Source organism: Streptoalloteichus tenebrarius, assembly GCF_024171885.1.
Lineage (GTDB): Bacteria > Actinomycetota > Actinomycetes > Mycobacteriales > Pseudonocardiaceae > Streptoalloteichus > Streptoalloteichus tenebrarius.
In genome coordinates this window covers 164,259-221,929 of the sequence record NZ_JAMTCP010000005.1, presented here as the reverse complement: position 1 = coordinate 221,929, position 57,671 = coordinate 164,259, and the positions used below count along the sequence as shown (strand labels likewise).

49 protein-coding genes, 2 pseudogenes and 3 riboswitches (1 of these 54 only partly in view) are annotated in these 57,671 nt (G+C 73.6%); of the genes and pseudogenes, 28 read left to right on the top strand and 23 right to left on the bottom strand.

Annotated elements, in window-relative coordinates:
• Positions 1 to 873 carry the 5' portion of a peptide MFS transporter gene (locus LX15_RS07765; RefSeq protein ID WP_253668808.1) on the bottom strand. Its footprint begins 612 nt before the window's first position, so the window shows 873 of its 1,485 coding nt (coding positions 1–873); it begins with the start codon at positions 871 to 873; its stop codon lies off the left edge, out of view.
• Between the two features lie 194 nt (positions 874 to 1,067).
• Between LX15_RS07765 and LX15_RS07760 the strand changes: the two genes are divergently transcribed.
• Positions 1,068 to 1,631: a TIGR03086 family metal-binding protein gene (locus LX15_RS07760; protein WP_253668807.1), complete on the top strand. Its 564-nt coding sequence runs from the start codon at positions 1,068 to 1,070 to the stop codon at positions 1,629 to 1,631.
• Positions 1,632 to 1,768: 137 nt separating this feature from the next.
• Positions 1,769 to 2,845, top strand: a complete 1,077-nt coding sequence (locus LX15_RS07755; RefSeq protein ID WP_253668806.1) for a LacI family DNA-binding transcriptional regulator — start codon at positions 1,769 to 1,771, stop codon at positions 2,843 to 2,845.
• A gap of 129 nt (positions 2,846 to 2,974) precedes the next feature.
• On the opposite strand, the gene LX15_RS07750 is transcribed toward LX15_RS07755, so the two are convergent.
• Positions 2,975 to 3,202, bottom strand: a complete 228-nt coding sequence (locus tag LX15_RS07750; RefSeq protein WP_253668805.1) for a hypothetical protein — start codon at positions 3,200 to 3,202, stop codon at positions 2,975 to 2,977.
• A gap of 254 nt (positions 3,203 to 3,456) precedes the next feature.
• On the opposite strand from LX15_RS07750, the gene LX15_RS07745 reads away from it, so the two are divergent.
• The 5 genes from LX15_RS07745 (at position 3,457) to LX15_RS07720 (ending at position 10,045) form a co-directional block, all read left to right on the top strand.
• Positions 3,457 to 3,984, top strand: a complete 528-nt coding sequence (locus LX15_RS07745) for a DoxX family protein (protein ID WP_253668804.1) — start codon at positions 3,457 to 3,459, stop codon at positions 3,982 to 3,984.
• A 381-nt stretch (positions 3,985 to 4,365) separates the two neighbouring features.
• Entirely contained in the window at positions 4,366 to 5,757 is a 1,392-nt protein-coding gene (locus LX15_RS07740) for a hemolysin family protein (protein ID WP_253668803.1), read from the top strand.
• Positions 5,754 to 6,812, top strand: a complete 1,059-nt coding sequence (locus tag LX15_RS07735) for a hemolysin family protein (RefSeq protein ID WP_253668802.1) — start codon at positions 5,754 to 5,756, stop codon at positions 6,810 to 6,812. The genes LX15_RS07740 and LX15_RS07735 overlap by 4 nt, the downstream gene beginning before the upstream one ends.
• Before the next feature lie 383 nt (positions 6,813 to 7,195).
• Complete coding sequence (locus LX15_RS07725) at positions 7,196 to 8,146, top strand: 3-methyladenine DNA glycosylase (protein ID WP_253668861.1); 951 nt, start codon at positions 7,196 to 7,198, stop codon at positions 8,144 to 8,146.
• Between the two features lie 114 nt (positions 8,147 to 8,260).
• Complete coding sequence (locus LX15_RS07720) at positions 8,261 to 10,045, top strand: substrate-binding domain-containing protein (protein ID WP_253668801.1); 1,785 nt, start codon at positions 8,261 to 8,263, stop codon at positions 10,043 to 10,045.
• 187 nt (positions 10,046 to 10,232) lie between these two features.
• On the opposite strand, the gene LX15_RS07715 is transcribed toward LX15_RS07720, so the two are convergent.
• The gene (locus tag LX15_RS07715) at positions 10,233 to 10,823 is read right to left on the bottom strand and encodes a TetR/AcrR family transcriptional regulator (RefSeq protein WP_253668800.1); all 591 of its coding nucleotides are present in this window, start codon (positions 10,821 to 10,823) and stop codon (positions 10,233 to 10,235) included.
• 157 nt (positions 10,824 to 10,980) lie between these two features.
• On the opposite strand from LX15_RS07715, the gene LX15_RS07710 reads away from it, so the two are divergent.
• Positions 10,981 to 12,441, top strand: coding sequence for an MFS transporter (locus LX15_RS07710; protein WP_253668799.1), 1,461 nt, complete (start codon positions 10,981 to 10,983; stop codon positions 12,439 to 12,441).
• Between the two features lie 99 nt (positions 12,442 to 12,540).
• Here LX15_RS07710 and gcvP read toward each other — a convergent pair whose 3' ends face one another.
• From gcvP to LX15_RS07665, 9 genes are all read right to left on the bottom strand, one after another.
• Positions 12,541 to 15,465, bottom strand: a complete 2,925-nt coding sequence (gene gcvP, locus LX15_RS07705; protein WP_253668798.1) for an aminomethyl-transferring glycine dehydrogenase — start codon at positions 15,463 to 15,465, stop codon at positions 12,541 to 12,543.
• 180 nt (positions 15,466 to 15,645) lie between these two features.
• Positions 15,646 to 15,748, bottom strand: a riboswitch (glycine riboswitch).
• A 246-nt stretch (positions 15,749 to 15,994) separates the two neighbouring features.
• On the bottom strand, positions 15,995 to 16,558 hold the full coding sequence (locus LX15_RS07700) for a MerR family transcriptional regulator (protein WP_308213424.1): 564 nt from the start codon (positions 16,556 to 16,558) through the stop codon (positions 15,995 to 15,997).
• Between the two features lie 492 nt (positions 16,559 to 17,050).
• Positions 17,051 to 17,527 (bottom strand): bifunctional nuclease family protein, encoded by a 477-nt coding sequence (locus tag LX15_RS07695; protein ID WP_253668797.1) that lies wholly within the window; start codon positions 17,525 to 17,527, stop codon positions 17,051 to 17,053.
• A 214-nt stretch (positions 17,528 to 17,741) separates the two neighbouring features.
• Entirely contained in the window at positions 17,742 to 18,437 is a 696-nt protein-coding gene (gene ftsR / locus LX15_RS07690; RefSeq protein ID WP_253668859.1) for a transcriptional regulator FtsR, read from the bottom strand.
• A gap of 173 nt (positions 18,438 to 18,610) precedes the next feature.
• Entirely contained in the window at positions 18,611 to 19,078 is a 468-nt protein-coding gene (gene garA, locus LX15_RS07685) for a glycogen accumulation regulator GarA (RefSeq protein ID WP_253668796.1), read from the bottom strand.
• Positions 19,079 to 19,190: 112 nt separating this feature from the next.
• Entirely contained in the window at positions 19,191 to 19,577 is a 387-nt protein-coding gene (gene gcvH, locus LX15_RS07680) for a glycine cleavage system protein GcvH (RefSeq protein ID WP_253668858.1), read from the bottom strand.
• A gap of 17 nt (positions 19,578 to 19,594) precedes the next feature.
• The gene (locus LX15_RS07675; RefSeq protein WP_253668795.1) at positions 19,595 to 20,368 is read right to left on the bottom strand and encodes a DUF881 domain-containing protein; all 774 of its coding nucleotides are present in this window, start codon (positions 20,366 to 20,368) and stop codon (positions 19,595 to 19,597) included.
• Positions 20,369 to 20,373: 5 nt separating this feature from the next.
• Entirely contained in the window at positions 20,374 to 20,730 is a 357-nt protein-coding gene (locus tag LX15_RS07670) for a small basic family protein (protein ID WP_253668794.1), read from the bottom strand.
• Positions 20,727 to 22,004 carry a DUF881 domain-containing protein gene (locus tag LX15_RS07665; protein ID WP_253668793.1) on the bottom strand — a complete coding sequence of 426 codons (1,278 nt, stop codon included), beginning with the start codon at positions 22,002 to 22,004 and terminating at the stop codon, positions 20,727 to 20,729. Before LX15_RS07665 ends, LX15_RS07670 begins: the two co-directional genes overlap by 4 nt.
• 75 nt (positions 22,005 to 22,079) lie before the next feature.
• On the opposite strand from LX15_RS07665, the gene LX15_RS07660 reads away from it, so the two are divergent.
• Positions 22,080 to 22,949, top strand: coding sequence for a hypothetical protein (locus LX15_RS07660; protein ID WP_253668792.1), 870 nt, complete (start codon positions 22,080 to 22,082; stop codon positions 22,947 to 22,949).
• 535 nt (positions 22,950 to 23,484) lie between these two features.
• Here the strand turns inward: LX15_RS07660 and clsA are convergent.
• The 4 genes from clsA to LX15_RS07640 all read right to left on the bottom strand — a co-directional run bounded on the left by clsA (position 23,485) and on the right by LX15_RS07640 (position 26,226).
• Positions 23,485 to 24,087, bottom strand: a complete 603-nt coding sequence (clsA, locus tag LX15_RS07655; protein ID WP_253668857.1) for a cardiolipin synthase ClsA — start codon at positions 24,085 to 24,087, stop codon at positions 23,485 to 23,487.
• 513 nt (positions 24,088 to 24,600) lie between these two features.
• Positions 24,601 to 24,843 carry a hypothetical protein gene (locus LX15_RS07650; protein WP_253668791.1) on the bottom strand — a complete coding sequence of 81 codons (243 nt, stop codon included), beginning with the start codon at positions 24,841 to 24,843 and terminating at the stop codon, positions 24,601 to 24,603.
• Between the two features lie 215 nt (positions 24,844 to 25,058).
• A complete protein-coding gene (locus tag LX15_RS07645) occupies positions 25,059 to 25,820 on the bottom strand; it encodes a DUF6319 family protein (protein WP_253668790.1) in 762 nt (253 codons plus the stop codon).
• Between the two features lie 145 nt (positions 25,821 to 25,965).
• The gene (locus tag LX15_RS07640) at positions 25,966 to 26,226 is read right to left on the bottom strand and encodes a hypothetical protein (protein WP_253668789.1); all 261 of its coding nucleotides are present in this window, start codon (positions 26,224 to 26,226) and stop codon (positions 25,966 to 25,968) included.
• Between the two features lie 961 nt (positions 26,227 to 27,187).
• On the opposite strand from LX15_RS07640, the gene LX15_RS07635 reads away from it, so the two are divergent.
• The 10 genes from LX15_RS07635 (at position 27,188) to LX15_RS07590 (ending at position 38,163) form a co-directional block, all read left to right on the top strand.
• Positions 27,188 to 27,955 (top strand): hypothetical protein, encoded by a 768-nt coding sequence (locus tag LX15_RS07635; protein ID WP_253668788.1) that lies wholly within the window; start codon positions 27,188 to 27,190, stop codon positions 27,953 to 27,955.
• Positions 27,956 to 28,035: 80 nt separating this feature from the next.
• Positions 28,036 to 28,815: a class I SAM-dependent methyltransferase gene (locus LX15_RS07630; protein WP_253668787.1), complete on the top strand. Its 780-nt coding sequence runs from the start codon at positions 28,036 to 28,038 to the stop codon at positions 28,813 to 28,815.
• A 166-nt stretch (positions 28,816 to 28,981) separates the two neighbouring features.
• Positions 28,982 to 29,101, top strand: a riboswitch (cobalamin riboswitch).
• A gap of 144 nt (positions 29,102 to 29,245) precedes the next feature.
• A complete protein-coding gene (locus LX15_RS07625; RefSeq protein ID WP_253668786.1) occupies positions 29,246 to 30,361 on the top strand; it encodes a FecCD family ABC transporter permease in 1,116 nt (371 codons plus the stop codon).
• The gene (locus LX15_RS07620; protein WP_253668785.1) at positions 30,361 to 31,143 is read left to right on the top strand and encodes a heme ABC transporter ATP-binding protein; all 783 of its coding nucleotides are present in this window, start codon (positions 30,361 to 30,363) and stop codon (positions 31,141 to 31,143) included. The genes LX15_RS07625 and LX15_RS07620 overlap by 1 nt, the downstream gene beginning before the upstream one ends.
• Positions 31,144 to 31,154: 11 nt before the next feature.
• On the top strand, positions 31,155 to 32,174 hold the full coding sequence (locus LX15_RS07615; protein WP_253668784.1) for an ABC transporter substrate-binding protein: 1,020 nt from the start codon (positions 31,155 to 31,157) through the stop codon (positions 32,172 to 32,174).
• 308 nt (positions 32,175 to 32,482) lie between these two features.
• Positions 32,483 to 33,418, top strand: a complete 936-nt coding sequence (locus LX15_RS07610; protein WP_253668783.1) for a GHMP family kinase ATP-binding protein — start codon at positions 32,483 to 32,485, stop codon at positions 33,416 to 33,418.
• A complete protein-coding gene (locus tag LX15_RS07605) occupies positions 33,411 to 34,490 on the top strand; it encodes a pyridoxal-phosphate dependent enzyme (RefSeq protein WP_253668782.1) in 1,080 nt (359 codons plus the stop codon). Before LX15_RS07610 ends, LX15_RS07605 begins: the two co-directional genes overlap by 8 nt.
• Positions 34,487 to 35,725, top strand: coding sequence for an ATP-grasp domain-containing protein (locus LX15_RS07600; protein WP_253668781.1), 1,239 nt, complete (start codon positions 34,487 to 34,489; stop codon positions 35,723 to 35,725). The genes LX15_RS07605 and LX15_RS07600 overlap by 4 nt, the downstream gene beginning before the upstream one ends.
• Positions 35,718 to 36,956 carry an ATP-grasp domain-containing protein gene (locus LX15_RS07595; RefSeq protein ID WP_253668780.1) on the top strand — a complete coding sequence of 413 codons (1,239 nt, stop codon included), beginning with the start codon at positions 35,718 to 35,720 and terminating at the stop codon, positions 36,954 to 36,956. Before LX15_RS07600 ends, LX15_RS07595 begins: the two co-directional genes overlap by 8 nt.
• Positions 36,925 to 38,163 carry an MFS transporter gene (locus LX15_RS07590; RefSeq protein ID WP_253668779.1) on the top strand — a complete coding sequence of 413 codons (1,239 nt, stop codon included), beginning with the start codon at positions 36,925 to 36,927 and terminating at the stop codon, positions 38,161 to 38,163. Before LX15_RS07595 ends, LX15_RS07590 begins: the two co-directional genes overlap by 32 nt.
• Before the next feature lie 210 nt (positions 38,164 to 38,373).
• On the opposite strand, the gene LX15_RS07585 is transcribed toward LX15_RS07590, so the two are convergent.
• A complete protein-coding gene (locus tag LX15_RS07585) occupies positions 38,374 to 38,586 on the bottom strand; it encodes a DUF397 domain-containing protein (protein ID WP_253668778.1) in 213 nt (70 codons plus the stop codon).
• A 7-nt stretch (positions 38,587 to 38,593) separates the two neighbouring features.
• The gene (locus LX15_RS07580; RefSeq protein ID WP_253668777.1) at positions 38,594 to 39,442 is read right to left on the bottom strand and encodes a helix-turn-helix domain-containing protein; all 849 of its coding nucleotides are present in this window, start codon (positions 39,440 to 39,442) and stop codon (positions 38,594 to 38,596) included.
• 149 nt (positions 39,443 to 39,591) lie between these two features.
• On the opposite strand from LX15_RS07580, the gene LX15_RS07575 reads away from it, so the two are divergent.
• The 3 genes from LX15_RS07575 to LX15_RS07565 all read left to right on the top strand — a co-directional run bounded on the left by LX15_RS07575 (position 39,592) and on the right by LX15_RS07565 (position 41,763).
• Positions 39,592 to 39,939, top strand: coding sequence for a hypothetical protein (locus tag LX15_RS07575; protein ID WP_253668776.1), 348 nt, complete (start codon positions 39,592 to 39,594; stop codon positions 39,937 to 39,939).
• A 253-nt stretch (positions 39,940 to 40,192) separates the two neighbouring features.
• Positions 40,193 to 41,116 (top strand): ATP-binding cassette domain-containing protein, encoded by a 924-nt coding sequence (locus LX15_RS07570; RefSeq protein WP_253668775.1) that lies wholly within the window; start codon positions 40,193 to 40,195, stop codon positions 41,114 to 41,116.
• On the top strand, positions 41,113 to 41,763 hold the full coding sequence (locus tag LX15_RS07565) for a hypothetical protein (protein WP_253668774.1): 651 nt from the start codon (positions 41,113 to 41,115) through the stop codon (positions 41,761 to 41,763). Before LX15_RS07570 ends, LX15_RS07565 begins: the two co-directional genes overlap by 4 nt.
• Before the next feature lie 83 nt (positions 41,764 to 41,846).
• On the opposite strand, the gene metE is transcribed toward LX15_RS07565, so the two are convergent.
• The 4 genes from metE to LX15_RS07545 form a co-directional block, all read right to left on the bottom strand.
• Positions 41,847 to 44,141, bottom strand: a complete 2,295-nt coding sequence (gene metE / locus LX15_RS07560; protein WP_253668773.1) for a 5-methyltetrahydropteroyltriglutamate--homocysteine S-methyltransferase — start codon at positions 44,139 to 44,141, stop codon at positions 41,847 to 41,849.
• A 152-nt stretch (positions 44,142 to 44,293) separates the two neighbouring features.
• Positions 44,294 to 44,479, bottom strand: a riboswitch (cobalamin riboswitch).
• 128 nt (positions 44,480 to 44,607) lie between these two features.
• Entirely contained in the window at positions 44,608 to 47,124 is a 2,517-nt protein-coding gene (locus LX15_RS07555; RefSeq protein WP_253668772.1) for a hypothetical protein, read from the bottom strand.
• A 148-nt stretch (positions 47,125 to 47,272) separates the two neighbouring features.
• Complete coding sequence (locus tag LX15_RS07550) at positions 47,273 to 47,893, bottom strand: pyridoxamine 5'-phosphate oxidase family protein (RefSeq protein ID WP_308213423.1); 621 nt, start codon at positions 47,891 to 47,893, stop codon at positions 47,273 to 47,275.
• A 123-nt stretch (positions 47,894 to 48,016) separates the two neighbouring features.
• On the bottom strand, positions 48,017 to 49,519 hold the full coding sequence (locus LX15_RS07545; RefSeq protein WP_253668771.1) for an FAD-dependent monooxygenase: 1,503 nt from the start codon (positions 49,517 to 49,519) through the stop codon (positions 48,017 to 48,019).
• Positions 49,520 to 49,854: 335 nt separating this feature from the next.
• Between LX15_RS07545 and LX15_RS07540 the strand changes: the two are divergent.
• Positions 49,855 to 50,023: pseudogene (locus tag LX15_RS07540) on the top strand (molybdopterin-binding protein); the annotation flags it as partial.
• A 7-nt stretch (positions 50,024 to 50,030) separates the two neighbouring features.
• Here LX15_RS07540 and LX15_RS07535 read toward each other — a convergent pair.
• Entirely contained in the window at positions 50,031 to 50,321 is a 291-nt protein-coding gene (locus tag LX15_RS07535) for a hypothetical protein (RefSeq protein WP_253668770.1), read from the bottom strand.
• 1,064 nt (positions 50,322 to 51,385) lie between these two features.
• Here LX15_RS07535 and LX15_RS07525 point away from each other — a divergent pair.
• The 5 genes and pseudogenes from LX15_RS07525 to LX15_RS07505 all read left to right on the top strand — a co-directional run.
• A pseudogene (locus tag LX15_RS07525) lies at positions 51,386 to 51,580 on the top strand (molybdopterin molybdotransferase MoeA); the annotation flags it as partial.
• A 407-nt stretch (positions 51,581 to 51,987) separates the two neighbouring features.
• The gene (locus tag LX15_RS07520; RefSeq protein ID WP_253668769.1) at positions 51,988 to 52,584 is read left to right on the top strand and encodes a class I SAM-dependent methyltransferase; all 597 of its coding nucleotides are present in this window, start codon (positions 51,988 to 51,990) and stop codon (positions 52,582 to 52,584) included.
• Between the two features lie 78 nt (positions 52,585 to 52,662).
• A complete protein-coding gene (locus LX15_RS07515; protein ID WP_253668768.1) occupies positions 52,663 to 54,102 on the top strand; it encodes an FAD-binding oxidoreductase in 1,440 nt (479 codons plus the stop codon).
• A 680-nt stretch (positions 54,103 to 54,782) separates the two neighbouring features.
• Positions 54,783 to 55,571 carry a winged helix-turn-helix domain-containing protein gene (locus LX15_RS33030; RefSeq protein WP_253668767.1) on the top strand — a complete coding sequence of 263 codons (789 nt, stop codon included), beginning with the start codon at positions 54,783 to 54,785 and terminating at the stop codon, positions 55,569 to 55,571.
• An 838-nt stretch (positions 55,572 to 56,409) separates the two neighbouring features.
• A partial coding sequence (locus LX15_RS07505) for an AMP-binding protein (RefSeq protein WP_253668766.1) occupies positions 56,410 to 57,671 on the top strand: 1,262 nt, incomplete at its 3' end.

The following is a 57,671-nucleotide window of genomic DNA, read 5'->3' as shown; positions in this document are numbered from 1 at the left end:
CGCCTTGACCCGGTCGCGCTCGATCTTGGTGGTCTTGGGGCTGCGCAGCATCACCGCGAAGTAGATGACCGGGAGCACCATCGCGGCGATGGAGATCGCGTTGGTGATGCCGTGGGCGTCCAGCGTGCCGGTGAGCTGCATGATGACGAGGACGACCGCGACCCCCGCGACGGCCATGCCGATGCGGGTGAACGCCTTGCCGCGCTCCTCGGGAGTGAGCGGGTTGGACGGGGCGGCCGCCGCGTTGCCCAGGTGCCGCGCGCCCAACTTGTACTGGATCAGGCCGATGGCCATGCCGACCGCGGCGGCGCCGAAGCCGACGTGCCAGTTGACCTTCTCACCGAGGTAGCCCGTGACGAGCTGGCCGACGAACGAGCCGATGTTGATGCTGGTGTAGAAGACCGAGAAACCCGCGTCCCGCCGCGCGTCGGTCTTGGAGTAGAGGCTGCCGACGACGCTGGAGATGTTCGGCTTGAGCAGGCTGGTGCCCACGATGATCAGCGCCAGGCCGAGCCACACGGTGGAGGAGCCGAACGGCAGCGCCATGCACACGTGACCGAACATGATCACGAGGCCGCCGTAGAACACCGAGCGCTGCGACCCGAGCAGGCGGTCGGCGATCCAGCCACCGGCCAGCGCGGACATGTAGATGGCGGCCCCGTAGACGCTCACCACCGAGCTGGCGAGGGGCTTGTCCATCCCGAGGCCGCCGTTGGCCACCGAGGCGGACAGGAAGAACACCAGGATGGCGCGCAACCCGTAATACGAGAAACGCTCCCACATCTCGGTGAAGAACAAGGTGGCCAGGCCGCGTGGGTGGCCGAAGAAGCTCCGGTCCTCGTTGACCGGCGCCGCTGTCGCCGTGGCGCTCACGGTGTGTTGTCCTCTCGTGCCTCGACCGCGCGTCCGGCCGAGGCCGTCCGCGCACGACGGGCGGAGGCTACGCCGATGGGAGTAGCGCTCCGAAATCATGGACCCGGATCGTGGTCCAGACCACATGCCCGGTAGGTGGACGCATTCTTCATTGTCCAGTGGCCACGCCGCACGCATGATGTTGCACTGCTCACATGGATTTGCTAGTGGCCTACGACCGCGCCCTGGACGAGTTCGGCCGAAGGGTGCATCGCGTGTCGGCCGAACGGTGGAACTCCCCTACTCCGTGCGTCGAGTGGAGCGTTCGGGACCTCGTCAACCATCTCACGGTCGAACAGCTCTGGGCGCCCTGGCTGCTGCGCGGCGCGACGCTGGACGAGGTGGGCGACCGGTTCGACGGCGACCAGCTCGGGGACGACCCGGTGCGGCGGTGGGACCGGGCGGCGCGCGGTTCCCGGGAGGCGTTCCACCGCCCTGGCGCGCTGGACGGACGGGTCCACACCAGCGCCGGGGTGATGGCCGCCGCCGACTACGGATGGCAGATGACCTGCGACCTCACCGTGCACGCCTGGGACCTCGCCAGGGGCATCGGCGACGACGACCGGCTCGACGAGGAGCTGGTGGACGTCGTGTACGAGACCATCCGGGCCCAGATCGACTCGTGGCGCGGCGCCGGGATCGTCGACCCGCCCGTCAAGGTGCCGGACTCGGCGCCGACCCAGGACAGGCTGATGGGCCTCGTCGGCCGCCGGCCTTAACCCGTCCGCGGCACGCCCACCGCCGAACGGCGCAACACCCGGCGCGACTTCCCCTCCGAAGACCACCTTCTGTCACGTTCAGCCCGCGAATCACCCGTCGGTGGTTACGCTCCGGCAGCGACAGCAGGAGGTGGAACGTGGCCGCTCGTCAGACCACGTTGGTCCAGGTCGCCGAGCGCGCCGGGGTCTCGTTGGCCACCGCCTCGCGCGTGCTCAACGGCGGCGGCCGCCGCGTCAGCGCCCCGTTGCGGGAACGCGTGCTGGCCGCCGCCACCGTGCTGGGCTACCGCCCCAACGCGTCCGCGCAGGCGCTCGCCCGCAACAGCAGCAACCTGGTCGGGCTCGTCGTGCACGACATCGCCGACCCCTACTTCTCGTCGATCGCGGCGGGCGTGACCGAGGTGGCCGAGCGCGCGGGGCTGGTCGTCGTGCTGGGCACCACCGGCCGCGACCCGGAGCGCGAGCGCTCGCTGCTGGCGACGTTGCGGGCGCACCGGGCGCGGGCGGTGGTGCTCGTCGGCACCCGCGTCGCCGACCCGGTCGCGACCGAGCGCCTGGCCGCCGAGATCCGCGCGTTCGTCGCCGAGGGCGGTCGGGTCACCTGCGTCTCCCAGGCGGGGCTGCCCACCGACACCGTGGTCCCCGCCAACCGGGACGGGGCCACGGCGTTGGCGCGGCGGCTGACGGCCCTGGGCCACCGCCGGTTCGCGGTGCTCGCCGGGCCGACCACCCTGCTGACGGCGACCGACCGGCTGGCGGCGTTCCGCGCCGGCCTGGCCGAGGCCGGGGTGGCGCTGCCGGACGACGCCGTGGTGCACGGGGAGTTCACCCGGGACGGCGGGCACGCGGCCGCGCTGGAGCTGCTGTCGAGGCGGACCGGCGCGACGTGCGTGTTCGCCGTCAACGACGTCATGGCGGTTGGCGCGGTCGCGGCGTTCCGCGAGCGCGGGGTGCGGGTGCCCGAGGACGTCTCCGTGGCGGGGTTCGACGACATCCCCACGTTGCGGGACCTCGTCCCGGCGCTGAGCACCGTGCGGCTCCCGCTGACCGAGATGGGCCGGTGCGCGGCGATCATGGCGCTCGACGAGCCGGTCGGCGCCGGCCGACCTGCCGACCACGGCGACGAGCACCGGACCGAACACCGGCACGTGCCGATGCCGGCCGAGGTGGTCCTGCGGGAGAGCACCACCGCGCCGGGCGCCGGGCTGCCCTGATCCCGGGCGCCTCCGCCCACCTCCCTCCCGAACCGGCCACGGCGAACGGGGTGGCTGGCCGCGCCCACGCCGACGTCGACGTCCGGGTGAGCACCGAGGCGGAGAGGACGGACCAGCCCCTGGGCCAGCTCACCGCCCGAACCGACGACCTGGTTGCGGCCGATCGCCGACCCCGGGGCCAGCACCACGCTCAACCCCGGTGTGGTCGTCGGTGGCACCCGCACCAACGTCGGGCAGGCGGGTCGGCAGCCAGTCGTGCGGCAGGTCCGCGGTGCGGTCGAGATGGTCCTTGTCCGTGCTGGGCGACTCGCTGTCCACCAGCAGCGCCAGGTCGGCGCGGTGTCGGTCGCCTCCCACAGGTCGCGCCCGTCGTGGTCGGGGTCCTTGCCGCCGATCTTCTGGCACTCGTCCCACACCAGCGAGTGCACGGCCAGGTCGGGCGTACCCCCCGCGCTGGACGCACGGCCGCGCCGCCGTGAGGCGCGTCACTGATCGCCGGCGAAATAGTTCAAGTTTCAACCTCGTTCCGACACACGGACGCCGCGGCGCGCGCCGCGGCCCGACGGACCCGGACGGGTCCCCCTGACGAGACACGGAACGGGAGAACGACCATGACCACGCTCGACCTCGGGTTGTTGGTGCTCCGCGTCGTCGTCGGCCTGCTGATGGTCGGCCACGGCGCGCAGAAGCTGTTCGGCGCGTTCGGCGGGCACGGCCTCGCCGGCACCGCGGGGTGGCTGGAGTCCCAGGGCTTCCGCCCCGGCCGGGTCATGGCGCTGATGGCCGGCCTCGGCGAGCTGGCCGGCGGCGTCGGACTGGCCGTGGGCCTGCTCACCCCGCTGGCGGGCGCGGCCGTGATCGGCACCATGGTGGTCGCCGCCACCACGCACGCCGCCAACGGCCTGTGGGTCACCAAGGGTGGTTACGAGTACCCGCTGGTGCTGGCGGTCGCCGGCGCGGGCCTGGCGCTGACCGGCCCCGGCGCCGCGTCGCTGGACGCCCTGTTCGGCATCGACCGGCCGGCCACGACCCTGGCCGTTGCCGCGGTGGCGCTCGGCCTGGTCAGCGGCCTGGCCGTCGGCGGGAGGGCGGCCGCGGTCCGCAGGGCCGCCAGCGCCGCCGCGCCGCAGGCCGCCTGAGCGGCCCGACACCCCGCGACCGGCCAGACCTGGACCTGACGGCACCGACAGGCACAGGCAGGCACTGACAGACACCGACAGACACAGACCGGGCGCCGACGGGTGAAGCCCGGCACGGGCAGGGAGCGCGCGACCACACAGCGCGAGGCCGCCGGACGGAGTTCCTCCGTCCGGCGGCCATTCCTTACCCGTGTGGCTTATTCCGTTCGCGCGACGGAATCCCCGTTCCCTTACTCCACGTTTACACTGGCGTCCAGATATCGCCCGCTCACGTCGAGGAGTGACGCTTTCCGTGCGCGACGCGCAGTCACCTGGCTGCAGTAGTGGGCCGGGTTCACCCGGCTGCCATCCCCGTCCGGACGCCGACCTCAGGGGTGCTCGGTGACCGGACTCGTGACCACCCTCCTCGGCCTGCTCGTCGTCGCCGTGCTCACGCTGGGCACCGCGATCTTCGTCGCGGCCGAGTTCTCCCTCACCGCGCTGGAGCGCAGTCAGGTCGACACCCACGCCCAGCAGGTCGGCGACTCCAGGGCGCTGACCGTCCAACGCGCCCACCGGACCCTGTCCTTCCAGCTCTCCGGCGCCCAGCTCGGCATCAGCGCCACCACGCTGGTCACCGGCATCGTGGCCAAGCCGGCCATCGCCGCGCTCCTGGAGCCGGGGCTGACCGCGCTGCGCGTGCCCGCCGCGGCGGCGGAGCCGATCGCCCTGGTCGTGGCGCTGCTGCTGGCCACCGCGCTGTCGATGATCTTCGGCGAGCTGGTGCCCAAGAACCTGGCGATCGCCAGGCCGCTCGCCACGGCCAGGGCCGTCGCCGGCGCGCAGGCCGGGTTCTCCGGCCTGTTCCGCTGGTTCATCCACTGGCTCAACGGCTCGGCCAACTGGGTCGTGCGCCGACTGGGCGTCGAGCCGGCCGAGGAGCTGCGTTCCGCGCGGTCGCCGCAGGAGCTGGGCTCGCTGGTCCGCAGCAGCGCCGCGCAGGGCACCCTCGACCAGGGGACCGCGGCCCTGCTGGACCGGTCGCTGCGCTTCGGCGACCGCACCGCCGACGAGCTGATGACGCCCCGCGTCCGGGTCGAGGCGCTGCGGGTCGACGCGACCGTGCTCGACCTCATCGCCGCCGCGCGCAGGACCGGCTTCTCCCGCTTCCCCGTGCACGCCGGGGACCTGGACGACATCAAGGGCGCGGTCCACGTCAAGCAGGCGTTCGCGGTGCCGGCCGCGCAGCGCGCCACCACCCCGGTGTCGGCGCTCACCCGACCGGTGCCCACCGTGCCCGAGACGTTGGACGGCGACGCCCTGCTCGACCGGCTGCGCGGCTCCGGGCTCCAGATGGCCGTGGTCGTCGACGAGTACGGCGGCACGGCGGGCCTGGTCACGCTGGAGGACCTGGTCGAGGAGATCGTTGGCGACGTGCGGGACGAGCACGACCGGCTGGAGGTCGCCCCGGTGCGCCCGCTGGGCAGGACGAGCTGGATGGTCTCGGGGCTGCTGCGGGGCGACGAGGTGGCCGAGGCCACCGGCTTCCGCATCCCGGACGGCGACTACGAGACGCTCGCCGGGTTCGTCCTGGCCCGGTTGGGGCGCATCCCCTCGGTCGGCGACGAGGTGCTCCACGAGGGCTGGCGGCTCACCGTGATGCGGATGGACCGGCACCGGGTGGCCGAGCTGCGCGTCTCCCTGGCTCCCGAGCGGGCTCCGGAGCGGCAGGGGGATCCCGCGCCGCGCGGTGAGCGGGCGCGGCAGGGCCACGCCCAGGGGGCCGCGCGGTGAACGACCTCGTCTCCCTCTTCCTCGCGATCCTGCTGCTCGGCGCGAACGCGTTCTTCGTGGGCGCGGAGTTCGCCCTGATCAGCGCCCGTCGCGACCGCCTGGAGGCCCTGCTGGAGTCGGGGCACCCCCGGGCGAGGACGGTCATGCGCGCCAGCGAGCGCATCTCGCTGATGCTGGCCGGCGCGCAGCTCGGCATCACGGTCTGCTCGCTGGGGCTGGGCGCGCTGGGCGAGCCGGTGATCGCCAGCCAGCTCGAACACCTGCTCCAGCCGCTCGGGGTGCCGAGCGCGGTGGTGCACCCGCTGGCCTTCGTGGTCGCGTTGGCCGTCTTCTCGGTGCTGCACGTCGTGCTCGGCGAGATGGTGCCCAAGAACATCGCGATCGCCGGGCCGGAGCGCACCGCGTTGCTGCTGGTGCCGGTCCTGGTCGGCTTCGTCCGGCTGGTCCGACCGGTGATCTCGCTGCTCAACGTGTGCGCCAACGGCGTGCTGCGGCTGCTGGGCGTGCGTCCCAAGGACGAGCTGGACACCGCCTACACCCGCGACGAGCTGGCCGAGATGCTCGGCGAGTCGCGCAGGGAGGGCCTGCTCGACGAGCCGGAGCACCGGCGGTTGGCGCAGGCGCTCTCGTCGGCCGACCGCACGGTGGCCGACGTGCTGGTGCCGATCGACCAGGTCAGGACCGTGCCCGAGCGGCCGACCGTGGGCGACCTGGCCGAGGCCGTGACCGACACCGGGTTCTCGCGCTACCCGCTGCGGCGCGACGACGGCCGCCTGGTCGGCTACCTGCACGTCAAGGACGTGCTGGAGCTGGCGGGCGCGGACCCAGCGACGCCGGTGCCGCGCTCCAGGGTCAGGGGCCTGCCGGACCTGCCGGCCGACGCCCGACTGGACGAGGCGCTCGCGGCGCTGCGTCGCGCGCACAGCCACCTGGCGCGCGCCGTGGGCCAGGACGGGTCGCTGCTCGGCGTCGTCGCACTGGAGGACCTGGTGGAGGAGTTCGTCGGGACCGTCAGGGACGGCACCCACGTCAACGGCCTGCTCCCCGACCGCTGACCCTTCACCCGTCTCACCGTCCGCGCCCCGTGACGCCCGCCCTGGTGGCCGGCGTCGCGGGGCGCGCCGCGTTCCGCCTCACCGCGAAGGCCGGCACGGGGAGCCCAGCCCGCCCCAGCCCTGAGCGGTACCCGAGGCCCGTGTGGCCCAGCACCTCCCGCTCCCGGTCGGTGAGGGCGGCGGTCCGGTCCCTGGCGCCCGCGCCCCGCGCCGGTCTTGAGCAGGAACCCGCTGGCCCCGTCGCCGAGCGCGCGGGCGATGGAGCCGTCCTCGGAGAACGTCGTCAAGCGCATGATCCGCGTGGCGCTGGCCGACGACGAGGACGCGGTTCGGGCGACACCCCCCACCACCCGGTCGGGGCGACGTCGTACCGTTGGGGCGTGGTGTCCGGTCCGATCGTGCTCGACGAGGCGACCTGGCACACCCGTCGGGAGGAACACCGGCGCCGGGTGCGTCGCTGGACCGAGCCCCACGTGCGGCGCCGCGCCAACCTGGAGAAGCACCCGGTCCTGGACTTCCTGTTCACCTACTACTCGCACCGGCCGGCGCGGCTGGAGCGGTGGCACCCCGGACCCGACGTGGTGCTGACCGGGGAGTCGGCCCGCGAGTACCTGTCCTGGTCGGGCTACGCCGAGCACCCGGACGTCCCCGGCGGCGTGGCGCTCGACCCGGCCGCCTTCACCGACAGCCGGCGTCGCACGGCGGAGTTCGCGCACGCCCTGCTCACCGCCACCGCGTCCCGGCCGCCCCGGCTGAGCTGCTTCGGCCTGCACGAGTGGGCGATGGTCTACCGGCTGGACCAGGACGAGGTGCGGCACGCCGCGTGGCCGCTGCGGCTCGGGTCCTCCGGCACGGACGCGGTGGTCGAGTCGCAGTCGATCCGGTGCGGCCACTTCGACGCGTTCCGGTTCTTCACCGAGCCCGCCCGGCCGCGCAACACGCTCCAGCCCACGCGCGAGGACCAGCTCCGGCTCGAACAGCCGGGATGCCTGCACGCCAACATGGACCTCTACAAGTGGGCGTACAAGCTGGACCCCTTCACGCCGTCCGAGCTGGTGGCCGACTGCTTCGAGCTGGCCGTGGAGATCAGGGAGCTGGACATGCGGGCCAGCCCGTACGACCTGGCGGCCCTGGGGTACGAGCCGGTGCGGATCGAGACGGCCGAGGGCAGGGCGGACTACGCGCGCCGCCAGGCGGCCTTCGCCAGGAGGGCGGCGCCGCTGCGCGACCGTCTGGCCCAGCTCTGCCGCCGGTTGCTGGAGTGGGGTGAGCCGCCGGACACGGTGAGCGAGGACGGCCGCACCCGGACCGCTACTCTGCGCAACCTTCCTTGACCGAATGTTTTCACCTGTTAGCGTGAAATGCGGCGACGGGGCCGAAGGGGGTCGGCTCCGCCGCCGAGCACTGGTCACGGGGAGAAGTCACCTGACGCTGTAAGGGGGGCGTCGATGGGGCGGCACCGCTCGCGCGGCGATGACGCACGACGGGGGATCGCGTGGTGGCCGTTGGCGGCGCTCGCCGCCGTCGTCCTCGTCGTCCTGGGCTACGTCGGCTGGACCTGGCTGGGCGGGCTGCTGGACCGCCGCGCCGCCGCCGAGGCCAGGAACTGCGTCGAGGGCGAGATCACCCTCACCGTCGCCGTCGCCCCGAGCGCCGCCGAGCCCCTGCGCGCCGTCGCCGCCACCTGGTCGGCCGAGCGGCCGGTGGTCCAGGACCGGTGCGTCGCCGTCCGGGTCTCCGAGATCGACCCGCGCGCGGTGCTCACCGGCCTGACCGGCGGGTGGGACGAGTCGCGGCTCGGCCCGCGTCCCGCCGCGTGGGTCCCCGACTCCAGCCTCTGGGTGCACCGGCTCGCCGCGCGCGACCCCGCGCTGCTCGGCTCGCAACCCGAGTCCCTGGCCAGCAGCCCCGTGGTGCTGGCCATGCCGGCCGTGGGCGCGCTCGCCCTCCGGTCCGGGGCGCCGCGCTGGGGCGAGCTGCCCGACCTGATGGCCGCCGCCGACGGCTGGAACCGGTACGGGCACCCCGAGTGGGGCCGGTTCTCCGTGGCCCTGCCCGACCCCTCGGACAACCCCGCCACCGCGCTCGCCCTGCACGCCGCCCTCGCCGGGGCGGGGCAGCCGGGCACCGGGCCGGTGACCAGCGAGGTCCTCGGGCAGGAGGCCACCCGCGAGCGGCTCGGCCGGCTCGCCGCCGCCCGACCCCCGGCCCCCGGCACGGCCAGGGACGTCCTCGTGGCGTTGACCGGGCGGAAGGACCTCGCCGGGGCCGACGTCGACGCGGTGCCCGTCACCGAGGTCGACCTGTACCGGCGCAACCTCGGCCAGGACGGCGGGCCGAAGATGGACGAGCCGCTCATCGCGGTCCCGGCCGGCGGCCCCACCCCCGTGGCCGACTTCCCGATCGTGGCGCTCACCGGGCAGGGCCAGCGCACCGACGCGGTGCTGGTCCGCGCCGCGCAGCGATTCGGCGAGTTCGTGCGCGGCGCCGAGCGCCAGGAGGTGCTGGCGCGGGCCGGCCTGCGGGTGCCGACGACCGGGGTCCACCCCGACTTCTCCCCCGGCCTGCGGTGGGAGCCGCTGGGCGAGCGGGTCGCCCAGCCGGAGCCCGGCGTGTCCCAGCAGCTCGCGGCGGCGTGGGCGAACACCGCCGGCGCGCAGACCGTGACGTTCCTGGTCGACGTGTCCCGCTCGGTGGAGCAGGACGGGGGTGACGGCCGCAGCCGGCTGGAGTGGCTGCGGGCGGTGTTGCGGGGCCAGGTGGACCGCTCCCCCGCCTCAGCCTTCGGGCTGTGGGAGTTCTCCCGTTCGGTCGACGGCGACCGCCCCTACCGCCAGCTCGTCCCCACCGGGCCGACGCGGCAGCAGCGGGACGCCCTGCTGGCCGGCGTCGACCAGCTCCGGCCGTTCGGCGACACCCACCTGCACCCCAGCCTCGTCGCGGCCTACCGGGACGCGGTCGAGCGCTTCCGCCAGGGCCAGCCCAACCGGCTCGTGGTGGTCACCGACGGCTCCGACAACAGCGGCATGTCGGTCGCCCAGCTCAGGGACGAGCTCGGCAAGGCGCGGCGGCAGGACCGCCCGGTCTCGGTCAACGTGGTCGCCTTCGGCCCGGACGTCGACCGGGGACGCCTCGACGAGCTGGCCCGCGCGACCGGCGGCACGGTGTCGGTCGCGGTCGACGGCAAGGGGCTGGACGCCGCCATCAGCCAGGTACTGTCCTCGGCCGACTGACCACGACGCCCGCGCGGGGCGCGGTCGGCGGCGCCGCGTGCCGTCACCAGTCCCGGGCACCGGGCACCGGGCCGGACCAACATCACCGGTCCGGACCAACATCACCGGTCCGGGCCAACATCACCGGTCCCGGACATCGTCACCCATCCCGGGTCACCGGTCCCGGGCAGTCAGCGGTCGCGGACAGTCACCGGTCGCGGCCCAGGATGCCGTCGACAAGGCGGGTCAACGCCCAGCCGAACTCGGCTCCGGGGTCATCCGCGCTCACGTTGTCGCCGGGCGAGGTGGCGGGTTCTCCGCCGACGTGATGGCCCAGCGGGTGCGCGTTCAGCAGGTGCCCGAGCAACAGGTGCCACAGGGCGCGGTAGCCCCGGAGCGCCTCACTCTCCGGGCAGCCGGCGTCGACCAGGGCGGCGAGCGCGGCGCTGGCGAACCGCTCGGCGTGGGGGGACACGATGTCGCCGTCGGCGATGATCCTGGCGGCCCAGCGGTGCCGGGCCAGGTAGTCGTGCCCCGCCCGCCACAGGTCCAGCAGCCGCCGCCGGGGGTCGTCGCCCTCGCGCGGCCGGGGCAGGTCCCTGGCGACGTCGTCGGCGATCAGCTCCAGCAGTTCCCGCCGGTCGGCGATGTGCCGGTAGAGCGACGCCTGCCCGGTGCCCAGCTCGTGGCCGACCCTGCGCAGCGTGAGCGCGTCGAGCCCCTCGGCCTCGACGACCCGCCTGGCCGCGGCGACGATCACCGGCCGGCTGAGTCGTTGACGTCCGTCGCGTTGCCCCACAGGGCGCCACTGTAACGCCCGGTGTCGCGCGGACCACCCTGCCGCCCGAGGAGCACTTAGGCTAGCCTCACAAACTGCGAACGTCGTTCGCATATCGGTCGGTCGGTGCCCCCACTCCGCACCCGACCCCGCCGGTCACCCGTCCCGAGGAGGTTCCGTGTCCCTGGCCGCCCCCGTCCGGCCCGACGCCGCCGGCCCGGCCCGCACCAACGCGGCGGCAGTGCTCACCGCCCTGACCACGACCGTCCTGTCCTACGGCCTCATGCAGACCATGCTGGTGCCCGCGGTCGGCGTGCTCCAGGCGGCGCTGTCCGCCGACACCCGGCTCACCGCGTGGGCCGTGCTCACCGCGCCCCTGCTGACCAGCGCGGTGCTCACACCGTTGATCAGCGCCCTCGGCGACCGCCACGGCCGGCGGCGCGTGCTGCTCGCGGTGCTCGTCTGCTTCCTCGTCGCGACGGTCGGCGCCGCCCTCGCGCCCGGCCTCGGCGCGCTCCTCGCGTGCCGGGCGGTCCAGGGCGTCAGCCTGGCCGTCGTGCCGCTGTCCCTCGGCCTCGTGCGTGAGGCGCTGCCGCCCGACCGGGTCGCCTTCGGCTCGGGGCTCGTCTCCGGCACGGTGGGCGGCGGCGCCGGCCTCGCGCTGGTCGTCGGCGGCCTGATCTGCGACCACGTGTCCTGGCGCTGGCTGTTCGCCGCCGGCGGCCTGGTCATCCTCGCCGCGCTCGCGCTGGTCGCGTGGTTCGTGCCGGACGGGACCGCCCACGCCGACGGCCCGCTCGACCTCGGCGGGGCCGCCCTGCTCGGCGGCGGCCTGGTCGCCCTGCTCGTCGCGCTGACCCAGGGGCCGGCGTGGGGTTGGGCGCACCCCGGCGTGCTGGCGCTGTTCGCGGCGTGCGTGGCGCTGCTGGCCCTGTTCGTCGTGGTAGAACGCCGCCACTCGCACCCGCTGGTCGACGTCAGGACGCTGGCCAACGGCCCGTTGCTGGTGGCGCACCTCGGCGCGCTGGTGCTCGGCGCGGCGCAGTTCGTGACCTACGTGCTGGTGCCCAGGATCGCGCAGCTCCCGCACGGCCTGCCCGCCGACGCCGCTCCGCTCGTCGACTACGGCTTCGCCCTGTCGGTGACCGGAGCCGGCCTGCTGATGCTGCCCGGCACCCTGGTGATCCTGCCGGCCAGCGCGGTGACCGGCGCGGTCGAGCGCCGGTTCGGCCCGTGCGTCCCGCTCGTGCTCGGCCTGGCCGCCACCGCCCTCGGCTGCGCGGCGCTCGCGGCGTGGCACCGCGGCGAGGCGCAGGTCGTCCTGGGCTACCTCGTGGCCAGCGTCGGCTTCGGGTTCGCCATGGCGGCCATGCCGAGGCTGGTCAACAGCGCGGTCCCCGCGACGCGCGCCGCCAGCGCGAACGGCGTCAACACGGTGGCCCGCACGGTCGGCGGCGCGATCGGGAGTCAGCTCGCGGCGGCGATCCTCAGCTCGCTCACCCTCGCCGGCGGAGCGGCTCCCTCCGAGACCGGGTTCTCGGTCGCCTTCTGGGCGGGCGCGGCCGTCGCCCTGGTCGGCGCCGTCCTCCCGTTCCTGGTGCGGCCGGCGCGGGGCGAGGCCGTGGTCCAGCCGGCCTGAAGCCGTCCGCCGGCTGCCCCGGCGCACGACGAACGGACCCGCCGACAGCGCGGTCGGCGGGTCCGTTCACCTTCGTTCGGGCGCTCAGCCCTGCTCGTCTCAGCCCTCGTAGGCGCTCAGCGGCGGGCAGGAGCAGACCAGGTTGCGGTCACCCTTCGCGCCGTCGATGCGGCGCACCGCCGGCCACGCCTTCGGCCGGTTCGGGCCGGTCGGGAAGGCCGCCTCGGCCCGCGTGTACGGGTGGTCCCACTCGCCGGCCAGGCAGGCCGCCGTGTGCGGGGCGTTGCGCAGCGGGTTGTCCTCGGCCGGCCACTCGCCGGAGGCCACCCGGTCGATCTCCCGGCGGATGGCGATCATGGCGTCGCAGAACCGGTCCAGCTCGGCCAGGTCCTCGCTCTCGGTCGGCTCGATCATCAGCGTGCCGGCGACCGGGAAGGACATGGTCGGGGCGTGCAGGCCGTAGTCGGCCAGCCGCTTGGCCACGTCGTCCACGGTCACGCCGGTCGCCTTGGTGATCTGCCGCAGGTCGAGGATGCACTCGTGGGCGACGAAGCCGCCCTCGCCGGTGTAGAGCACCGGGTAGTGCTCGTCCAGCCGGCGCGCCACGTAGTTCGCGGCGGCCACGGCGGTCAGCGTGGCGCGGCGCAGCCCGTCGGCGCCCATCATCCGGACGTACGCCCAGGAGATCGGCAGGATCGACGCGCTGCCCCACGGGGCTGCGGCGATCGGGCCGACCCCGGTCTCCGGCCCCGCGGCCGGCTGGAGCGGGTGGTTCGGCAGGAACGGCGCCAGGTGCGCGCGCACGCCGATCGGGCCGACGCCCGGCCCGCCGCCGCCGTGCGGGATGCAGAAGGTCTTGTGCAGGTTCAGGTGGGACACGTCCGACCCGAACCTGCCGTACTGGGCGAGGCCGATGAGCGCGTTGAGGTTCGCGCCGTCGACGTACACCTGGCCGCCGGCGTCGTGCACGAGGCCGCACACCTCGCGCACGGTGTCCTCGTAGACGCCGTGCGTCGACGGGTAGGTGATCATGATCGCGGCCAGGTCGGACGCGTGCGCGGCCACCAGCTCGCGCAGGTGCCCCATGTCGATGTTGCCCTTGTCGTCGCAGCGGACCACGACGACCCGCATGCCCGCCATCACCGCGCTGGCCGCGTTCGTGCCGTGCGCGCTGGCCGGGATGAGGCAGACCTCGCGCTGCCGCTCGCCCCGGCTGTGGTGGTAGGCGCGGATGGCCAGCAGCCCGGCCAGCTCGCCCTGGCTGCCCGCGTTCGGCTGGAGGCTCACCGCGTCGTAGCCGGTGATCTCGGCCAGCCACCGCTCCAGGTCCGCCACGATCCGCAGCAGGCCGGCCGCGTCCTCGGCCGGGGCGAACGGGTGCAGGTCGGCGAACTCTGGCCAGGTGATGGGCTCCATCTCGGCCGTGGCGTTGAGCTTCATCGTGCACGAGCCCAGCGGGATCATGCTGCGGTCCAGCGCGATGTCCTTGTCGGCCAGCGACCGCATGTACCGCAGCAGCGCCGTCTCGGAGCGGTGCGCGTGGAACACCGGGTGCGTGAGGTACTCCGACGTGCGCCGCAGCTCGCCGGGGATGCCGTCGGCGGTGTCGGCGTCCAGCGCGTCCACGTCCCGCACCTCGACGCCGAAGGCCCGCCACACCAGCTTGAGGTGCTCGCGGGTGGTGGTCTCGGAACAGGCCACCCCGACGTGGTCGGCGTCGGCCCGGCGCAGGTTCACGCCCAGCTCGCGCGCGGCGGCGACGACCTCGTCGGCCCGACCGGGCACGTGGGCGAGCACGGTGTCGAAGAAGTCGCCGTGCACGACCTCGACGCCGCCCTCGGACAGGCCGGCGGCCAGCACGGTGGCCATGCGGTGCGCCCTGGTCGCGATGGCCCGCAGGCCCTCGGGGCCGTGGTAGACGGCGTACATCGAGGCGACCACGGCCAGCAGCGCCTGCGCGGTGCAGATGTTGCTGGTCGCCTTCTCCCGCCGGATGTGCTGCTCACGGGTCTGCAACGCCAGCCGGTAGGCGGGGTTGCCGTCGGCGTCGACGCTCACGCCCACCAGCCGGCCGGGGAGCTGGCGCTCCAGGCCCTGGCGGACCGCCATGTAGCCGGCGTGCGGGCCGCCGAAGCCCATGGGGACGCCGAAGCGCTGGGTGGTGCCCACGGCCACGTCCGCGCCCATCTCGCCCGGCGACCGGAGCAGGGTCAGGGCGAGCAGGTCGGCGGCGACCACGACCATCGCGCCGCGCTGGTGCGCCTCGGCGATGACCGACCGGTGGTCGCGGACCACGCCCGAGGCGGCGGGGTAGGACAGCAGCACGCCGAAGAAGTCCTCGCCGAAGCCGAGGCCCTCCAGTCCCTGCGACAGGTCGGCGACCACGACCTCGATGCCCAGCGGCTCGGCGCGGGTCTCGATCACCGCGATGGTCTGCGGCAGGGTGTCGGCGTCCACCAGGAAGCGGTTCGACTTCGACCGGCCGGCCCGGCGCAGCAGCGTCATGGCCTCGGCGGCGGCGGTGCCCTCGTCCAGCACGGACGCGTTGGCGATCGGCAGCCCGGTCAGGTCGGACACCACCGTCTGGAAGTTCAGCAGCGCCTCCAGCCGGCCCTGCGAGATCTCCGGCTGGTAGGGGGTGTAGGCGGTGTACCAGGCCGGGTTCTCCAGCACGTTGCGCAGGATGACCGGCGGGGTGACCGTGCCGTGGTAGCCGAGACCGATCATCTGCACGGCCGGCCGGTTGCGCCGGGCCAGCTCGCGCAGCTCCGCCAACGCTCCGGCCTCGGTGGCCGGCTCCGGCAGCCGCATCGTGAGGTCGCGCTCGCGGATGACCGACGGCACGGCGCGCTCGGCCAGCTCCTCCAGCGAGCCGACGCCGACGACGTCGAGCATCCTGGCCAGCTCCGCCGGCCGGGGGCCGACGTGGCGGTCGGCGAAGGGGGTGCCGTGCTCCAGCGCGGCCAGGGGGACGCGGTCCGGGGCCGGGCCTCCGGCACGGGGGTCGTTGCTCGCCTGCGTCATGTTTCGCCTCCGGCGTTCGGGGACGGGCGTGCGGAGACAGCGCTCCGCGTGCCCTCCCCCTCTGTCGGTGCCCGCCGGGGCGGGCGCCTGAGAGCTTCACCCGGGCGCGCCGGGCTTGCACCGTCGGCGGGGCCGGGCTGGTCGGCGCACCGACCCGCACGGCCCACTTTCCAGAGGCATCTCGCCCACGCGGTCCTGGTTGCCTGAGAGGTTCCGGGGAGGAGTTGCTCCTTCGGCGCCGCCGCCGAACACGCTCGGCGACGGTCTCTCCCGCATGGGGTCAGCGACTACACCCGCGCAGAGTACCCCGTCCGTGCTGGAGAACGGATCAGTCGGCCGGCGTCGGAACGCTGGAGGCCGGACCGGCGTCCGCGACCACCCGCATCCGGGCCGGGGCGCCCGTCCGGATGCCGGACGCGGACCGAAGGGACGGGACTCGGTGGAACTCGTTCGGGGAGGGAGCCGGTGCCCGGCCGACGCGGCCGGAGGCAGGTGTCGGCCCGTCGGGCGGCCGAGCCGGGGGGCGGGGTCAGCCGGTGCGGCGGGTGCGCCGCCGCCGGGACAGCTCGTCCTCGGTGCGGGGCTCGATCTCCACGCCGTCGGCCCGCTCGGCGGGGAACTCGTGGATGGTGCCGCTGATCTCGCGCATGGCCCCGCTGACCGCGATGCCGAACACGCCCTGCCCGCCCTGGAGCAGGTCGACGACCTCCTCCGGCGAGGTGCACTCGTAGACCGTCGTGCCGTCGCTGAACAACGTGATCCTGGCGAGGTCGTGCACGCCCCTGCGGCGCAGGTGGTCCACGGCGACCCGGATGTTCTGCAACGAGACCCCGGTGTCCAGCAGGCGCTTGACGACCTTGAGCACCAGGATGTCCTTGAAGGAGTACAGCCGTTGGCTCCCCGAGCCCGACGCGCTCCTTATCGACGGGAGCACCAGTCCGGTCCTGGCCCAGTAGTCCAGTTGCCGGTAGGTGATGCCGGCGATCTGACAGGCCGCCGGGCCCCGGTAGCCGACCAGCTCGTCCGGCAGCGAGGCGTCCGGGAACAACTCGCCCTGCTCGGCGCCGTCCCGGTAGGGCGCTTCCTCGACCACGCCTGCCTCCCCTCGCGGCCTCGTCGGCCGACGACCGCGGCTGCGCGTTCCGGACCGGACGCGTCACCACCGCCAGAACCCGCGGTGCGGTGGAATCACACCGGCGGGATTCGCTCGACTCGACGGTAAGACCGGGGGTCCGACCGGTCAACGCGACGCGCGGGCGCCCGCGAACATCAATCTCAACTTGAGGGTTAAGGTCAACTCACAGCGTGTGCGCGCTGCTCCGGTTCACCCACGTCGCCCTGCGAGGATCGGGCGATCAAGGGCCACGGACCGCGCACGTCCCGGGCATCGAATCCTTCGATCCAGCGATCTCCCCCGTCAGGCAGGCGACGCGGCTTGGCATGCCCGAACCGGGGACACTCCCGTCCCCGGGAGACTCCGGGAGACCCCGTCGAGCGGCGCCCCGCCAGGCCGGAGAACAGCGACGGCGCCCTCCCCGGGGGAGGGCGCCGTCACGCGGGTCGTGAGGGGGCGGCCGGGCGCCGGTCAGGTGTCGGCGCCGCGGAAGTCCTCCGGCGAGACCGAGTCCAGGAACTCCCGGAACTTCTCGACCTCGTCCTCCTGCTCGTCCGGGATGACGAGGCCGGCCTCGGCGAGCACCGACTCCTCGGCGTGGATGGGCACGCCGGCCCGCAGCGCCAGGGCCACCGAGTCGCTGGGGCGCGCGGACACCCGGACGTCCCCGTCGAAGACCAGCTCCGCGAAGAACGTGCCCTCCTGGAGGTCGGTGATGCGCACCTGCTGCAACTGCCGACCCAGCGCGCCGATGACGTCCTTGAGCAGGTCGTGGGTCAGCGGCCGGGACGGCCGGACCCCCTGCTGCTCCAGGGCGATCGCGCTGGCCTCCATGGTGCCGATCCAGATCGGCAGGTAGCGGTCACCCTCCGACTCGCGCAGCAACAGGATCGGCTGGTTGGCGGGCAGCTCCACCCGCACGCCGACGACGCGCATCTCGCTGCTCATCGGTCTCGCCTCCTCCACCGCGCTAGCCGTGTCCCGACAGGTCGCGTCCCGGTGTGAGGACGAGGATCGCGTACCGTCCCCTACGACGCTACCCGTCCGGGGCGTCCAGCGCTGCCCTTCGCCTGTTCGGCTGCAATCTGGTTACCCAGTCGTCACCGGATAACCCCAACTGGCCAACCCTCACCCGTGTGAACTGTCCACCAGGTGAGAACAGTCAGCCACCAATGGCCCCGCGCAGTCCCGTCTTCACGAGCAGGGTGTGCAGGGCCACCGACAGGGCCGCCAGCTCCCGCACGACCTCCTCGGCACGCGCCCGCGCGTCCGGGTCGCGCTGCCGCGCCAGCGGCGTGACGATCTGCGCCAGCAGCCCCACCTCGCGGTCGGCCGCCGCGCGGTAGGCCCGCAGGTGCCTCGGCTCGATACCGAAGGCGGTCATCGCCCTGACGGTCCTGGCCACGGCGGCGGCGTCGCCGTCGTAGAACCCCGACGCCCCCGGCCGGACCAGGCCGTACTGCTCCAGCTCGGAGAGCAGCCCCTCGTCGACACCGGAGTCGGCGAGCAGCTCCTCCCTGGTCAGCCGGACCTCGCCGGAGCAGGAGAAGGAGTCGGGGCCGGGCAGCCCCTCCACGGCCACCAGCCCGCGCGGCGGCCGGGGGGACGGGCCGCCCGGCCGCACGCCTCGGTCGAGGGCGTCGAGCTGCTCCTTGATCACCTTCAGCGGGAGGTAGTGGTCGCGCTGGGCGGCCAGCACGAACCGGAGCCGCTCGACGTCGGCCGGGGAGAACTGCCGGTAGCCGGACGGGGTGCGCGCGGGGTGGACCAGCCCCTCTGACTCCAGGAAACGGATCTTCGAGATGGTCACCTCGGGGAAGTCGGGTCGGAGCTGCGCCAGCACCGCCCCGATGCTCATCCCCCCGCGCTGGGTGTGCGCGGCCCCCGCGCCGGCGCCGTGCGGACCGCCCACACCGCCGCCGTGCGGGACACCCGCGCCGCCGTTGTGCGGGACACCCGCGCCAGCGCCGTGCGGGACACCCGCGCCGCCGTTGTGCGGGACACCCGCTCCCGAGGCCCGTCCGGCCGCGGTCACTGCGCCCCCTGACCCCCGTTGCCCGGGCCGGTCAGGAACACCAGGCGGAACTTGCCGATCTGCACCTCGTCGCCGTTGCCCAGCACCGCGGTGTCCACCGGCTCGCGGTTGACGTAGGTGCCGTTGAGGCTGCCCACGTCGACCACCACGAAGTCGCCGCCCTCGCGGCGGAACTCCGCGTGCCGCCGGGAGACGGTGACGTCGTCGAGGAAGATGTCGCTGTCGGGGTGCCGGCCCGCGCTGGTGGTGTCCCTGTCGAGCAGGAACCGGGAGCCGGCGTTGGGGCCGCGCTTGACCACCAGGAGCGCCGAGCCGGCGGGCAGCGCGTCGACACCGGAGACCGTGGTGGTCTCGGGCTCGGGCGCGGCGGTGCCCTCGACGTCGGCGAGGAAGTCGGCCCGGAAGACGGAGGTGCTCTCCGCCGCCTTCTCCGGCGGGACGCCGGGCCCGTCGTTCGTGCTCACCTGAGCTCTCCTCCTGAAGGTTGCCGCGATGTTTCCCAACGTACCGCGCCGCTCACGGCGCGTTCGCCCCGACTCCCGCTTCTTCCGGGAGCCGAAACCGAAGATCATCGCCTCAGACCTCGCCGATCTTCTCGCGGTAGCCGGCCGCGTCGAGCAGCCCGTCCACCGAGGCCGGGTCGGAGATCCGGAGCTCCACCAGCCAGCCGTCACCGTACGGGTCACCGTTGATCGTCTCCGGGGCCGTCACCACGGCCTCGTTGACCGCCACGACCTCGCCGGCGAGCGGGGCGTAGATGTCGGAGACGCTCTTGGTGGACTCCACCTCGCCCACGGAGTCCCCCTCGGCGACCTGCCGGCCGACCTCGGGGAGCTGCACGAAGACGACGTCGCCGAGTTGGCGCTGGGCGTAGTCGGTGATGCCCACCCGCACGGTGTCATCACCCGCCCGCGCAACCCATTCGTGCTGCTCGGTGTACCTCAGCTCCTCAGGAACCACCAGCGGTTACTCCTCACTCCTCAACCGGTCGGCCGAGCGTATTTGTGCGTTCGGACGGGTCGCAAGGCGCTGATCTCCACCCGGTCCGCCTGCCGGAGCTCCACCCTGCCCCCCGAGCGCTCCACGGTGTCGACCACCCCTCCCGGGATGTTCAACGCCGCGGCCAGCGTCGGCGGGTCGCCGATGGCCAGCAGCGAGTAGGGCGCGCGCAACGGGACCCCGTCCAGCCGCACGTCGCCGGCGGCGCCCGTGAAGGCCGAGTCGACTCCCACCCGGACCTCCCCGACCTGCACCGCCTCCGCCCCCGCCGCGCGCAGTTCCTGCAACGCGTCCAGCAGCACTTCGGGACTGATCTTGCCAGCCGGGTCCGTCAGTCCGATGCGCACCCCCGGCCCCGCCGCCGGCACGGTGCCCGACAGGACCCCCAGGGCGGCTGCCCTGCGCTGGGCCTCCTCCCGCGCGGCGGCCGCCCTGTCCCCCGTCGCCCGCAGCCGGCTGAGCGTCTCCTCGGAGTCGGCGATCTCCTTGCGCAGCGCGGCCTCCCGCTGCTGGAGGCCGTCGAGCAGCACCACGAGGTCCTGCGGCCGCTGCTCGGCCAGCGTGTCGCCGGCCCTGGTCCTGCGCGCCTGCGTGACCAGGGCGACGCCCAGCGCCAGGCACAGCACGCCGATGAGGACCCCGGACAGCACCGGGTGCGCACGCAGACCCGTGGGGCGGGCCTCGGCGAACCGGTTCGGGTCGAGGTGGTGCCGGCCCCTCGGGGCGCGGCGCTTCGCGCGGAACAACGGGGACATGGTTCTCACGCCTTGAACAGGTGACGCCGGATCGCGGCGGCGTTGCTGAAGATCCGGATGCCGAGCACCACGACCACCGCCGTGGAAAGCTGCGCGCCCACGCCGAGCGCGTCGCCGAGCAGCACGATGAGCGCGGCGACCAGCACGTTGGAGACGAACGAGACGACGAAGACCTTGGCGTCGAACCGACCGTCCAGCATGGCGTGCACGCCGCCGAACACCGCGTCCAGCGCGGCGACGACGGCGATCGGCAGGTAGGGCTGGACCCACGGCGGGACGGTCGGGTCCAACCACAGGCCGAGCCCGACGCCCACGACGAGCGCGAGCAGGCCGATCACGGGGCCGAGCAGCGGGGTCCTCACCGCGGTCCCTCCTGGCTGGGTGATGGGGCGGGGCCACTCCCCGGGGTGGCGACCCTGGGCTGTCCTGGGTTGGCCGCGGCCAGGTGCAGCGAGTCGACCCGCTGCACGGTGAAGCGCGTGCCGTAGAGCTGGGTGAAGGCCATGAACCGGCCGTAGCCGTCGGTGTTGACGAACCGGGTCTGGAGGTCCTCCGGCGGCCCGATCGCCTCCAGCACGTAGGGGTGCCGGATGGGGCGGTTGTCGACCAGGATCGCGCCGCCGGCCTGGCGCACGGTCGCCCTCGGTTGCAGGCGCACCCCGCCGACCGCCACGGCCTCCGCCCCGGAGGCCCACAGCGAGTTGACCAGGACCTGGAGGTCGCGGTCGAGCACGCTCTGCCGGTGGGAGCCGCCCTGGCCCTGAGCCTCCTCCACGGTGATCCGCAGGCCCGGGCCGGTCACCGGAACGGCCGCGGCGGCGCGTTCGAGCTCGCCGAGCCGGTCGAGGGCCGCCCTGCCGTCGGCGTCGCCGGCCAGCGCGGCCTCGCGAGCCCGGTCGACCTCCCTGGCGAGCGCGCCCGCGCGACGCGCCAGCTCGTCGGTGTCGCCGCGCGCGGTCCGCACGTCGTCGGCGAGGCTGCGCTGCGCCTCCTCGGAGCCGGGCTGCCGGTCGGCGGCGTCGAGCGCGGCCACGGCGAAGAGCACGCCCACGAGGACGGTGCCGACGACGAGCCACACCCACTGCGCGGGGCCGCGCGCCGGGCGGTTCCCCCGGCGTCGCGCCGCCTCCTCGTACGCGGGGTCGAGCCGCTGCACGAACAGGCCGCGCAGCAGGGAGGCGGCGAAGTCCATCGGACGGGCGGGTGGCGGACCGGTGGGCGAGGGCGGTTCCGGCCAGGCCGGGTTCGTCTCGCGCCAGACCGGAGCGGTGTCCTCGACAGCGGTCTTCGTGACGGTGGCGGCGCCCTCGACGACGGTGTCCCTGACCTCCGCCTTCCGGGCATCGCCCGACTCACCAACGGTGCTCTCGGCAGCCCTGGACCGCGTGGGCGGCAGAACCGGCCGCGACACCACCGGCGTCTGGGGCACAGCGGGCACACCCGCCGCTTCGGGAGCCGCAGCCTCCACGGACGCGGCCTCGTCAGGATGCTCGCCGCCGTAGCCGGCGTGATCATCCTCGGCGCGGTCATCCGCGGCGGTGGTGTCCCTGACCTCCGCCTTCTGGACAGCGGCCGACTCACCAGCGGTGCCCTCAGCAGCCGTGGACCGCGTGGGCGGCAGAACCGGCCGCGACACCACCGGCGATTCGGGCACAGCAGGCACAGCCGCCGCTTCGGGAGCCGCAGCCTCCACGGACGCGGCCTCGTCAGGATGCTCGCCGCCGTAGCCGGCGTGATCAACCTCGGCGCGGTCGTCCGCAGCGGTGGTGTCCCTGACCTCCGCCTTCCGGGCATCGCCCGACTCACCAGCCGTACTCTCGGCGGGCCTGGACCGCGTCGGCCGCAGAACCGGGGTTTCGGGCACAGCCGCCGCTTCGGGGGCCGCAGCCTCCACGGACGCGGCGCCACCTTCTGGACGGACCTCGACGGCGCCAGGGCGCTCGTCGCCGCTCCCGGCGTGATCATCCTCGACGGTGGTATCCCTGACGCCCGCCTTCCGGGCATCACCCGACTCACCAACAGTGCCCTCAGCAGCCCTGGACCGCGTCGGCGACAGAACCGGCCGCGACACCGCCGGTGTCTGGGGCACAGCGGGCACAGCCGCCGTATCGGGAGCCACGACCTCTGCCGACCCGGCACCACCTTCTGGACGGACCTCGACACCGCCAGTGCTCTCTTCTTTGTCGCCGTCCCCGGCGTGATCATCCTCGGCGGTGGTGTCCCTGACCTCCGCCTTCTGGGCATCGCCCGACTCACCAACGGTGCTCTCGGCAGCCCTGGACCGCGTCGGCCGCAGAACCGGGGTTTCGGGCACAGCCGCCGCTTCGGGGGCCACGGCCTCTGCTGCCCCAGCGCCACCTTCTGGACGGACCTCGACACCGCCAGGGCGCTCGTCGCCGCCCCCGGCGTGATCATCCTCGACGGCGGTGTCCCTGACCTCCGCCTTCCGGGCATCGCCCGACTCACCAACGGTGCTCTCGGCAGCCCTGGACCGCGTCGGCGACAGAACCGGCCGCGACACCACCGGCGTCTGGGGCACAGCGGGCACAGCCGCCGTATCGGGGGCCACGGCCTCTGCTGACCCGGCGCCACCTTCTGGGCGAACCTCGACACCGCCAGGGCGCTCGCCGTCGCTGTCGCCGGCGTGATCATCCGCGGCGGTGGTGTCCCTGACCTCCGCCTTCTGGGCATCGCCCGACTCACCAGCGGTGCCCTCAGCAGCCGTGGACCGCGTGGGCGGCAGAACTGGCCGCGACACCACCGGCGATTCGGGCACAGCGGGCACAACCGCCGTATCAGGAGCCACGACCTCTGCTGACCCGGCGCCACCTTCTGGGCGAACCTCGACGCCGCCAGGGCGCTCGCCGTAGCCGGCGTGATCATCCGCGGCGCGGTCGTCCCCGGTGTGGTCGTCGGCGGCGGCGCGGTCTCCCGCGGAGTCCTGACCGCTGCCGCTCGCCGGGGCGGTGGGCTTCTCCGCCGCGCGCCGCTCGTCCTCGGATCCCCGCCGCCCGGCGGCGTCACCCGGCCGTTCGTCGCGCGGTCCGGTCCCGTGCCCGCCGTCCGACGGGTGCCCGTCCCTGGCGCCCTCCGCCCGCTCGTCGAAGGTCCGGTCGTCAGGCACCAGCCGCCCCGACGGTGCGCGTCCCGGCCTCCCGCAGCCCCATCACCACCTGGACCACGTAGAGCAGACCGGACCAGAGGAACAACGCTCCGCCCCAGGTGACGAAGGCGTAGGCGAACGGCTGCGCGATCGCGGACGCCGTCGAGTCGCCCTGGGCCAGCAGCAGCAACGGGAACCCGTACATCAGGTTCAGGGTGGCGGCCTTGCCGATGTAGTTCACCTCGGGCGGGGCGTAACCGGCCCGCCGCACCAGCAGCAGGGAGACGGACACGGCCACGTCCCGCAGGACCAGGGCCGCGACCACCCACCAGGGCAGGATCTCGCGCATCAGGAAGGCGAACAGGGTGGCCAGGGTGTAGAGCCGGTCGACGGCCGGGTCGAGCAACGCCCCCAGCCGGCTGTACTGGTTGAGCAGTCGGGCCAGCTTGCCGTCGAGCCAGTCGGTCAGGCCGCTGACCACCAGCACCACCAGCGCCAGCACGTCCGCCTTCGGGCCGAGCAGCAGCCACAGGAAGAGGGGGACGCCGGCCAGGCGCAGGAAGCTCAGCAGGTTGGGCACGGTGAGGACGCGGTCCCGCGCGACCTCGGCGACGATCCCGTTCGGCTGGTCCGCCCGACCGAGCTGGTCGGGGCGCTGCACCGGACCCTGCACCACCGTGAATCCCCTCCGGTCACCGGACGCCGCGACGCGGCGCGGGGCGGCCTGCCTCCCGCCGTCCCTTGTGGACAAGCCTGCCACACGGGTGCGGGCGTGGGGATCGTCGGTGCGCGCCGAACCGCCCCGGCCCGGGGTTCTTGGGCGGGGCGGGGCCGGGGTCGTGCGGGGCTCGCGGCGGTGGCCGCGCGGTGGAGCCGCGCCGGGCGACGCCCGACGTCGCTCCCGTCATGACCGCTCAGGGCGCCCAGGCCGCTCATGACCGAGGGATCAGGGGATCACGGGGGCCTCAGCGGGCCGCCGCGCAAAACGGCGATCAATGGTCGCGCGCGCCGGTCGACAACGGAATCGACAGCGGCGGCCGGGGGATTTCCGGGAAACGAAAGAAAGGTGACGCGGGAGCGGGGGAAACGGCGGCGGGCGGGGAGGGGTCCCGCGCCCGCCGCCGGTCCCTCAGGCCTGGGTGCGGCTCCAGCCGCGGCGGAGCAGGTCGGCGTCGGTCAGGCTGAGCGGGCGGCCCCTGTCGTCGAGGCCGACCCACCGGGTCCGACCCTCGTTCCCCTCGCGGACGTAGGGATGGCCGCAGCTCCAGACCACACTGAACGGGGCGGTGGGCAGCGGGGACGGCTCTGTCCCCCCGGGTTTCGCCGCTGACGCCGTGTCCTCGCCGACCACCGCGGCTGTCTCAACGCTCATCTCTGACTGGCACCTCCATCACGGGTGTCGGACCGCACACTCACTCCGTTAGCCGACACCTGACGGATTCTGCGGCCGGAAGGCGGGCGCCGCCGAGAGATCTGTCGAAATCCGCGCCCACCGGTACGCCTGCCGCGCCGAGTTGCGTCAGGACGACCCGGAGCGCCGATCGGCGACGCCGAAGTGCTTTCCGACGCACCCGCCCGCCGTCCCGCTCACTCCGCGAGTTCGGCGAGCATCCGCCTGGCCGCCTCCAGCTCGGCCTGCAACTGCTCCACCCTGGCCCGCTGCCGCTCCCGCGCGGCCTCCAGCACCGTCTCGATGGCCGAGGAGACCTCGGGGTGCAGCGCCCTGGCGGCCTGGGCGACGGCGCCGGGGCCGACCGAGAGCCCGCGCACGGCGCGCTTCTTGCCGGTGACCACCTCGACCGTCCACTCCCCCTCCGACGTCGAGGTCAGCGTCACGACGACCGCCGGCGGCTCGGCCGGCTTCCGCCCGCCCCGACGAGCGGGGGACCTGGCCGGTTCGGCGGTCGCGGACGTCGGAGCCGCCGCCGGCGCGCCGGCCGGGGCGGGCGGTGTGGTCCTGGTGGGTGCCGGTGGAGCCGTGGCGGGACGGGCGGGCGCCTCCTGGGCCGCCGGGGCCACCGCCGCCTCGACGGACGGGGCCGGGGTCGCGGCGGCGGCCACGGACGCCGCGGCCCGCCCGCCCCTGGGGCCGGCCGCCTTCTTCTTCCGCTCCGGTTTGGTCATGGTCACCTCGGTCGCCGAGAACGACAGCACGTCCTTGGACCCGGTGGGCCGGACCTGGATGAAGTCGCCGTCGGCCGGGTCGCCGAGGTCGACGACCCGGCCGGACCGGCCCGCCTCCACGCCGACCGCGGCCGAGGTGAACCACACCGTCGGCTGCTGACCAGCCCCCAGCTCCGCGCGAAGCTGGTCCAGTTCCTCCTGCGACAGGGGACGGGGTCGGGGCATGGCGAACTCCTCGGCACGATCGTGATCAACGACGGCGTGCAGCCTGCCGCATCGCACCGACAGCCCACGAGCCCACCACCGCGAGCGCCCCCGACCCGTGCCGGGCGGCCCGGTCCCCGGCTCGCCCCCAGGCTCACTCCCACGCTCACCCCTCGGCGAGCGCCTCCCTGCCCGGCGCGGTGATCTCGGCGGGCACGAGCTGCCCGACCGGGGCCGACCGCACCGGCCGGATCAGCCCGGACCGCACGAGGTCGTTGGCGGCGGTGTGGTCGCACCAGAAGCCGTCCACGCGCAGGTCGGGGGCGCAGCTACAGGTCACCTCCGCGCGCCCGTCGGCCACGGCGCGCAGCAGGGCCAGGTGGCGACGGTTCAGCCGACTCCGGGTGACGTGACTCTGGCGGGACATCGTGACCAGCTCCTTCACGACCGGCGGACACCAGGTGAGGAGCGGCTCTGCCGGCCCGGGGTACCCCGTGGGCGATTCACCACCCGATCGGCGGGTTCGTTGCCCATCGTTGATCCAGGTCAGGCGCCGGGCAAGTCGGATCGGCCCGGTTGGCCCGACCCGGGCACGCCGGGCACGGCCAGCGCCGCCGCATGCCGGCGGCAGGGCTGGCGGGCCCGTCGGATCGGGAGGGCGGGGAGCCGGTGGACTCCATCGACTCGGTAGGCGTCGACCCGGTAGGCGCCGATTCGGCGTCGGCTCGGTAGGCGCCGAGTTGGTAGGCACTGCCGGGCGAGACCTCGCCACGGCGCGTGCTCGTCCCAGGAGCGACGATCACGAGCGGTCGGCCACCACGTCCGTGGGGCCGACGAGGACGTGACCGCCGGGTCCTCGACTCACCGTTCGTCCACTGCCGTGAGTACCCCGCCGCGCGGCGTCCATGCATCGGCCCGTCGCGTCGGCGCATCCGCACCCGCGACGAGCCCGGCGTCGCCGTGACTGTCCCTGTCGACCCACGCCGTTCCACTGTTGACACGCCTGTCGACATGGCACTGTGCACTGTGGTCGGTTCTCCCCCGATGCCCCGTCCCGCAGGAGATGCGCCGCGCGGCGTGTGAGTCAGGACACGACGTCGATCGGGCCAAGAAGAACGACTGGCGGCGGGATCGGGTTTCCCCCAACGAAAGCGACATTGTTCACATCGAAGTTCGATCACATTCGGGTGTTGACGCCCTTCGCGCGGGGTTAGGGTCGAGCCGCCATCAGTGGCGAAGGACGTCCGTTGACGACTGACGACGGGCGACGCCACGACCGCCCACCTCGCCGTGGCGCCGGCCGCGCCGGCGGGTTCGCGACCGGGGCGGGACGCACGGTGCCGGACGGCACTGGTTCGGACCAAGCGGATCGGAACGGAGACCTCCACATGACGACGACCACGGGACCTTTCGCACCGGCGAGCGGCGCCGAGGTTCGACGGTCTCCGTTGGCCGTCCTCGCCGAGGCCGCCACCCGCGCGCTGGCCGACGGCCAGGCCGTCGCCGTGGTCCGCGGCTTCGACCGGGAGAGCCGTCGCCGCGCCCGCACCGTCCGCGACCACCTCGCCGGGCTCGGCGTGCCGTCGGTCGAGGCGACCCCCGCTCCCGATAGCTGGCCGACCCCGGCCGGGAACGCGTCCCCCGTGGGCGCCGTGGTGAACGTGGCCGGTTCCGGTTCGTGGGACGCCCACCGCATCGCCGCCCAGCTTGACGCGCCGCTGTTCGCGCTGGACGAGACCGGCGAGAACAGCGAGAACGGCGAGAACGGCGAGAACGGCACGGCCGGCCAGCCCGAGGTCGCCGAGCGCCGGCTCGACCTGATCGAGGTGCGCGGGGCGCGCGGCGACCAGGACATCGCGTTGTCGCACGTCACCCTGCTGCCCGAGGACCTCGACGACGCCGAGCTGGCGGTCATCGTGGACGGTGCGCGGCACGTGGTGCGCGGCGCGCAACTGCGCACCGGCCTGCACGAGCACCTGCTGCGGGCCAGGGTCATCGGCGGCGCCGACGAGCACGTGGCCGCCGAGCTGACCGTCGAGCCGGTCGCGGGCGTGGTCCGCCTGGTCCGCGACGGCCTCCCGGTGGACGAGCTGACCGCGCCGGTGACGCTGGTCGCCCGGCCCGAGGCGCTGACGGTCCACCTGGTCCGCGCCTGACCACCGGCTCCGGCCGATCCCCGGTCCCCGGTCGCACCGGGAGTGCTTGTTGCAACAACTATGCAGTAGGTTCTCCCGACGTGACGACCGCGACCACGGGAAGCTCCCCGTTGGAGCCGGACCTGGCGCGCGCCTGGGTGCGCCGCTGGGACCACCAGCAGGAGCGCTACATCGCGGACCGTGAGGAACGGTTCCGGATCATCGCCGACGTCGTCGAGCACGTGACGCGGGCCGACGGCGAGCCGCTCGTCCTCGACCTCGGTTGCGGGCCCGGCTCGCTGTCGGCCCGTCTGCGCGCCCGGCTCCCGCGCGCCCGGCTGCTCGGGGTGGACGCCGACCCGCTCCTGCTCGCCATGGCCCGCGCGGCCCACCCCGAGGTGGGCCGGTTCCTCGACGTCGACCTCACCTCCGCCGACTGGGCGCTGGCCCTCGGCGTGGACGGGCCGTTCGACGCGGCGGTGTCGACGACGGCGCTGCACTGGCTGCCGGAGGACGCCCTGGCCCGGCTCTACCGGGACCTGGCCGGGATGCTGCGGCCGGGTGGGGTGTTCGTCAACGGCGACCACCTCTACGACGAGCAGCCGGCGATCCGGGACCTCGCCACGACGGTCCGGCAGCGGCGGGCCGAGCGCGTCGGCGTGCTGGACAACGAGGACTGGTCGTCCTGGTGGTCGGCGGTCGCGGAGGACGACCGGCTCGCCGGGTTGCTGGCCGAGCGGGGCCGGCGCGGCCTGGTCGGCGGCGACGGCAACGGGCTCAGTTGCGCGGCGCACGTGACGTTGTTGCGCGAGGCGGGTTTCCGCGAGGTCGCGCCCGTCTGGCAGGTCGGGGACGACTTCGTGCTCGCCGCCGTGCGCTGAGAACCGCCGCGCCAGCGCCGAACCACCAGGGGACCGTGGGTCCCCTGGTGACCTCCGGCGTCCACTGGGGACGGTCCACCGGCGGGATTTCCCCGTCGCTGTCCCCTTTTTCCACCACAAGCGTGTTCCGCCGCCGCCCTCCCGGGGGTAGCGTGCACGCGAACCACCAACTCCATTCCGTGCCCGTGGGGGAAGACCGGTCGAAGTCCGGCGCTGACCCGCAACGGTGGGTCGCACGAGCGGTCGTGCGACGAGCCCGAACACCCGCGCGCACGTGTCGCTCCACCACCCGTCGAGGTCCGCGGGACGGAGCCCCGGGACGGCCAGCGTCCCGCGACGCCGCACGGCCGAGCCGTCCGCGTGGCGCGCGCGGCGTGGGACGGGCGAACCGAGGGCGGCCCGCCGGCCCGTTCCCCGGAAGGTCCACCGCATGGCGTCACCGCCCCTGGCCTCCTCGCCGCGGCGCGAGGGACTCGCCCCGTCCGGAGCCGGCTCGTCGGAGCCGCTCCCCCGCCGGCGTCCCGTCCTGCCCCTGGTCCTCGCCCTGGTCGTGCTGCTGGTCGGCTCGGTGGTGTGCGGCGTGGCCCTCGGCGCGGTCAGCGTGCCGTTCCCCGACGTGCTGCGGTTCCTCCGGGCCGCCCTCACCGGCGGGGTCATCGAGCCGGCCGACGTGCCGCAGTACCAGATCGTCTGGCAGATCCGGCTGCCCAGGGTGCTGCTGGCGGTGGTGGTCGGCGCGGGCCTGAGCGCGGTCGGGGTGGCCAGCCAGGCGCTGGTCCGCAACGCGTTGGCCGACCCGTTCGTGCTCGGGGTGTCCTCGGGCGCGGCCGTCGGGGCGACCTCGGTGATCACCATGGGCGTGTTCGCCTCGTTCGGCATCCACGCCCTGTCGGTGGCCGCGTTCCTCGGCGCCCTGCTGGCCACCGGTGTCGTCTACCTGGCCGCGCGGTCGCCGAGGGGCCTGACGCCGCTGCGCCTGGTGCTCACCGGGACCGCGATGGCGCACGGCTTCACCGCGATCAGCACGATCCTGGTGTTCTTCGCCGCGCACGGCGAGGCCGCGCGGTCGGCGATGTTCTGGTCCTTCGGCAGCCTCGGCGGCGCGACGTGGCAGTCGTTGCCGGTGGCCGCCGTGGTGGTCGTGCTGGGCGTCGGTTACCTGCTCGTCTCGGCGCGGCGGCTGAACGCGCTGGCCATGGGCGACGAGACCGCGGCGACCCTCGGCGTGGACGCCACGCGGATGCGGCGGGAGCTGTTCGTGGTGTCGGCGGCGATGACCGGCGTGCTGGTGGCGGTCAGCGGCGCGGTCGGGTTCGTCGGCCTGATGCTGCCGCACCTGACGCGCATGGTGGTCGGGGCCGACCACCGCAGGGTGCTCGCGGTCGCCCCGCTGGCCGGCGGCTGCCTGCTGATCTGGGTCGACCTGGCCGCGCGGACGCTGGTCCCGCCCGAGGAGCTGCCGCTGGGCGTGCTCACCGCGGCGTTCGGCGTGCCGCTGTTCGTGGTGCTGATGCGTCGGCGCGGCTACGTGTTCGGGGGTCGGTGATGGACGTCGAGCTGGAGGACCTCTCGGTCACCGTCGCCGGCCGCCGCCTGGTCGAGGACCTGCGGATGGAGGTGCCGAGCGGGACGGTCGTCGGCCTGGTCGGCCCGAACGGCAGCGGCAAGTCCACGACCCTGCGCTGCGTCTACCGGGCGTTGCGGCCCACCGCGGGCCGGGTCCTGCTGGGCGGGGACGACGTGGTCGCGCTGAGCCCGAGGGAGGCCGCCCGCCGGCTCGGCGCGCTGACCCAGGACAGCCACGTGGAGTTCGACTTCACGGTGGCCGAGGTCGTGACCATGGGCCGCTCTCCGCACAAGAACCTGATGGACCCGGACACCGACCAGGACAGGGAGATCTGCGCGGCCGCGCTGCGCAGGGTCGGGGCGGCGCACCTGGCCGGCCGCAGCTTCCTGACGCTGTCCGGCGGCGAGCGGCAGCGCGTGCTCATCGCCAGGGCGCTCGCCCAGCAGCCGGCGGTGCTCGTGCTGGACGAGCCGACCAACCACCTCGACATCCGGCACCAGTTGGAGGTGTTGTCGCTGGTGCGGCAGGCGGGCCTGACCGTGCTGGCCGCGCTGCACGACCTCAACCTCGCGGCCGCCGCCTGCGACCGGCTCTACGTCCTGTCCGGGGGGCGGGTGGTCACCAGCGGCGCCCCCGAGGAGGTCCTCACCCCCGAGGTCGTGGCCGAGGTGTTCGGGGTGCGCGCGCACGTGGTCGCGCACCCGACCTCCGGCGCGCCCCAACTGATCTTCGACTCCCCCGTCCCACCCACCAGCTCGTGAGAGGTCCCCGCATGCCGCGACGACTCCCCCGCCGCCTGACACTGCTGACGGCCGCCGTCACCGCGCTGGCGCTCACCGCAGGGTGCGGCGCCGAGGTGCGCCAGCCCGAGCGGGCCGCCAGCGCGGACGGCTACCCCGTGACGATCGACAACTGCGGCCAGAAGGTCACCTACGACCGGGCGCCCAGCCGGGTGGTCGCCTACGACATCGGCATCATCGAGACGATGTTCGCCCTCGGGCTGCGCGACCGGCTCGCCGGCTACGTGCTCGGCAAGGACCACGATCCGGCGGACTCCCCGTGGAAGGAGGACTTCGCCAAGGCGCACCGGCTCGGCGCGGACCGGCCGAGCAAGGAGCTGGTCCTGGAGGCCAAGGCGGACTTCGTCTACGCCGGGTGGAACTACGGGTTCCGCGAGGGCAGCGGCCTGACCCCGCAGGACCTGGAGCAGGTGGGCGTGCGCAGCTACGTGCTGACCGAGTCGTGCCGCAACGGCGTCTCGGAGCGCAGCAGGGGCATCGTGCCGCCGTTGGAGGCGCTGTACACGGACCTGCGCAACCTGGGCAAGATCTTTGGTGTCTCGGACAAGGCCGAGGAGCTGGTGCGGCGGTACCAGGAGCAGGTGGCCTCGGTGGAGGCGTCCACGCCGAAGGACCGGCCCCGGCCGAAGGTCTTCGTCTACGACTCCGGCACGGACAAGCCGTTCACCACGGGCCGCTTCGCCGCGGCCCACGAGATCATCACCAGGGCCGGGGGCGACCACGTGTTCACGGACCTGCGCGACAGTTGGGTGCAGGTCGGCTGGGAATCCGTGGTGCAGGCGAACCCGGATATCATCATCATTAACGACTACGGCGGTCAGACCCCGGCGGAGAAGCAGGCATTCCTGGAGTCCTACCCGCCGTTGGCCAACGTCAACGCCGTGAAGAACAAGCGGTTCTTCACGCTGCCCTACGCCGCGTTGGTGGAGGGGCCGCGAAATCCGGCCGCGATCGGGTCCTTCGCCGAGTACCTGCGGGGGCTGCCGGGCTGAGCCGGCCGGCCCCGCCCGGGGCGGGGAAATATTCGGGAAAGATGCGCCAGGGCACGTTTCGTGCCCTGGCGCACACATATCACGATCCGTGTCCGCCCCGTTCCCACATTCGGCCTATTGACGCTCCGCGCGCCGGACAAGAGGATGTTGTCGCGACAACGAGGGGCGACCGGCCGCGCCGACGACGCGCGTGGGGGCTCCCCTTTCCCTTCTCCACCGACCACGTCGACACAATCGAAATCTGGGGGATTTCGGCCCATGGGCGCGACCTTGTCCGCCGCCTTACCAGAGGCCGGTCCGGGAGAGAGATGACCACCATTCCGTCCGTCGCCGCCGTCGCCCGTCCCAAGGTGCACTCCGGCGTGTGCCAGGGCACCCTCGGCGAACTCTTCCAGGGGCCCTTCCCACACGGGGGACGCCAGGAGATCGCCATCGTCTCCCTGCCCGTCGACCGCTTTAGCTGGGTCTACTTCACCGAGCACGGCGCGGGACCGGACCGCCCCGACGGGACGGGCGCCGGCGCCGAGGACCTCGCGGGGGCCGGCAGGACGAAGTCCCAGCGCGCCGTCGACTTCTTCCTCGCCCACCACGGGCTGCGGCTGCCGCCGGGCCGGTGGGACTTCCACACCGAGCTGACCGTCGGCGCCGGCATGGCCAGCTCCACCGCGGACGTGGTCGCCACCCTGCGCTGCCTGTTCCGCCTGTTCGACCTGGCCTACGACCAGCGACTGGTGCGGGCCGCGCTGGCCGAGATCGAGCGCGCCGACAGCGTCTTCCTCGACGAGTTCGCGCTCTACCTCAGCGGCCGGCACGAGGTGGTGCACCACTTCGGCGACAAGGTCGGCCTCTACACCTGCTACACCACCGAGGGCGGCTCGGTGGACACCGAGGACCTCGGCGAGGAGCTGCTGGCGCACTACGCGCTGCACTCCACCGCCTACCAGTACTGCCTCGACGAGCTGGTCACCGCCTTCCGGGCCGGTGACGTCGGCGCGATCGGCCGCTGCGCGACCCGCAGCGCCGAGCTGGGCCAGCTCGTCGTGCCCAAGCGGAGTTTCGACGAGGTGCGGGCCAACCAACGGGCCTTCCGCGCCGACGGGATCTTCGTCGCCCACACCGGAAGCATCATCGGCTACCTGTTCAGGGAACGCCCTGACCGGGCCAGGATGGACGATCTTTCGGCGTTCTTCCGCGAGCTCGGCCAACAGTGCCACTTCGCCCGAGGAGGCTGGCGGGATGTTTGACCACATCGCCGACGCCATCAAGATTCCCGACATCGTGCGGCTCACCGACAACGTGTTCGTCGCGCGGTTCGAGACGATGAAGGTCTACTCCGCGCTCGCCGCGGTCCGGCACTTACTGGAGACCGGGAGGGTGCGCCGCGGCGACACCCTGGTCGACAGTTCGAGCGGAATCTACGCGTACGCGCTGGCGATGGCCTGCCACAAATACGGGATGAAGTGCCACATCGTCGGGTCGACAACGGTTGACCGGACTTTGAGGACGCAACTGGAGATCCTCGGCGCGACCGTCGAGCAGGTGCGGCCGTCGGCCAGCCTGAAACTCGACCAGAAACAGCGGGTCGAGCGCATCCAGGAGATCCTGCGGGAGAGCGAGGCGAACCCCTCCCTCGGCAACGTGTACTGGATGCGGCAGTACCACAACGACATTCACTACCTCGGTTACCGCGAGTTCGCCGACATCGTGCGCCGCGAGATCGGGGTCGACGACCTCACGGTGGTGGGCGGCGTGGGCTCCGGCGCGTCGACCGGCGGCCTGGTCACCGCGCTGCGCGAGACCGACCCGGCCGTGGAGCTGGTGGGCATCCAGCCGTTCGGCAGCGTCACCTTCGGCAGCGAGCACATCGAGGACCCCGAGGTCATCATCGCCGGCATCGGCAGCTCGATCCCGTTCCGCAACGTCCGGCACGAGCTGTACGACACGATGCACTGGGTGAGCTTCGACCACGCCCGGTCGGCGAGCGTCGAGCTGCTCCGCCGGCACGCGGTCTTCGCCGGCCTGTCCACCGGCTGCTGCTACCTGGTCACGCGGTGGGAGGCGCGGCGTCGCCCCGACCGCCGGTACCTGTTCATCGCCGCCGACACCGGCCACCGGTACCTGGACCACGTCTTCGCCAGGCACGAGGACGTCCTCCCGATCGACGAGCTGGCCCCGACCAGGGTCAACTCCCTGGACGAGCTGACGTTCCCGTGGTCGGTCATGGCATGGGACCGCAGGCCGCACCGCGCGGCCGACACCGACGCCGACAGCACGGCCACCCCGCACCACCACACCCTGGAGGAGACAGTCCGGTGACGCTGGTTTCCCTGGAGGCGCTCACGTTCGGCCTCGGCCGGCTGGTCGACGCGGCCCGCGCCCGCGACCACCGGCTGCGGTTGCTCACCTGCGACCGCGGCGTCTACCGGCACGAGCTGGAGCGGCTGGCGGCCGACCCGTCGGCCCCGCTGGACGTGGTCGACGTCGACACGTTCGACACCGACGCGGTGCGGCGCGCGCTGGCCGAGGTCCCCGACCTGCGCGGGCTGATCAGCTCCACCGACACCTGGAGCCTGGTGGCGCTGGACCTGCTGGCCGAGCTGGGGCTGCCCGGCCCCGCCCCCGACGCGGTCCGGCTGGTGCGCGACAAGGCGCGGCTGCGCGACCACCTGCACCGGCACGGCCTGAGCCGGGGCGCCAGCCACGCCTTCGACCCGGCGACGACCACGGCGGCCGAGCTGGCGGCGCACGTGAGCTACCCGGCGATCGTCAAGGACACCGCCGGCACCGGCAGCCAGAACGTGTGGCTGCTCAACGGGACGGAGGACCTGGAGGACGTGCTCGCCGCCGGCAGGGCGGCACGGCTGCGCGGCGTCCTGCTCGTCGAGCCCTACTTCGTCGGCCCGCTCTACAGCGCGGAAACGCTGACCTGGGACGGCGAGACGCGGCTGCTCGGCATCTCCAGCAGGGGCCTGTCCCCCGAGCCGCTGTTCCGCGAGGAGTCGCTGTCGTTCCCGGTGGCGTTCTCCCCCGAGCGGACGGTCGAGCTGACCGACTGGATCACGAGGGTGCTGGCCGCCGTCGGCTTCGACAACGGCTTCGCGCACACCGAGTTCGTCATGACCGCGCGCGGCCCGGAGGTCGTGGAGATCAACCCGCGACTCGGTGGGGCACTGCTCGGCGAGGCGGTGTGCCGGTCGGTGGAGCACAACATCTACGACGCCTTCCTCGACCTGGCGCTGGGCCAGCGGCCCGCGCTGATGGACGCGCCGCTCAAGCCCGTCAGGGGCACCGCGCAGGTCCTGCTCTACGCCGACCGCGTGGGCGTCTTCCGTGGCGTCGAGGGGCTGGACCGGCTGGCCGGCCACCCCGGCGACCCCGCCTTCTTCCCCACGGCCGCCGTGGGGCGGCGGATCGAGCACCTGGCCGACCAGCGCGGCTCGGTGGGCATCGTGTTCGCCGAGGGCGACACCGCCGAGCTGGCCCTGCACAACGTCCTGTCCGCGGTGGGCAAGCTGCGGGTCAGGGTGGAGGAGGAGCGCCCAGGTGGCTGAGCCGCACCTGTTGGTCGTCGGCGGCTGGACCGAGATCATCGAGAAGGCGGTGGCGGCCGGGTACGCGGTCAGCTACCTCGGCCCGACCGCCGGCGGTGGCGGGCTGGACCCGGCCGTGCTGGACCGCTGCGCGTCGGTGCACGAGGTCGCGGTGGACCAGGTGACCGTGTGCCTGGCCCTGGCCAGGCGGATCCACGCCGAGCGCCCGCTCGACGCGGTGGTCTCGTTCACCGAGCTGGGGCTGGAGAGCGCCGCGGTGATCGCCGACGCGCTCGGCCTTCCCGGCCCCGAGCTGTGGCCGGTGGCGGCGACCCGGTACAAGGACTGGACGCGCAGGGCGCTGGCCGACTCCCCGTCCCTGGCCCTGCCGTGGCGCAGGGTCGCCTCCGCCGCCGACGTCGAGCGGTTCCACGCCGAGCACGGCCCGGCGATCATCGTGAAGCCGGTGGCGGGCGCGGCGAGCATGGGCGTCCGGCAGATCCGCTCCGCGGAGGAGCTGGCCGAGGCCGTGGCCACCCCGGGGTGGCTGCGGGACGGCCAGTACGTGGCCGAGAAGCTCGTCGACAGCGACGAGCTGTACAGCGTGGAGTCGCTGACGCTGCGCGGCGAGCACTCGGTGATCTCCTTCTCGTACACCAAGCTGGTCGGCTACCCGTACTCGCTGGGCAGCTACACGATGGTGCCGCCGCCCCCGGGCTTCGAGCGGGTGCGGGACGAGGTCGTCAGGACCGCGCGGGAGTTCCTGACCGCCGTCGGCATGACGTGGGGCGTCGCGCACACCGAGATCAAGGTCGGACCGGACGGCCGGCCGGGGGTGATCGAGTCGCAGACCAGGGTCGGCGGCGACCGGATCTGGCTGATGACCGAGCGGACCACGGGCGTGGGCCAGATCGACCTGGCGCTGCGGGGCCTGCTCGACCCGGAGGTCACCGCGCCGCACCTGCCGGACAGCACCTCGGTGGGGGTGTTCTTCCCGCTGCTGCCGCCGGCGGGGACGGTGCGGCGGGTCGCCGACATCGCGGAGGTGCGGCGCCTGCCCGGTGTGCTCGACGCGGACACCAGCATCAGCCAGGGCCGGGTGCTCAAGGAGATCACCGACAACACGCAGCGGGGTGGGCACGTCCTGCTCCACGCGCCCGACCACGACGCGGCGTACGCGCTCATGCGCGAGGTCTGCCGCGCCTTCTGGGTGGAGTTCGATGACGGTCGCGTCTGGCATCCCGGGTTCTGAGCGGGCGCGCCGCCCCCGGCTGCCGGCCGGGCTGCGCTTCCTGATCGCCAGCTCGTTCCTGATCCCGTTCGGCAGCTTCATGGTGCTGCCGTTCATGTCGATCTTCCTGCACCAGCGGCTGGGCATGTCGCTGGGCTGGGTCGGGTTCGTGCTCGCGGCCGCCTCGCTGATCCAGTTCTCCGGGGGCGTGGTCGGCGGCGCGGTCGCCGAGCGGCTCGGCCTCAAGCGCACGATGGTGCTCGCGCTGGTCGTGCGCACGGCGGGGTTCGCCCTGTTCCTCGCCGTGATGGCGGTGCCGGGCGCGGCGGTGCCCGCGCTGCTGCTCACCGCCTGCGGCGCGGCGCTCTACCTGCCGGCGAACAAGGCGTACATCGTCAGGAGCACCGACGAGGAACGCAAACCCCTGTTCCTGTCGGTCAGCAACTCGGCGCTCAACGCCGGCATGGCGGTGGGGCCGTTGGTGGCCGGGCTGCTCATCCTCGACGCGCCGTTGCTCGTCTTCGGTGTCACCACGGGCATCTTCGTCGTGCTGACCGTGTGCCACGTGGTCATGCTCGCCGCCGAGCCGACACCGACACCAACGCCGACACCAACGCCGGAGCCGGTGTCCGGCGGGCGGGACGGGGGCGGGGCCACGGGCGTCGCGGTGTTGGCGGAGGCGGCGAGGACGGCGCTCACCGCGCCGTTCCTGGTCAACCTGCTGACCATCTACGTCTACATGTTCTTCCAGAACTACATGGGCGTGTTCACCGCCGCGCACCACTCGCCGGAGGTCTACAGCCTGCTGTTGCTCCTCAACGCGGGCGGCGTGATCGTGCTCCAGCCGGTGGCCGCCAAGGCGATCGGGCGCCTGGCCTACCGCTGGGCGATCGGACTGTCCTTCGTGGCCTTCGGGGCCGGGATGGCGGTGGTGGCCCAGGCCGGGCTCGTGGCCCTGTTCCTCGGGACCGCCCTCGTGACGCTCGGCGAGGTCGTGCTGTTCCTGAAGAACGAGCTGGCGGCGCTGGACCGGATGCCGGACCGGCCGGCGCTGGCCTTCGGCCAACAGCGCCTCGCCGCCGGGATCGGCGCGTTCGTCAGCGGAGTGGTGGGCGGGCAGCTCTACGAGCTGGCCGAGCGTTCCGGCGGGGACCGGTGGTTCTGGATCGCCGCCGCCGCGCAGTGCGCCCTGGTCGCCCTCGTGGGCGTGGTGGTGGTCCGCCGCTGAGCGGTGCCAGCGAGGGGAGCACCACACCGGGACCACCGACCGGGGTCGGTGAGCGGGTTGGTGAGCGGGGTCGGTGAGCGGGGTCGGGGAATGGCTCAGCCCAACGGGGAGCCGGACATCGAGACGCTGGGACACGGGGACGTCAGAAGGCCGGGGGCCCGGCGGGGTGGGACGTGATCGTCCACCCCGCCGGGCCCCGCCATCCGCCCGTCAGCCCAGGTCCAGGCGTCCACCTTGGACGGTTCGGACGAAGGACGCCCACTCACGCCGCGCGAACAGCAGCGCGGGTCCGGTGGGGTTCTTCGAATCCCGCACGGCGGCGACGGTCGGGAAGTCCGCCACCTCCACGCAGTTGTTGGCGCCGCTCGTGTAGCTGGACGTGCGCCAGGACGCACCGGTCAGGGACGGGGCCGGGACCCACATTTCTGATCTACTCCTTGTCGAGTTCCGCGAGGTGCCGGTCGATCAGGGCCAGCGACTCGTGCTCGCCGAGCGCCGCCACCCGCAACCGGTCGAACGCCAGCCGGTACGCCTTCGTGTGCTGCGGGCGCGTCAGGTAGTCCGCGCCCGTCAGGCTCTCCACGTAGACGATCGTCGCCCCGGCCCGCTCGAAGGAGAGCAGGGTGAAGGGAGTGCCGAGGGCGACGTGCGCGCCACCGGCCAGCGGCATGATCTGGATGGTGACGTTGGTCAGCGCGGCGAGCTGGCGCAGGTGGCAGAGCTGGCCACGCAGGATCTTGGGGCCGCCGATCCGCCGGAGCAGCGCCTCCTCGCCGAACACCGCCCACACCCGTGGGGCGTCCGATGAGGACAGACGTTGGGAGCGACGGGCTCTGGCCTCGGCCATCCGGTCGATCTCCGCGGGGGCGACCACGACCGACATGGACAGCATCGCCCTGGCGTACTCCGGCGTCTGGAACGGACCGGGGATGAACTCCCCGTAGAAGATCTCCATCTCGTCGGCGCTGGACTCCAGGCTGACGAACTGCTTGGCCCAGTCGGGCACCCGCGCCGGCGGGTTCTTCCTCCGGGACTCCTTGGCGAGCTTGCGGACCTGTCTGGCCTCGGCGGCACCGACGCGGTACAGCTCGAGCAACCGCTCGACCTCGGCGTCGGTGACCCGCACCGCGCCGGTCTCGACCTTGCTGATCTTCGCCCGGTACCACTCGAGCTTGCGTGCGGCGTCCTCGGCGGCGATGCCGGCCGCCTCCCGGAGCACCCGCAGTCGCTCGCCCAGCAGGAGCCGCTGCACCGCGGGACCGGGGCTCGTTGCCGCCATCCGGCAACCTCCCTTCGCTCAGGCGGGGCTAAGTGTGCCCGATACCCACCGAGCTGCGGAGAGCCCCCAGTCAGGGGATTTCCGACCAGGATTCCTGGTCGTACTTTCTGAGACCTGTCGGCGGCCCCATCCGGAGAGAGGGCGAGCACATGGACCTGGACCACTGGCACCGGATCGAGTACTGGCAGATCAAACGAGGCCAACGAGTCCTCGTGCACGCCGAGGAAATCAACGATCACGGCTTCTACATCGGCCGGACGATCCAGCGCCAAATGCGGACCACCGCAACGGATTACACTCGTGCCCTGTTCGAGGAGTTCCTCCTCAAGCACGGCTCCCAGCCGGGTCAGCGCTGGTTGGTGCGGGTGTGGCGGCTGACAGGACGGAGCGGCGCAAAGACCGTCCGGGTGTGTGACGTCCCCCTGACGATTCCGTCCGAGCCGGCGGTGGAACCGGCCGCCGAGAGCGCGCCGACGGGAGCGCCGGCCCTGGTTTGACCGCCCGTTCCGAGGGCCGCCGATCCTATTGTCACGACAAATACGACCTGTTCTCGACAATTCCGTGACCGGGCAACGAAACCCCGCCGACGTGACGAGCGCCACGCGTCGGCGGGGTCGCCGCGCCCACCGCCGTCGGCGCCGCCCCCTCCGCCGGCCCCGGCCCGCCGACCGCCGTTTCACCGGGATCTCGCCTCGATTCGCGTAACGTGAGAAATCCTTGCGAAAAAACGGGGACGAGGGAGGGCGGAACGTGGTGCGGCTCGTCGCGGTCGGCAAACGTTTCGGCCGGGGACCGTGGGTGCTGTCCGGGGTGACGCTGTCCCTGCCGGCCGGCGAGGTCACGGCGGTGCGCGGGACGAACGGGGCCGGCAAGTCCACCCTGCTGCGGGTCGTCGCCGGGATCTCGCCGCCCACGACGGGACGGGTCCTGGACCGGCCCCGGCGGGTGGCCTACGTCCCGGAGCAGTTCCCGGCGCAGGGCGGGATGTCCGGCCACGCCTACCTCCGGCACATGGCCCGGCTCCGAGGGCTGGGCGCCTCGCGCGCGGCCCGGCGGGTCGAGTGGCTCTGGGAGCGGTTCGGGGTGCGGGGCGACCCCGACGGGCCGTTGCGGGCGCTGTCGAAGGGGAACCGGCAGAAGGTCGCGCTGGCGCAGGCGTTCCTGGTCCCCCCGGAACTGCTGGTGCTGGACGAGCCGTGGTCCGGTCTGGACGCCGCCGCGCACGGGGTGCTGGCGGAGGTCGTCGCCGAGGCGCGGCAGGAGGGCGCGGCGGTCGTGGTGACCGACCACACCAACGCCCTCGCCCCCTCCGCGATCGACGCGGTGGTGCGCGTGACGGACGGGCAGGCCGTCCGCGAGGACCCTCCTTCCCCGTCACCGACGGAGAATCCGGCCGCCGTCCCCGCCGTGTCGACTGCCCCCACCGCTCCCGCTGTCAGCGTCCGCCTTCGCCGGACCGGCAGGGAAAGCGGCACCTGGGAGAGCTGGCCGGGAGCCGTCCCGTGGGAGGAGGGAGCCGACGCGACCGACGGCGACGCCGCCCCCGATCCGGATCTGGTCCGGCTGCGGGTGTCGCGCGAGCACACGGACACCCTGCTCGCCGAGGCGCTGCGCCGGGGATGGTCGGTGCACGAGGTCGCGTCGCTCCCCGAGAACGACGGGGGCCAGCCGTGACCGCCCTCGTCCGCTACGTCCTCGCGCACGTGGGCCTCAGCCAGCGGTACCTGCCGCCGACGCTGGTCCTGTTGGCGGTGCTCGCGATGCTGTACACCGGGGACGCCGGCCCGGCGTTGCCGGCCTACGTCCTGACCGCCGGCCTGCTCGTCCCGGTCACGGCCTGGTTCACGATCGCCGCGCGCGGCGTCGAGACACCCGAGCAACGGGCCGTCACGCAGGTCACCGCCGGCGGTCCCGTGCGGGTGCTCGTCGCCGAGACGGCGGCCTGTCTGCTCTACACCGCGGCGGTCACCGCGATCTCCCTGCTGTGGCCGCAGGTCGCGCACGGGCGGGCGTCCCTCGCCGAGTTCGGCGCGGGGGCCGTGGCCCACCTGACCTGTGGCGTCGTCGGCGTCGCGGTCGGCCTGTTGTGCGGGCGCCCGCTCGTGTCCCGGGTCGGCACCGCGTCGCTCGTCGGGTGCGCCCTGGTGCTGCTGGCGCTGCTGGGCGAGTGGGTCTCGCCGGTGCCCGCGACGTTGCGGCTGCTGGGCACCAACACGGCGACCGACCGGCCGACCGTCCTCATCGGACTCACGGTGGTCGCCGTCGCGATGCTGGCCGCCGCGTCGGCCGTCGTCCTGGTCCTCGGCCGTCGACGCGAGTGACCGAACGTCGACCATTCCCCTTCCAGAGAAGGTAAGGAACCGCGGTGGGTGGGGCGGCAGCACCGCCCCACCCACCACTGTCCTCAGTGGACGGTGATTTCCGCGCGCAGCCGCTCCGCCGCGGCCACCATGTTCCGCAACGCCGCCGTCACCTCCGGGTAGTCCCTGGTCTTCAGGCCACAGTCCGGATTGACCCAGACGCGCCGGGCGTCCACGACCTCCAGCACCCGCCGCAGGTCGGCCTCGATCTCGTCCACCGAGGGCACCCGGGGCGAGTGGATGTCGTACACGCCCGGCCCGATCTCGCCCCGGTACGCGCCCAGGTCGGCGACCAGCCGCATCCCGGAGCGGGCGGCCTCCACCGTGGTCACGTCGGCGTCGAGGTCCTCGATCGCGTCGATGATCTCCCCGAACTCCGAGTAGCACATGTGCGTGTGGATCTGGGTCTCCGCGCGCACCCCGCTGGTGGCCAGCCGGAAGGCGGTGACCGCCCAGTCCAGGTACTCCGCCCGGTGCTCCGCCCTCGGCGGCAGGCCCTCGCGCAGCGCCGGCTCGTCGACCTGGATGACGCCGATCCCGGCCGCCTCCAGGTCGGCGACCTCGTCCCGCAACGCCAACGCGACCTGCTTCGCGGTCTCCGCCCTGGGCTGGTCGTCGCGGACGAACGACCACTGCACCATGGTCACCGGGCCGGTCAGCATCCCCTTGACCGGGCGGCTGGTCCGGCTCCGCGCGTACCGGGCCCACTCCACGGTGATCGGCTCCGGCCGCGACACGTCGCCGTAGATGATCGGCGGACGCACGCACCGCGTGCCGTAGGACTGCACCCACCCGTGCTCGGTGGACGCGAAGCCCACCAGCCGCTCGGCGAAGTACTGGACCATGTCGTTGCGCTCCGGCTCGCCGTGCACCACGACGTCCAGCCCGATCTCCTCCTGCACCGCCACGGCGCGGTCGATCTCGGCGCGCATGCGGCGCTCGTACTCCTCCGGCGTGACGCGGCCGGAGCGCACCCCGGCCCTGGCCGCGCGGATCTCTTTGGTCTGCGGGAAGGAGCCGATGGTCGTGGTCGGCAGCAGGGGCAGGCCGAGCACCTCGCGTTGCCGCCGCACGCGCTCCTCGCGGGGCGTGGACCGCCGCGCGTCCTCGGGGCGCAGGGCGGCCACCCTGCGCCGCACCTCGGGCACCCGCGCCCAGTCGGTGTTCCTCCTGGCGCGCAACGCCGCGTCGTTGTCGTTCAGTTGCGCGGAGACCACGGCGGGCCCCTCCCGCAACGCCCTCGCCAGCACCACGACCTCGTCCACCTTCTGCCGGGCGAAGGCCAGCCACGGGCGCAGCGACGGGTCCAGTCCGGTCGGCTCGCCGGACAACTCCAGGTCGAGGTCGTGGGGCACGTGCAGCAGCGAGCACGAGGTGCCGACCACCAGCTCCCGGCACAGGCCGAGCGCCGAGACACAGACCGACAGCGCACCCCGCAGGTCCGTCCGCCACACGTTGCGCCCGTCCACCACCCCGGCCACGAGGACCTTGTCACCGAGGCCGCCCTCGTCGGCGAGCCGGCGGAGGTTGTCCCGCCCCGCCACCAGGTCGAGGCCGACCGCCTCGATCGGCGCCCTGGCCAGCACGGGCAGCGCCGCGCCCAGCTCGCCGAAGTACGTGGCCACCAGGAGGCGGGGCCGGGTGGCGAGGCCGCCCAGTCGGCGGTAGGCGCGCTCGACCGCGGCCAGCTCCTCGGGGGTGCGGTCCGCGACCAACGCGGGCTCGTCGAGCTGCACCCACCCGACGCCGGCCTCGGCCAGCTCGCCCAGCAGCTCGGCGTACCGCTCCACCAGGTCGTCGAGCCGGTCCAGCGGGCGGAAGCCCGGCTCCGCGCCCGGCGAGGCGGTGCTCAGCAGCAGGAACGTGACCGGTCCCAGCAGCACGGGACGCGGGTCCACGCCCACCTCGCGAGCCTCGGCGACCTCGGCGAGCGGGGTCCGGCCGGCCAGGCGGAACACCGTCTCCGGTCCGATCTCCGGCACGACGTAGTGGTAGTTGGTGTCGAACCACTTCGTCATCTCCAGCGGGGCCACCTCGTTGGTGCCCCTGGCCATGGCGAAGGTGGTGTCCAACCGGCCGAGGCCCAGCCTCCGGTACCGCTCGGGCACGGCGTCGAACAACACCGCCGTGTCGAGGACGTGGTCGTAGAAGGAGAACGTGCCGGACGGGATCTCGTCCAGCCCCGCGTCCCTGAGCTGCCGCCAGCAGGAGCGGCGCAGCTCGGCGGCGGTGGCCGTCAGCTCGCGCTCGTCGATCCCGCCCGCCCAGTACCGCTCCACCGCGCGCTTCAGCTCGCGGCGCGGGCCGATGCGGGGATAACCGAGGATGGTCGACTTCATGGCGTCCCTTCCGCTCGAGGCAGTGCCATCGCGGCCGGGGCCGGGCGGTGGGGACGGCGGCGTCGGCCCGGCGCGCGCACGGCCGGGCACGGCGTCCGGTCGGCCCTCCCGCGAGGCCACGGACCACCGCGTGCCGTCGGCACGCGGGCGGGGGCAGGTCTTCGGACTCGCGGGCACCCGCCGGCCTCGACCGGCGGACCTACTGGCCGTCGCTTCCCAGGCGCCGCGTGGCGCCCAGTGCTCATGACGGCGGTCGTTCCCGCTCACCGCTGCGGGGCAGTCCCGGACTCGCACCGGGTTCCCTCTTGCGACGCCCGACCTGGCTGGTCGGGCGAACCCACCGCGACGCCGACCCTACCCACGACGGCCGCGTCCGCCACCCGCCGACCGGAGCACGGACCAGGGAGTGGGACAGGAGCGCCGGTTCCCTCGCCCGCCTCCGCCGCACCGGGGGCCGCGCCGCCGGTCAGGACGGGGGCAGCCGCACCGGCTGCCCCGGCGTGACGCGGTGGGCGTGGCCGTTGATCTTCATCGTGGTCAGGCCCGGCACGGGCGGCGCGTGCACCGCCACGGCCTTCGGCGGGGTCCGCCACCGCCCCTGGTAGGACACGGTGAGCGTCCGGTGGTCGGGGGCCAGCCGGAACCGCAGGGAGACCGGGCCGAACAGCGTGGCGATCCGCTCGAAGGCCGTCTCGGTGTCGGCGGCGACCCACGCCAGCGGGCACAGCCGGAGCAGGTGCAGCTCGTCGGGGGCGATCTCGTCGTCCACCACGGCGAGCCGGACGCACCAGGTCAGCAGCGGGTGGGTGAACAGGTTCCCGTAGACGCCGTGCCGGTGCTCGTTGGAGATGAACGTGTGCGGGGAGATCCCGGCGACGAGCAGGCTGTACATGCCCTCCAGGAACCGCTCGCGCTCCCCGAGCTGCCAGGAGTGGACGATGTTCCAGCTATAGCAGGGCTCGCAGGACGAGATCTCGTGGATGAGCACGGGACGGGCGATGGGGTTGGTCCTGGGGCCGAGCAGCCGGGTGTTGGGCCCGACGCGGAAGTACTCGCGGCAGGAGGCCATCAGCTCGTCGCCGGCGGGCAGCAGGCCGGCCCACACCAGCACCAGCGGCCCGCTGTCGAGCATGAACGCCTCGTGGAAGATGTTGTCCGGCTTGGGCGTGAAGCTGACCTGGGGCACCGGGTGTCGGGTCCCGTCGGGCGCGGTCCAGGTCGGCGCGGCCGCGCACAGCTTCCGGAAGGCGTCGACGAAGGTCTGCCGGAACCGCTCGGCGAAGGCGGCGAACTCCTCGGCCCTGGGGTGCCCGTACCGGCGCAGCATGCGCACGGCGGTGGTGAGCCCCTTGTAGTTCCACGCCTGCGTGGAGACTGCCTGGACGACGGTCAGCTCGTCGTTGGCGACGCCGGGCGGCATGAGTCCCTTGACGCCCTCGTGGTCGGTGATCGCGCAGACGTCCCTGAGGAACTCGCAGCCGGCCACCACGGGCTCCCGCCAGCGGGCGACGAAGTCCTCGTCGCCGCTGAGCAGCGCGTGCGTCGCGACCGCGAGCAGGACCGCGCCGTGGTCGGTGAGCCAGTCGTAGGCGCGGAGGTAGCCGGGGCTGGCGAAGTAGCCGGGGTGCTGGGGGTAGGCCGGCCCCGGCGCGCGCTCGCCGCCCTGCGTGTGGCGGTAGACCTCCAGGTGCCGGTCCACGACCTCGTGCCAGCCCAACGGGTCGAGGAACATGTGGGCGACCATCGAGGTCGGCGTGGTGTACAGGACGTCGTAGGCGAAGGAGCCGGTGAGGAATGTGGGGACGCCGTTCTCCGGGCTCCGTTCGGCGATCACCTCGGCGAAGGAGGGGCTGCGCAGGAACACCTCGTTGACCAGCGGCTCCGGCGTGGTGATCGAGGCGACGTCCCGCGGGGGCGCCCAGTAGGCGTCCGCCTCGGCCAGGGCGCGGTCGTAGCCGAGGGCCAGTTCGGCGTCGACGTCGGCGCGGGCGGTCGGCAGCATCGGCAGGAGCAGGTCGACCCGCGCGCCGCGCCGGGCGGGGAGCGTGACGGCGAGGTTGAAGATCCCGTCGGCCGCGCCGGGGCCGAAGACGACCGACCCGGCAGGGGCCGGCCCGGCGACCAGCCGCACCTCGTCGGCCTGGTTCAGGACGTGGACGACCTCGCCGCCCCCTCCCCCGCTCCCGTCGTCGTCGACCTGCGAGGTCTGCGCGTGCAGCAGCTCTCCCCTGCTCTCCTCCAGCGGCGCCCGCTCCGGCCTGGCCTGCAACACGACCCCGTCCTGGAACAGGTAGGGGGCCTCGTGGAACACGTACCGCCGGCTCAACCGGACGGCCATGGGGAAGCTGGCGGGCGCGTGCCGTTCGTCGACGTGCTCCACCGACAGCCTGATCCAGGCGTACAGGGGCTCGACGGCGGTCTGGACGTCCTTGCCGCCGGGGATGTGCGCGAACATCCACTGCCGGAACACCAGCCCCTCCTGGAGGCGGTGCTCGGTCCACAGCACGGGGGCCACGTGCGCCCGGTCCCAGCCCTGGAGGCCGACGCCCATGTCCTCGCGGTAGAGGTAGTAGTGCCGGTCGGGCAACGCGGGCGCGATCCCGTTCGGCCACGGCACGAACCCGAGCTGGAAGTTCCGGTCCCGGTACGGCTCGACGTTGGGCTTGGCGGCCCACGCCGGTCCCGGCTCGCACAGGACGGTGCCGTCGTACAGGACGTTGAACCGGAACAGGTGGTCCTTCCAGCCGATCGGCGTCCACACCTGGCGTTGCTCGCCCCACCACAGCAGGGCCAGCGCGGCGTTCGGCTCCCCCGGCACGCCCGGCGACCGGCCGGAGCCGCCGGGGGGAAGGGGGTCCGCCGACGGGGCCGGACTGGCGGACGGGGCCAGGTGCGTCAGCGCCCCGCCGGCGAGGGCCCCGCCGGCCGCGCCCAGCATCGCTCTCCGGGAGAGGGTCCGTGGTTCCTCGCCAGCGCCCACCATGCCCCCAGCGTGGGCGAGCCGGAGCGACCTCCGACGGCAAATCCGGCGCGGCGCGCCGGGACTTCACTCGTCCGGGCAACGGAGATCGGGCGACGGTGACGTCCACTGTGGACAGTCGAAGGGCCGCGGGGATCAGGAGACGGCGGGATCAGGACGACGGCTCGGCCCCGCCGGCGGTGGCGGCCCCGCCCCCGTCGATCCGCCGGGGCGGGTAGCTCGGGTAGCGGGCGAACCGCGCCACCGGCTCGCCCGGCCGCCACCACTCGATCACGATGTGCTGCCCGTCGGGCGCGGGCGTGGTGAGCACGGCCTCGGTCAGCAGCAGGCGGAAGAGCTGGAACGGCTGGAGCGGCTCGGCCGCCTCGGCGAAGGACCGCAGCTCCTCCTGGTCCCGCACCTCGACGGCGAGGCCGGCGACCTTGGCGTCACCGCCCCGCATCGAGCCGTCCCCCGGGTTCGCGTGCAGGGCGTAGCGGCCGTCCCTGCGCAGGTCCCTGGCCTTGACGGCGCCCCACATCGAGCCGAGCACGAGGTCGGGGCCGTGGAAGTCGACCTCGGTGCCGCTGACCCTCGGCGCGCCGTCGCGGCGCAGGGTGGCCAACACGTGGTGCTTGGCCGCGAGCAGTCGGGCGCGGACCGCCGTGGCCAGCTCGGGTGCCTCGTCCGCGAACCGCCGCCAGCTCACCGCCCTGTCGTCAGGTCCGACCGGGTCGGCCGGGTCGATGGAACCGACGGGGGACTCGGGAGCGCCGGAGGAGGCGCGACTCACGATCACAGGAGCGCTATCGGCGACCGCTCCGCGCGTCCCGATCACTCGGTCGAGGTGCGGTGGGGACGGCGGCCCACGTCAGGGCGGCCCACGCCAAGGCGGCCCGCGCCAAGGCGGCCCGCGTCAGGGATGACGGCCGACGTCGGCGGTGGCGCGCGGCGAGGGGGCGCCGCACCAACTCGACAGCGCCTCCGACAGCCGGTGGAGGCGCGAGCGCGACCCGGCCCACGCCACGAAGGCGTCCGGCCGGAACAGGACGACGTCCGGCCACCGGCGGCCGTCGAGCACCGTGGCGCGCACGACGTCCACCCGGTCCGCCCACGCCGACGCGATCCCCTCGACGCCCGCGCCCTGGTCGAGCAGCACGAACCGGCGTCGGCGGAACAACTCCAGCAGCCGGACGACGCCGTGGTCGGCGCGCAGCCGGGCGTCGGGCAACCGGCGGCCGACCAGGCGGTGGCGCGGCGCGGAGGGCGGGGGCGGGTAGCGCAGGGTGAAGCCGGCGAACTGGCGGATCACCGGCATCTGCAACGGGCCGAAGCGCATGAGCAGGTAGCCGATCCGCCGCACCGCCCTGGCCGGCAACGAGGACGAGGTCTCGTACCGGAACGCCAGCTCGGTCCGGCGCAGCATCCGCGCGGCGATCGGCCAGCGCTCCCGCTCGTAGCTGTCCAGCAGGCCGGGCGGGGCCCAGCCCGCGACCTCGGCCGCGAGCTTCCACCCGAGGTTGAACGCGTCCTGGACGCCCAGTTGCAGGCCCTGGCCGCCGGAGGGCATGTGGGTGTGCGCGGCGTCGCCGGCGAGCAGCACCCGGCCGAGGCGGTACCGCTCGGCCTGTCGCTCCGCGCACCGGAACCGGGACATCCACCACGGGTCGTGCACCCCGAGGTCCCAGCCGAAGATCGTCACCACGCTGTCCCGCAGCTCGGCCACGGTGACCGGCTCGTCCGCCGGCGCGGCCATCCGGTCGCGGTCGAGCACGATGAGCCGGTACAGCCCGTCCCCGAACGGGAAGACGGCCACCATGCCGCGCCCGGTGATCCTGGCGTCCACCTCGGGGTCGGGCGGTCGGTGGAGCCGGACGTCGGCGACGACCAGGGACTGTTCGTAGGCGTGGCCGTGGAAGCCGATGCCGGCCAGCTCCCGCACCGTGCTGCGGACCCCGTCGCAGCCCACGACGTAGTCCGCCCGCTCGGTCCACGTCCGGTCCTCCCCGGCCACGGTGAGCGTGACCGCGTCGTCGTCCCGCGCCATGTCCACGACGCGGGCTCCCCGCGCGATCTCCGCGCCGGCCCGGACGGCCTGCGCCTCCAGCACCTCCTCGGTGCGGTGCTGCGGGATGATCAGGATGTACGGGTGGGGCGTGTCGAGCCGGCCGTAGTCGAGGAAGGCCCTGCCGTCGCCGACCGGCTGACGCGCCCACGGCAGGCCCCGGTCCACCAGTTCCGCCGCCCCGCCCCGCAGGTCGAGCAGCTCCAGCGTGCGCGGCTCCACCCCGCAGGCGCGGGACCACGGCGTGGGCCGGGCGCGCTTCTCCAGCACGCGGCAGGCCACGCCGGCGCCGGCCAGCTCGGCGGCCAGGGCCAGCCCGGTCGGCCCGGCGCCCACCACGACCACGGAACCCATGAGCCGCTCCTCCTCGGGGGGGCGACGGCGGAACCGGGCTCGCGCCCGGCGGCGGGTGCGGAACGTCGGGACGCCGTCGCGGCCGCCCGTCCCACCTCTCGTGGGGACGCCCCGCCCTTCGAGACCCGATGATCACGCGCCCGCTGTCGTCGGCGTCGAACGGCGTCCCCCGGAAACGCTATTGCCCGGAATATCCGGCCTCCGCCACGCGGGACAGATGAGTGACAGGTTTCTTTCGCCCCTTTCCCGGCCGCCCCGACGACACCCTTCCCCGGCGCGGCGAGCGCGGGTCGTATCGGGGTTCGCGCCGAGCTGACGTAGGCGTCTCCACCCGCGACGTCGCGGCCTTCCACGCCGCGTTGGCGCCGAGGGTGGAGTCCGTCGACCTGGTCCTGACCTCGGGCGGGGTGAGCGCGGGAGCGTACGAGGTGGTCAAGGACGCCCTGTCCGGCCACGGCGTTCACCAAGGTGGCGGTGCAGCCGGGCGGCCCCCAGGGACTGGGGTCTGTCCTCAAAGCCAGATGAGCAGGGCGCCCAGATTGATCAGGCGGATCGGCTGGGGTAGCCCTTGTCCGCGATCACCCGGCTCGGCGGGGTGGCGGGTCGGCCCGGACCCGGCCGACGCCAACTCGGCTCTCGCCATGACCTGGGGGAACATGGCGCAGTCGTGGACGTTGCCCGCGCTGGAGCACAACCGACAACGGTCGTCCATGACCGACGCGGGCGAGATGGATCGTGGTGGTGCGTCCACCGCAGGAGCGACCGAGATCATGATCAGATAGCTCACCGTGCCCCGCCGCACGATCCGCCCTCCCCCTGTGTGAGACGCGGTGGTGCGGCGGGCGCCGACGGCGTGCTGGTGCGCATCGCACGATGCTGGAGTCGACCGCCACCCTCGCGGGCGAGTTCGATGATCGTCTCGGCGATCACGCGCACCCGCCTCACCCACGGGTGGTCAGGGCGCGGGTGCGTGACCACCGCCAGAACCGGTTGTCGAAACCTTCTAGGGCCTATGCCGTTTCGGCAGACCACGCCATGCCACACCCGTCTTCGCCTTGAACAACATCCCGTTGATCACACGGATGCCTCGTCCACCCTGGGGCGTCCCTTCGCGTGAGAGGCAGGCAACCACGGCTCGATCGCCTGCCACTGCTCGTCAGTCAACTCATGCCTACGCACCACAACCCAAGATCAAAGCTGATCAACCACACCAACTGTGAGGACACGCCCCAGGGCGTGTCCTCACAGCGTGATGCGCAGCGTGGCCAGATCGATCACGCCCTGGTAGGACATGGCGGTCTTGTCGAACCGGGTCCGAGGGCACGGAACCGCGTGAGACGGTTGACGCACCGCTCAACCACGGTGCGGCGTGGGTCGGCAGTGCGGTCGAAGGCCGGTGGGCGTCCCCTCTGTCCGGCCGTGGCGCAGCCGGTGGGTCTGCTGGTCACGGCGTTCGGGAATCGTCGCTGGGATACGGGCGTCGGCGCAGGTGGGAGCGGATCGGCTGGGGTAGCCGTTGTCCGCGATCACCCGGCTCGGCGGGGTGGCGGGTCGGCCCGGACTGGTCAGGGATCCGGTGCGCGACCACCACCAGAACCGGTTGTCGAAACCTTCTAGGGCCTATGCCGTTTCGGCAGGTCACGCCAGGCCACACCCGTCTTCGCCTTGAACAACATCCCGTTGATCACACGGATGCCTCGTCCACCCGTGGGCGTCCCTTCGCGTGAGAGGCGGGCAACCACGGCTCGATCGCCTGCCACTGCTCGTCGGCCAACTCGTGCCCACGCACCACAACCCAAGATCAAAGCTGATCAACCACACCAACTGTGAGGACACGCCCTGGGGCGGTGCCCGACGGCGTCCGGCGGGGTCCCGGTCGTGACACTGCCGGGGAACCCGGTGAGCGCGATGGTGTCGTTCGAGGTCTTCGTGCGCCCCGCGCTCCGGACGGCCATGGGGTTCGCCGAGGTGGAGCGGCCCCGGCGGACGGCGACGCTGATGGAGTCACTGCGCTCCCCCGCCGAACGCCGGCAGTACCGGCGCGGCCGGTACGACGCGGGCACGGTGACCGTCGCGAGGTGAGCGTCCTGCCGCCGCGGTGAGCACGGGCGAGAAAACGATCCATTGTGGACGGTGGAAAGCAGGGGGCATCCGGGCAGCCCCAGGGAGATCCGGTCAAAGATCTGTCAGTGGAGCCGGTGGTGACCAGCGGGGCTTCACCCGGTCGGCGCTGCCGCCCCGAGGACCGCCGCCTCATAATTCGATGCGGCACACCGGCGGCCAGCACGCCGGCCGACGAATGGCGAACAAAGCGCCGGCGACGCGTCGGCGCGAAACGACGCCGAAACGGCGGGGACGACCAAAGACGAGACAGGACAACGAAAAACACGCGCCGAAAAGCGGCGTGGACCGTCGCCCGCGCGCCGAGAACGCGGTCCGGCGGCGGGCGACCACACGACGGGGGCACGATGGGCGGTCCGGGGCACGTCAGGACGTTCGACCGGATCGCGCCCGTATACGACGAGCGCTACGGCGCCTCGTGCGCGCCGGCGCACGATCTGGCGATCGCCGCCGTCGCCGACTCCAAGACGCCGCCAGGTGCGGTGCTCGACGTCGGGTGCGGCACCGGCCGACTGCTCGCGCGGCTCGCCGCGCGGTGGCCCGACACGCGGCTGGCGGGTGTGGACCCCGCGCCCCGCATGGCGGCGGTCGCGGCGCGCCAGGTCCCCGCGGCCGTGGTGTCGGTGGGCGCGGCCGAGGCGCTGCCGATCGAGGACGCCGGGGTCGACGTGGTCGTGAGCACGACGTCCTTCGGCCACTGGGCCGACCAGCGGGCCGGGCTCCGGGAGGTGGCGCGGGTGCTCCGACCGGGCGGCGTGTGCGTGGTGGTCGAGCACGTGCCGCCCGGGCCGCTCCGCCGCCTGTCGTTGTGGCTGGCCCGCAGGCTGCCCCGACTGCGGCACGCCGACGCGATGGCCGCCCTGATGTCCGAGGCGGGCCTGCGGCCGGCGCGGTGCGGCCCCTCGGGGGGCTACCTGGTCGCGGTCGCCACCCGCCCCGACTGACCGGTTCCCCGGCCGACGGACGCCCGCATCCCGCGCCGAGACGTCCCGCCGCTCCCCGCCCGCCGGAAGCGAGGATCGATGGCCACAGCGAGACCCGACTGGAACGCCCTGCGCCGCAGCCTCGACGGAGACCTGGTCCTGCCCGACGACGACGGTTACGACGCGGCGCGCGTGGTCGCGCTGCGCCAGTTCGACCACATCCGCCCGCAGGCGGTCGTGCTCTGCCGGACCGAGGCCGACGTCAGGGAGGCGGTCCGCTTCGTCCGGTCGTCGGGCCTGCGGTGCGTGCCGCGCAGCGGCGGCCACAGCAACGCGGGGTACACGGCGGGGCCGGGTGTGGTCATCGACCTGTCCCGGATGGCCGCCGTCGAGCTGTCCGGCGCGGTGGTCCGCGCCGAGGCCGGCGCGCAGGTGGTCGACGTGTACGACCGGACGCTGCGCGAGGACCTCGCGGTGCCGTTGGGGTGGTGCGCGACGGTGGCGGTGGGTGGGCTGGCGCAGGGCGGCGGGATCGGTCTGGAGTGCCGCGCCCACGGCCTGACGGTCGACCACGTGCTCGCCGCCAGGGTGGTCCTCGCCGACGGCCGGGTCGTGGAGTGCGACGCCGACCGGCATCCCGACCTGTTCTGGGCGCTGCGGGGTGGAGGTGGCGGCAACTTCGGCGTGGTCACCGAGTTCACCCTGCGCGCCGTGCCGGTGCCGAGGGACGTCGTGAGCTACACGCTGATCTGGCCGTGGTCGGTGGCCGAGGACGTGGTCGACGCCTGGCAGCGGTGGGCGCCGGAGGCCCCCGACGCGCTGGCGGCAGTGCTGAACATCGGACTTCCGGACGCCACCGAGGAAAGCGAGCCGCGACTGCGGGCCGCGGGAGTGTGGTTCGGCGATCCTGACGACTTCGCGGCGCTCCGCGCGGAGCTGGTGGAGCGCGTCGGGGCGGAGCCGGAGGTCGACACCGTGATCACCCGCTCCTACCGCGACACGCTCATGGCCTGGTTCGACTGCGAGGGTTTCAGCGTCGCGGAGTGCCACACGGTGGGGCACAACCCGCTGGCGAAGCTGACCCGCTACGCGTTCGCCCTGGCACGGGGGAACTTCGTCGACCGCGTGCTGCCGCGCCAGGGCGTGCGCGCGCTGCTGGCGGCGTTCGACGACGGCCGTTTTCCCGGCCAGGCCCGGGATCTGGACCTGATCGCGTTCGGCGGCGCCGCGAACCGCGTGCCACCCGACGCGACCGCGTTCGCGCACCGGGCGCACCGGTTCTACGCCGGGTACTCGATGGGCATGGACCCGCACGTGACGGACGCGGGCAGGCGGGCGGGAGAGCAGTGGATCGACCGCTGCTTCGCCGTGGTCCGGCTGTGGGGCTCGGGGCACTCGTACCAGAACTTCCTCGACCCGAAGCTGCCGGACTGGCAGCACGCGTATTACGGCGAGAACTATCCGCGACTGCGCCGGGTGAAGGCGGCGTACGACCCGGAGGGGTTCTTCGCGCAGCCGAGGTCGATCGAGCCCCCGTGATCGCCGGACGCGCCACGGCGCATTCCTCGATGGGGCGTGTCCCGACCGAGCCAGCGAAAACGGCGCGGTCATGATCGCGTGAACGCAGGGCGATAACGAGGAGAACGTTTTCCCACCGACCGGGGACGGCTCCGTCGAACCACGGCCGCCGACTCCGACCTCTCGCCAAGATCCAGAGAAACCCCAGGTCACACCGGAGGAAAAACGGGAGCAGACCCTGTGATGCGCGTCACATTCTCGTTTTCTGGGATCACTGCTCCGCATGGATGCCGACAGTGGCCTGTTCGCGCCACTCGACCGACTCCCCCGGAACCGACGCGTACTCCGTCCTTGTGAGATCAATATGTTCCCTTGACGTGGATCACCCGCGTCCATAGCATCGGATCCCGTCAGGTTTTGTCAGCAAATGTGGCCGAATTTCGCGGGACGAAAAGGCGGCCAGGAACGGCGGGGCGACACGGCGTCGGCATCGCGTCGACACCTCGTCGACACGTCGTCGGCGCCGTCGGTCGACACCGCGGTGGCGCTGCGACGTGGGTCTCGGCGTTGGTCCCGGTGTTGGCCCGAGTCGGCGTCGGCCCGGAGCCGGCTCCGGCGTCGGCCCGGCGCCGCCGGGTCCGCCCGCTGCGCACCCGCCCCTGTCCGGCCGTGGGCGCGACCGGCCGCGGAAAGGGGGCGGGGTGTCCGAGACCCTGGGCTCCGCACGGTTCGACACCACCCGGTTCGACCCAGCCCGATTCGACTCAGCCCGTTTCGACCCAGCCCGGCCCGACCCAGCCCGGCCCGACCCAGCCCGGCCCGATCCGGCCCGGTCCGACGCGGGCGCGCCGCCCGACGCGCGCTGGGACCGGGACGAGGTCCAGCTCCTGCGCTGGCCCTTCGACTCCGCCCGTCGCGAGCGCTTCCGCGAGCTGGGGGTGCTGCGCCTGCTCGTGGTCGAGGCCGGCTCCGCGGCCCCGATCTGCTCGGACGTCCGGGAGGACTGGGTCCGCGCGCCGGTGCCGAGGGAGGACCTGCTGGCGCGGATGGCGGCGCTGCGCGCCAAGGCGCGGGCGCACCGCACCCCGAGGCTGGATCCCAGCGGCGTGCTGGGCGTCGGCGAGCGGTCCATCTCCGTCTCCCCGGCCGAGGCCCAGCTCCTGGAGCTGCTCGTGCTGCGGTTCGGCGCGCTGGTGCCCAGGGAGGCGCTGCGCGCCCGGCTGTCCGACGGCGACCGCACGGCCACCCGCAACGCGCTCGACCTGCACATCAAGCGGCTGCGCCGGCGGATCGCCCCGTTGGGCCTGGTGATTTGCACGGCGTGGGGGCGCGGCTACCTGCTGGAGTTCGACGCCGGCGAGCCCACCTCCGCCGCGCCGGACGTCCCCGCGCCGAGAGGGCGGCACGTCGCGCGCGGGACCCCCGGCGTGCCCCGCCGTCGCCGCGACGAGGAGGGGCGACGCCGCCGGCAGGCGACCGGGCAGGGGTGAGGGAGGCGGCGCCCTCCCCCGGGACGCCCGCCCCAGCGCCGCGCGTCCCGACCGCACCGGCTCGCGCCCAGCGAGGTGGCGTCCGGCGTCCCGGTCGGCCACCACCGTCGGCCCCTTCCCGGTCCTGGTCCGCCGCTCGCCGCACCCCGACCTCTGGTGTCCTCTGTAGACAGTCCATCATGGACGGCCGGCGGCGGGGCGCGGCCCGTGAGCGCCGCTCGTCCGTCACGCCCGCCGCCGCCGGAATCAGAAGATCTCGACACCGTCCCTAAAACGATCTTCCGGTTGTTCGACAGAGCGAACGGAATGGTCGACAGGAGATCCTCGGCGTCCTCGGATTCCCCACGAAAATTCCTTCGTCCCGGCACACGATCGAATACCGCGCGCGACCACCTGGGCGCGGTTCCCCTGCCCCCGGCCAAACCGGCGCCACCCATGGAGATCTCCGCTGTCCGGACAGGTCAGGAGGCACGCGTCTCGCGGACGACGCGCCGGCCCACATGCCGTGAACAGGCTGCTCGGGGGCCGATTGTCCGCTCACTCCGCCCACCAGTCCGACCCTTCCGACAGAGACGTGACCGAAAGTCGACGACGGACGGTTCGTGCCGTTGTCCCCCGCTCTCCGCACCACTCGGAGCCCACCCGTGTCGTGCCCCGACCGGACCATTGACAGTGTTCGGCGGACGACCGTAGCTTCGCTGACGGATCGGCTTTCCCGAGTCCCGGAACCGGCGGGAAAAGACCGTTTCTTCTCACACAGCCAACCCGTCGTCGCCTGGCCCTGTCGTCCGTCGACGGGCCTCGACCTCGCGCGGCCACCGACACCGGGGGATTGCAGATGCGAGAGCGGCACCGCGTGGGCGCCCTGCCCGACCTGCTCCGCGAGCGGGCGACGCGCACTCCCCGCGCCGAGGCCTTCACCTTCCTGGACCTCGACGCCGGTGCGGAGGACGTGGCCGGGTCGGCTGTGTCGGCGGTGTCGGCGGTGTCGGCGGTGTCGGCCGGGACGGAGGCCGGAAGGTCCGATCCCGTCAGGGAACGAACCGTCGACTACGCGACCCTCGACCGCCTGGCGCGGCTGATCGCGGTGCGGCTGCGCGAGGCGGGCGCCTCAGGGGAACGCGCGCTGCTGCTCTACCCGCCCGGCCCCGAGTACGTCGCCGCGTTCTTCGGCTGCCTGTACGCCGGAACGCTCGCCGTCCCCGTGTACCCGCCGGACCCGGCGCGGTGGGAGCGGTCGCTCGGCCGGCTGCGGGCCGTGGCCGGGAACGCGCGGGCCCGCTTCGCCCTCACCACCGCCGCCGTGCGCGCGGGTGCGGCCGCCCTGGGCACGCGGGCGGGTCTCGGCGAGCTGACCTGGCTGTCGACCGACGACCTGGCGGCCGAGGAGGACCCGAGCTGGACACCGGAGCCGGTGTCCGAGGACGCGCCCGCCTTCCTCCAGTACACGTCCGGTTCCACGGCGACGCCCCGAGGCGTCGTGCTCAGCCACGCCAACCTGACACACAACCTCGCCGCGATCCACGAGAGGTTCGGGCTGGGCGAGCGCAGCCGCGGCGCGATCTGGCTCCCGCCGTACCACGACATGGGGCTCATCGGCGGCGTGCTCGGGCCGATCTTCGGCGGGTTCCCGGTCACCCTGCTCTCCCCGCTCGCCTTCCTCCAGCGCCCCGTCACCTGGCTGCGGGTGATCTCCGAGCGCGGGGCGACGTGCGGGGGCGGGCCGAACTTCGCCTACGACCTCTGCGTGCGCAAGGTGTCCGAAGAGGACAGAGCAGGGCTGGACCTGAGCGGGTGGGACCTGGCGTTCTGCGGCGCGGAGCCGGTGCGGGCGGAGACGCTGGACGCGTTCGCCTCGGCGTTCGCGCCCTGCGGCTTCCGCGGGGAGGCGTTCTACCCCTGCTACGGGCTGGCCGAGGCGACGCTGCTGGTCACGGGCGGGTCGCCGGGGGCGGGTCCGCGCGTCGGCCGGTTCCTGCGGGACGCCGTGGCCGCCGGCGCGGCCGTCCCCGTCACGGAGACGGACTCCCCCAGCGAGACGGACTCCCCCAGCGAGACGGACTCCCCCAGCGAGACGGACTCCCCCAGCGAGACGGACTC

Bases quoted from the DNA above. Each gene is read 5' to 3' on its own strand.
- LX15_RS07760 (WP_253668807.1), top strand. From the start codon at position 1,068: ATGGATTTGCTAGTGGCCTACGACCGCGCCCTGGACGAGTTCGGCCGA.
- LX15_RS07745 (WP_253668804.1), top strand. From the start codon at position 3,457: ATGACCACGCTCGACCTCGGGTTGTTGGTGCTCCGCGTCGTCGTCGGC.
- LX15_RS07720 (WP_253668801.1), top strand. From the start codon at position 8,261: ATGGGGCGGCACCGCTCGCGCGGCGATGACGCACGACGGGGGATCGCG.
- gcvP (WP_253668798.1), bottom strand. From the start codon at position 15,465: ATGACGCAGGCGAGCAACGACCCCCGTGCCGGAGGCCCGGCCCCGGAC.
- LX15_RS07695 (WP_253668797.1), bottom strand. From the start codon at position 17,527: ATGAGCAGCGAGATGCGCGTCGTCGGCGTGCGGGTGGAGCTGCCCGCC.
- ftsR (WP_253668859.1), bottom strand. From the start codon at position 18,437: ATGAGCATCGGGGCGGTGCTGGCGCAGCTCCGACCCGACTTCCCCGAG.
- LX15_RS07675 (WP_253668795.1), bottom strand. From the start codon at position 20,368: ATGTCCCCGTTGTTCCGCGCGAAGCGCCGCGCCCCGAGGGGCCGGCAC.
- LX15_RS07660 (WP_253668792.1), top strand. From the start codon at position 22,080: ATGCTCGCCGCCGTAGCCGGCGTGATCAACCTCGGCGCGGTCGTCCGC.
- LX15_RS07650 (WP_253668791.1), bottom strand. From the start codon at position 24,843: ATGAGCGTTGAGACAGCCGCGGTGGTCGGCGAGGACACGGCGTCAGCG.
- LX15_RS07645 (WP_253668790.1), bottom strand. From the start codon at position 25,820: ATGCCCCGACCCCGTCCCCTGTCGCAGGAGGAACTGGACCAGCTTCGC.
- LX15_RS07640 (WP_253668789.1), bottom strand. From the start codon at position 26,226: ATGTCCCGCCAGAGTCACGTCACCCGGAGTCGGCTGAACCGTCGCCAC.
- LX15_RS07635 (WP_253668788.1), top strand. From the start codon at position 27,188: ATGACGACGACCACGGGACCTTTCGCACCGGCGAGCGGCGCCGAGGTT.
- LX15_RS07625 (WP_253668786.1), top strand. From the start codon at position 29,246: ATGGCGTCACCGCCCCTGGCCTCCTCGCCGCGGCGCGAGGGACTCGCC.
- LX15_RS07620 (WP_253668785.1), top strand. From the start codon at position 30,361: ATGGACGTCGAGCTGGAGGACCTCTCGGTCACCGTCGCCGGCCGCCGC.
- LX15_RS07615 (WP_253668784.1), top strand. From the start codon at position 31,155: ATGCCGCGACGACTCCCCCGCCGCCTGACACTGCTGACGGCCGCCGTC.
- LX15_RS07610 (WP_253668783.1), top strand. From the start codon at position 32,483: ATGACCACCATTCCGTCCGTCGCCGCCGTCGCCCGTCCCAAGGTGCAC.
- LX15_RS07605 (WP_253668782.1), top strand. From the start codon at position 33,411: ATGTTTGACCACATCGCCGACGCCATCAAGATTCCCGACATCGTGCGG.
- LX15_RS07590 (WP_253668779.1), top strand. From the start codon at position 36,925: ATGACGGTCGCGTCTGGCATCCCGGGTTCTGAGCGGGCGCGCCGCCCC.
- LX15_RS07585 (WP_253668778.1), bottom strand. From the start codon at position 38,586: ATGTGGGTCCCGGCCCCGTCCCTGACCGGTGCGTCCTGGCGCACGTCC.
- LX15_RS07580 (WP_253668777.1), bottom strand. From the start codon at position 39,442: ATGGCGGCAACGAGCCCCGGTCCCGCGGTGCAGCGGCTCCTGCTGGGC.
- LX15_RS07575 (WP_253668776.1), top strand. From the start codon at position 39,592: ATGGACCTGGACCACTGGCACCGGATCGAGTACTGGCAGATCAAACGA.
- metE (WP_253668773.1), bottom strand. From the start codon at position 44,141: ATGAAGTCGACCATCCTCGGTTATCCCCGCATCGGCCCGCGCCGCGAG.
- LX15_RS07555 (WP_253668772.1), bottom strand. From the start codon at position 47,124: ATGGTGGGCGCTGGCGAGGAACCACGGACCCTCTCCCGGAGAGCGATG.
- LX15_RS07545 (WP_253668771.1), bottom strand. From the start codon at position 49,519: ATGGGTTCCGTGGTCGTGGTGGGCGCCGGGCCGACCGGGCTGGCCCTG.
- LX15_RS07520 (WP_253668769.1), top strand. From the start codon at position 51,988: ATGGGCGGTCCGGGGCACGTCAGGACGTTCGACCGGATCGCGCCCGTA.
- LX15_RS07515 (WP_253668768.1), top strand. From the start codon at position 52,663: ATGGCCACAGCGAGACCCGACTGGAACGCCCTGCGCCGCAGCCTCGAC.